General features: G+C 73.6%; 52 protein-coding genes and 2 tRNA genes (2 of these 54 running past the window's edge). 25 read left to right on the top strand and 29 right to left on the bottom strand.

What is annotated here, in order from left to right; translation table 11 throughout:
- Nucleotides 1-248, top strand: the 3' portion of a protein-coding gene (locus EMA09_RS06955; RefSeq protein WP_129839899.1) for a helix-turn-helix transcriptional regulator. The gene continues 937 nt to the left of window position 1, outside the view; the window shows 248 of its 1,185 coding nt (coding positions 938-1,185); the start codon falls outside the window, past its left edge; the stop codon is at nt 246-248.
- A 244-nt stretch (nt 249-492) separates the two neighbouring features.
- Nucleotides 493-1,245: a hypothetical protein gene (locus EMA09_RS06950; protein WP_129839897.1), complete on the top strand. Its 753-nt coding sequence runs from the start codon at nt 493-495 to the stop codon at nt 1,243-1,245.
- Nucleotides 1,246-1,511: 266 nt separating this feature from the next.
- On the opposite strand, the gene EMA09_RS06945 is transcribed toward EMA09_RS06950, so the two are convergent.
- From EMA09_RS06945 to EMA09_RS06920, 5 genes are all read right to left on the bottom strand, one after another.
- Entirely contained in the window at nt 1,512-2,138 is a 627-nt protein-coding gene (locus tag EMA09_RS06945; protein WP_129839895.1) for a DUF6000 family protein, read from the bottom strand.
- A gap of 611 nt (nt 2,139-2,749) precedes the next feature.
- The gene (locus EMA09_RS06935) at nt 2,750-3,868 is read right to left on the bottom strand and encodes a class I SAM-dependent methyltransferase (RefSeq protein WP_129839893.1); all 1,119 of its coding nucleotides are present in this window, start codon (nt 3,866-3,868) and stop codon (nt 2,750-2,752) included.
- Nucleotides 3,869-4,155: 287 nt separating this feature from the next.
- Nucleotides 4,156-5,580, bottom strand: coding sequence for an FGGY-family carbohydrate kinase (locus tag EMA09_RS06930; RefSeq protein WP_129839891.1), 1,425 nt, complete (start codon nt 5,578-5,580; stop codon nt 4,156-4,158).
- 133 nt (nt 5,581-5,713) lie between these two features.
- Nucleotides 5,714-6,934 (bottom strand): cation:proton antiporter, encoded by a 1,221-nt coding sequence (locus EMA09_RS06925; protein WP_129839889.1) that lies wholly within the window; start codon nt 6,932-6,934, stop codon nt 5,714-5,716.
- A 97-nt stretch (nt 6,935-7,031) separates the two neighbouring features.
- A complete protein-coding gene (locus EMA09_RS06920; RefSeq protein WP_129839887.1) occupies nt 7,032-7,511 on the bottom strand; it encodes a TrkA C-terminal domain-containing protein in 480 nt (159 codons plus the stop codon).
- A 322-nt stretch (nt 7,512-7,833) separates the two neighbouring features.
- On the opposite strand from EMA09_RS06920, the gene EMA09_RS06915 reads away from it, so the two are divergent.
- The 5 genes from EMA09_RS06915 (at nt 7,834) to EMA09_RS06895 (ending at nt 14,106) form a co-directional block, all read left to right on the top strand.
- On the top strand, nt 7,834-8,460 hold the full coding sequence (locus tag EMA09_RS06915) for a winged helix-turn-helix domain-containing protein (RefSeq protein ID WP_129839885.1): 627 nt from the start codon (nt 7,834-7,836) through the stop codon (nt 8,458-8,460).
- Complete coding sequence (locus EMA09_RS06910) at nt 8,460-9,734, top strand: MFS transporter (protein ID WP_129839883.1); 1,275 nt, start codon at nt 8,460-8,462, stop codon at nt 9,732-9,734. Before EMA09_RS06915 ends, EMA09_RS06910 begins: the two co-directional genes overlap by 1 nt.
- A 237-nt stretch (nt 9,735-9,971) precedes the next feature.
- The gene (locus EMA09_RS06905; RefSeq protein ID WP_129839881.1) at nt 9,972-10,892 is read left to right on the top strand and encodes an NADP-dependent oxidoreductase; all 921 of its coding nucleotides are present in this window, start codon (nt 9,972-9,974) and stop codon (nt 10,890-10,892) included.
- Between the two features lie 137 nt (nt 10,893-11,029).
- Nucleotides 11,030-12,010 (top strand): aldo/keto reductase, encoded by a 981-nt coding sequence (locus tag EMA09_RS06900; RefSeq protein ID WP_129839879.1) that lies wholly within the window; start codon nt 11,030-11,032, stop codon nt 12,008-12,010.
- Between the two features lie 128 nt (nt 12,011-12,138).
- Entirely contained in the window at nt 12,139-14,106 is a 1,968-nt protein-coding gene (locus tag EMA09_RS06895; RefSeq protein WP_129839877.1) for a phosphatase PAP2 family protein, read from the top strand.
- A gap of 96 nt (nt 14,107-14,202) precedes the next feature.
- On the opposite strand, the gene EMA09_RS06890 is transcribed toward EMA09_RS06895, so the two are convergent.
- Nucleotides 14,203-16,404, bottom strand: coding sequence for an MMPL family transporter (locus tag EMA09_RS06890; RefSeq protein ID WP_129839875.1), 2,202 nt, complete (start codon nt 16,402-16,404; stop codon nt 14,203-14,205).
- Between the two features lie 12 nt (nt 16,405-16,416).
- Nucleotides 16,417-17,049, bottom strand: coding sequence for a TetR/AcrR family transcriptional regulator (locus EMA09_RS06885; protein ID WP_129839873.1), 633 nt, complete (start codon nt 17,047-17,049; stop codon nt 16,417-16,419).
- Between the two features lie 81 nt (nt 17,050-17,130).
- On the opposite strand from EMA09_RS06885, the gene EMA09_RS06880 reads away from it, so the two are divergent.
- On the top strand, nt 17,131-17,925 hold the full coding sequence (locus EMA09_RS06880) for a DUF4097 family beta strand repeat-containing protein (RefSeq protein ID WP_129839871.1): 795 nt from the start codon (nt 17,131-17,133) through the stop codon (nt 17,923-17,925).
- A gap of 77 nt (nt 17,926-18,002) precedes the next feature.
- Here the strand turns inward: EMA09_RS06880 and EMA09_RS06875 are convergent, their stop codons facing one another.
- The 4 genes from EMA09_RS06875 to EMA09_RS06860 all read right to left on the bottom strand — a co-directional run bounded on the left by EMA09_RS06875 (nt 18,003) and on the right by EMA09_RS06860 (nt 19,042).
- Nucleotides 18,003-18,236, bottom strand: a complete 234-nt coding sequence (locus EMA09_RS06875) for a type II toxin-antitoxin system VapB family antitoxin (protein ID WP_129839869.1) — start codon at nt 18,234-18,236, stop codon at nt 18,003-18,005.
- Between the two features lie 14 nt (nt 18,237-18,250).
- Nucleotides 18,251-18,436, bottom strand: a complete 186-nt coding sequence (locus tag EMA09_RS06870) for a hypothetical protein (RefSeq protein WP_240796273.1) — start codon at nt 18,434-18,436, stop codon at nt 18,251-18,253.
- A gap of 259 nt (nt 18,437-18,695) precedes the next feature.
- Nucleotides 18,696-18,769 (bottom strand) — tRNA-Ile (locus EMA09_RS06865).
- Nucleotides 18,770-18,969: 200 nt separating this feature from the next.
- Nucleotides 18,970-19,042, bottom strand: a tRNA-Asn gene (locus EMA09_RS06860).
- A 165-nt stretch (nt 19,043-19,207) separates the two neighbouring features.
- On the opposite strand from EMA09_RS06860, the gene EMA09_RS06855 reads away from it, so the two are divergent.
- The 4 genes from EMA09_RS06855 to EMA09_RS06840 all read left to right on the top strand — a co-directional run bounded on the left by EMA09_RS06855 (nt 19,208) and on the right by EMA09_RS06840 (nt 22,451).
- Nucleotides 19,208-19,495, top strand: a complete 288-nt coding sequence (locus EMA09_RS06855) for a hypothetical protein (RefSeq protein ID WP_129839867.1) — start codon at nt 19,208-19,210, stop codon at nt 19,493-19,495.
- Nucleotides 19,496-19,652: 157 nt separating this feature from the next.
- Nucleotides 19,653-20,441 (top strand): IclR family transcriptional regulator, encoded by a 789-nt coding sequence (locus tag EMA09_RS06850; protein ID WP_129839865.1) that lies wholly within the window; start codon nt 19,653-19,655, stop codon nt 20,439-20,441.
- A 40-nt stretch (nt 20,442-20,481) separates the two neighbouring features.
- A complete protein-coding gene (locus tag EMA09_RS06845; RefSeq protein ID WP_129839863.1) occupies nt 20,482-21,324 on the top strand; it encodes an SMP-30/gluconolactonase/LRE family protein in 843 nt (280 codons plus the stop codon).
- Between the two features lie 104 nt (nt 21,325-21,428).
- Nucleotides 21,429-22,451, top strand: coding sequence for an NADP-dependent oxidoreductase (locus EMA09_RS06840; RefSeq protein WP_129839861.1), 1,023 nt, complete (start codon nt 21,429-21,431; stop codon nt 22,449-22,451).
- Between the two features lie 10 nt (nt 22,452-22,461).
- Here EMA09_RS06840 and EMA09_RS06835 read toward each other — a convergent pair whose 3' ends face one another.
- A complete protein-coding gene (locus EMA09_RS06835; RefSeq protein ID WP_129839859.1) occupies nt 22,462-23,985 on the bottom strand; it encodes a serine hydrolase domain-containing protein in 1,524 nt (507 codons plus the stop codon).
- A gap of 83 nt (nt 23,986-24,068) precedes the next feature.
- Here EMA09_RS06835 and EMA09_RS06830 point away from each other — a divergent pair, with 83 nt between their 5' ends.
- The 7 genes from EMA09_RS06830 (at nt 24,069) to EMA09_RS06800 (ending at nt 32,289) form a co-directional block, all read left to right on the top strand.
- On the top strand, nt 24,069-24,740 hold the full coding sequence (locus EMA09_RS06830; protein WP_129839857.1) for a TetR/AcrR family transcriptional regulator: 672 nt from the start codon (nt 24,069-24,071) through the stop codon (nt 24,738-24,740).
- Nucleotides 24,741-24,884: 144 nt separating this feature from the next.
- Nucleotides 24,885-26,231, top strand: a complete 1,347-nt coding sequence (locus EMA09_RS06825; protein WP_206305915.1) for an extracellular solute-binding protein — start codon at nt 24,885-24,887, stop codon at nt 26,229-26,231.
- Nucleotides 26,228-27,151, top strand: a complete 924-nt coding sequence (locus EMA09_RS06820; protein ID WP_129839855.1) for a sugar ABC transporter permease — start codon at nt 26,228-26,230, stop codon at nt 27,149-27,151. Before EMA09_RS06825 ends, EMA09_RS06820 begins: the two co-directional genes overlap by 4 nt.
- 58 nt (nt 27,152-27,209) lie before the next feature.
- Entirely contained in the window at nt 27,210-28,100 is an 891-nt protein-coding gene (locus EMA09_RS06815) for a carbohydrate ABC transporter permease (protein ID WP_129839853.1), read from the top strand.
- 120 nt (nt 28,101-28,220) lie between these two features.
- Nucleotides 28,221-29,753, top strand: coding sequence for an alpha-N-arabinofuranosidase (locus tag EMA09_RS06810; RefSeq protein WP_129839851.1), 1,533 nt, complete (start codon nt 28,221-28,223; stop codon nt 29,751-29,753).
- Nucleotides 29,754-30,004: 251 nt separating this feature from the next.
- Nucleotides 30,005-31,768 carry a PHP domain-containing protein gene (locus EMA09_RS06805; RefSeq protein ID WP_129839849.1) on the top strand — a complete coding sequence of 588 codons (1,764 nt, stop codon included), beginning with the start codon at nt 30,005-30,007 and terminating at the stop codon, nt 31,766-31,768.
- Nucleotides 31,765-32,289, top strand: a complete 525-nt coding sequence (locus EMA09_RS06800; protein ID WP_240796272.1) for a hypothetical protein — start codon at nt 31,765-31,767, stop codon at nt 32,287-32,289. Before EMA09_RS06805 ends, EMA09_RS06800 begins: the two co-directional genes overlap by 4 nt.
- A 70-nt stretch (nt 32,290-32,359) precedes the next feature.
- On the opposite strand, the gene EMA09_RS06795 is transcribed toward EMA09_RS06800, so the two are convergent.
- Nucleotides 32,360-33,310 carry a DUF5829 family protein gene (locus EMA09_RS06795; RefSeq protein WP_240796271.1) on the bottom strand — a complete coding sequence of 317 codons (951 nt, stop codon included), beginning with the start codon at nt 33,308-33,310 and terminating at the stop codon, nt 32,360-32,362.
- A 139-nt stretch (nt 33,311-33,449) separates the two neighbouring features.
- Here EMA09_RS06795 and EMA09_RS06790 point away from each other — a divergent pair, with 139 nt between their 5' ends.
- On the top strand, nt 33,450-34,088 hold the full coding sequence (locus tag EMA09_RS06790) for a LysE family translocator (RefSeq protein WP_129839847.1): 639 nt from the start codon (nt 33,450-33,452) through the stop codon (nt 34,086-34,088).
- A 16-nt stretch (nt 34,089-34,104) separates the two neighbouring features.
- Here EMA09_RS06790 and EMA09_RS06785 read toward each other — a convergent pair whose 3' ends face one another.
- The 8 genes from EMA09_RS06785 to EMA09_RS06750 all read right to left on the bottom strand — a co-directional run bounded on the left by EMA09_RS06785 (nt 34,105) and on the right by EMA09_RS06750 (nt 43,700).
- The gene (locus EMA09_RS06785; RefSeq protein WP_129839845.1) at nt 34,105-35,157 is read right to left on the bottom strand and encodes an aldose epimerase family protein; all 1,053 of its coding nucleotides are present in this window, start codon (nt 35,155-35,157) and stop codon (nt 34,105-34,107) included.
- Nucleotides 35,158-35,335: 178 nt separating this feature from the next.
- The gene (gene mmsB / locus EMA09_RS06780) at nt 35,336-36,565 is read right to left on the bottom strand and encodes a multiple monosaccharide ABC transporter permease (protein WP_240796270.1); all 1,230 of its coding nucleotides are present in this window, start codon (nt 36,563-36,565) and stop codon (nt 35,336-35,338) included.
- A gap of 1 nt (nt 36,566) precedes the next feature.
- On the bottom strand, nt 36,567-38,147 hold the full coding sequence (locus tag EMA09_RS06775; protein ID WP_129839843.1) for an ATP-binding cassette domain-containing protein: 1,581 nt from the start codon (nt 38,145-38,147) through the stop codon (nt 36,567-36,569).
- Between the two features lie 54 nt (nt 38,148-38,201).
- Nucleotides 38,202-39,320 (bottom strand): multiple monosaccharide ABC transporter substrate-binding protein, encoded by a 1,119-nt coding sequence (chvE, locus tag EMA09_RS06770; RefSeq protein WP_129839841.1) that lies wholly within the window; start codon nt 39,318-39,320, stop codon nt 38,202-38,204.
- 91 nt (nt 39,321-39,411) lie between these two features.
- The gene (locus EMA09_RS06765; RefSeq protein WP_240796269.1) at nt 39,412-40,248 is read right to left on the bottom strand and encodes a U32 family peptidase; all 837 of its coding nucleotides are present in this window, start codon (nt 40,246-40,248) and stop codon (nt 39,412-39,414) included.
- Between the two features lie 212 nt (nt 40,249-40,460).
- Nucleotides 40,461-41,489, bottom strand: a complete 1,029-nt coding sequence (locus tag EMA09_RS06760; protein ID WP_129839839.1) for an alcohol dehydrogenase catalytic domain-containing protein — start codon at nt 41,487-41,489, stop codon at nt 40,461-40,463.
- Complete coding sequence (locus EMA09_RS06755) at nt 41,486-42,661, bottom strand: mandelate racemase/muconate lactonizing enzyme family protein (protein ID WP_129839837.1); 1,176 nt, start codon at nt 42,659-42,661, stop codon at nt 41,486-41,488. Before EMA09_RS06755 ends, EMA09_RS06760 begins: the two co-directional genes overlap by 4 nt.
- Before the next feature lie 136 nt (nt 42,662-42,797).
- Nucleotides 42,798-43,700 carry a GDSL-type esterase/lipase family protein gene (locus EMA09_RS06750; RefSeq protein WP_129839835.1) on the bottom strand — a complete coding sequence of 301 codons (903 nt, stop codon included), beginning with the start codon at nt 43,698-43,700 and terminating at the stop codon, nt 42,798-42,800.
- 326 nt (nt 43,701-44,026) lie between these two features.
- Between EMA09_RS06750 and EMA09_RS06745 the strand changes: the two genes are divergently transcribed.
- Entirely contained in the window at nt 44,027-44,521 is a 495-nt protein-coding gene (locus EMA09_RS06745) for a DUF3145 domain-containing protein (RefSeq protein WP_129839833.1), read from the top strand.
- 21 nt (nt 44,522-44,542) lie between these two features.
- Nucleotides 44,543-45,460 (top strand): NAD(P)-dependent oxidoreductase, encoded by a 918-nt coding sequence (locus EMA09_RS06740; protein WP_129839831.1) that lies wholly within the window; start codon nt 44,543-44,545, stop codon nt 45,458-45,460.
- A 13-nt stretch (nt 45,461-45,473) separates the two neighbouring features.
- On the opposite strand, the gene EMA09_RS28220 is transcribed toward EMA09_RS06740, so the two are convergent.
- Together EMA09_RS28220 and EMA09_RS06735 are read right to left on the bottom strand one after the other, a co-directional pair.
- On the bottom strand, nt 45,474-45,641 hold the full coding sequence (locus EMA09_RS28220; protein ID WP_168220654.1) for a hypothetical protein: 168 nt from the start codon (nt 45,639-45,641) through the stop codon (nt 45,474-45,476).
- 13 nt (nt 45,642-45,654) lie between these two features.
- Complete coding sequence (locus EMA09_RS06735) at nt 45,655-46,866, bottom strand: MFS transporter (RefSeq protein WP_129839829.1); 1,212 nt, start codon at nt 46,864-46,866, stop codon at nt 45,655-45,657.
- 55 nt (nt 46,867-46,921) lie between these two features.
- On the opposite strand from EMA09_RS06735, the gene EMA09_RS06730 reads away from it, so the two are divergent.
- Nucleotides 46,922-47,674, top strand: a complete 753-nt coding sequence (locus tag EMA09_RS06730; RefSeq protein WP_129843878.1) for a helix-turn-helix transcriptional regulator — start codon at nt 46,922-46,924, stop codon at nt 47,672-47,674.
- Between the two features lie 40 nt (nt 47,675-47,714).
- Entirely contained in the window at nt 47,715-48,293 is a 579-nt protein-coding gene (locus EMA09_RS06725; protein ID WP_129839827.1) for a YdeI/OmpD-associated family protein, read from the top strand.
- Here EMA09_RS06725 and EMA09_RS06720 read toward each other — a convergent pair.
- Nucleotides 48,284-48,928 (bottom strand): TetR/AcrR family transcriptional regulator, encoded by a 645-nt coding sequence (locus EMA09_RS06720; protein ID WP_129839825.1) that lies wholly within the window; start codon nt 48,926-48,928, stop codon nt 48,284-48,286. The genes EMA09_RS06725 and EMA09_RS06720 overlap by 10 nt on opposite strands.
- Nucleotides 48,929-49,005: 77 nt before the next feature.
- Between EMA09_RS06720 and EMA09_RS06715 the strand changes: the two genes are divergently transcribed.
- On the top strand, nt 49,006-49,938 hold the full coding sequence (locus tag EMA09_RS06715) for a beta-ketoacyl-ACP synthase III (protein ID WP_129839823.1): 933 nt from the start codon (nt 49,006-49,008) through the stop codon (nt 49,936-49,938).
- Between the two features lie 40 nt (nt 49,939-49,978).
- Here EMA09_RS06715 and EMA09_RS06710 read toward each other — a convergent pair whose 3' ends face one another.
- The 5 genes from EMA09_RS06710 to EMA09_RS06690 all read right to left on the bottom strand — a co-directional run.
- The gene (locus EMA09_RS06710; RefSeq protein WP_129839821.1) at nt 49,979-51,370 is read right to left on the bottom strand and encodes an MFS transporter; all 1,392 of its coding nucleotides are present in this window, start codon (nt 51,368-51,370) and stop codon (nt 49,979-49,981) included.
- 94 nt (nt 51,371-51,464) lie between these two features.
- Nucleotides 51,465-52,370: an NAD(P)-dependent oxidoreductase gene (locus EMA09_RS06705; protein ID WP_129839819.1), complete on the bottom strand. Its 906-nt coding sequence runs from the start codon at nt 52,368-52,370 to the stop codon at nt 51,465-51,467.
- A gap of 68 nt (nt 52,371-52,438) precedes the next feature.
- Nucleotides 52,439-53,875, bottom strand: coding sequence for an MFS transporter (locus tag EMA09_RS06700; RefSeq protein WP_129839817.1), 1,437 nt, complete (start codon nt 53,873-53,875; stop codon nt 52,439-52,441).
- 64 nt (nt 53,876-53,939) lie between these two features.
- Nucleotides 53,940-54,950, bottom strand: coding sequence for an alcohol dehydrogenase catalytic domain-containing protein (locus tag EMA09_RS06695; protein ID WP_129839815.1), 1,011 nt, complete (start codon nt 54,948-54,950; stop codon nt 53,940-53,942).
- An 80-nt stretch (nt 54,951-55,030) separates the two neighbouring features.
- Nucleotides 55,031-55,459, bottom strand: the 3' portion of a protein-coding gene (locus EMA09_RS06690) for an aldolase (RefSeq protein WP_129839813.1). The gene runs 462 nt beyond the window's last position; the window shows 429 of its 891 coding nt (coding positions 463-891); its start codon lies off the right edge, out of view; its stop codon occupies nt 55,031-55,033.

Genomic DNA, 55,459 nt, shown 5'->3' with positions numbered 1-55,459 from the left:
GGCAGTTCACCATCCCCGACGACTGGCCGGCGTCGCGGACGGCGCACCATCACGCCGAGGTGGCCCGGGCGCAACTGTGGTGCGGACAGCTCGACGGAGCTTTCGCGTCGCTCCGCGCGGCGCGAGCCGCTGGCGCACAGCAGACGAAGTACCACCCCCTGATCCGGGAGACCTACGCCGGGCTGGCGGCGGCCCGGCGCCAGCTCCCCGAATCTTTCGGGGCTTTCGGGGCGTGGCTCGGCGTCTAGCACATCTCGCGCTGGACGACGCCCTGATTGCCAGTGACGGGCTATCAGTCATCACTGATAGTTGGAGTGTGATTACGGGCGTTGTATGTGACAGTCGCCCCTACTGTCATATGGAGCCGCCTGTGAGGACACAGCAGTCGCCCGTCCCAGCCGCGAGGCGGGACGGCATTTCCGAAACCGTTCGGCCGGAACGGCCGCCGGGCCACCCGACCCACGCCAACGCGGGCGAGGCGGGAGCGGTGTCATGACCCTGAACCCCTACTGCGGCGGTTGTGGTGCGGCTGGTCCGGCGTTGACGGTGATTTCGTTGGTGCAGGCGGAGTCGGCGGCGGGGTGGGCGCAGCATGCGTGTCGGCCTTGTTTGCTCGCCTGTCGTCTGATTCCGGTGGTGCATCATCCGGTGTCGAGTTGGGGTGAGCCGCATCAGTGGCCGGAGGAGGTGCCGGACGTTCTGGTGGAGCGGTTGGCCGATCTGGCTCCGGGTGTGGCGCTTCAGCCGGTCGTGACGCGGCTGTTCGTCGCGGTGCGTGCGAAGGCCGTGCACGGGATCACGGCGGCGGTGGACGCGTTGCGGGCTGCTGTGGATGCGGCTCCGGGGCCGTTGTGTATGTACTGCGAGACCACCACCGGGCCATTGACGACCGTGGCGGCGGGGGAGGCGACGGCCGGTCCCGGGCGCGGGTTCCAGGCGTGCCACTCGTGTCTGGTGGAGCAGCGGCTTGTTCCGTTCCTCGCGCACCCGAGCAGCAGCCGTGGTGACCTGCACTACTGGCCCGACATCGTTCCCACCGACCTCGTGAGGCGGCTCGCCGATCTGGACGAGGACCAGTTGGCCGACGTCCAGCCCGCCATGGACCGGCTGTGGCCCGCCGCCACTCTGGCCGCCGCCCGCACCACCCGGGACCTGGAACGCGACGCGGCCCGTGCTATCGCCGCCGATGCCGTGGACGTTCTGCGCACCGCCGTCCGCGACATCGTCACCGAGACCGACCGGTGACCGCAGCCTGGATCACCCTCGGCCTGGCCGGTGCAGGACTCGCCGCCTGGGCCGGGCTGTTCGTCCACATCGCCCGGACCGTCGCCCGAGCACTCGACCACGACACCACCCCCTGAACCGGCGGCGCCCCCGCGCTGGCCATGAGCCGGAGGCGCCGCCACCCACGCGTCACGAGGTGCGCGGGAGGGCGGACGGAAATCGCTGTCCCAGCCCCGGTACCCGGATGTCTCCGGGGTTCGCCCAGCGTCACCCAGCCGAGGAGGGCGTCATCGTTTCCTGCTTGCGCAGTGCCCGGCGCTCTCGTCGGCGCAGGCGCAGAGCCGACTCATGAACTCGCGGTAGGTGTCCGGGGCATCGTGGTGCGTCTTGCGGGGCGGGCCGTCGATCCACTGGTCCCACAGGCCGCCCGGGGAGACGAACGGGGCTGCTCGATCGGTACCGAGTTTGGCGTCCAGGTGCAGGAGCGCGCCGATGGCGGCCGTCTGGTCGTAGAAGAGGTCGGGGCGCCGCAGGTAGTGGTCGAGGTACGCGGCCAGCAGGTCGGCGTCGGCGGGGGTACCGAACGCAGCGAGGGCGACGCAGTACGCCTGACCCGCGTAGGGTCCGCCGCTGGCGAGGAGGAGTTCGCCGAGACGTTCACGGAACTCGGTCCTGCCGGAGACAGCGACGAGCCAGGCCGCCGTTCTGCGTTCGCGCCAACCGCCTTCGAACAGGACGGTCAACTCCCGGGCCGTGATGCCGCCGGCGGCCTCACCGACCCTCCGCAGGAACTCGACGCGCCGGTCCTCGGCCATGCCCAGGAGCCCCCCACCGAGCTTGAGATACCGCCGGTCAGGCGTGACGAAGCGGCGAACCAGCCCAAGCAACTCGGGATCCTCACGGACATCACGCACAACCGCATCCTGGCCTGGACACCCCGATTCGGCCAACGCATTGAAACCACCCCCGCTTGCGCGGGGAGCACGCCGAACGAGCCGCGGTCGACATTGAGCCGCGCGGACCACCCCCGCCTGCGCGGGGAGCACGCGACCGGCGTCGCCATCCCGGCCGAGACGAGCGGACCACCCCCGCTCGCGCGGGGAGCACTCACCGACCTTCATCGACTCGCAGTCGGCCAACGGACCACCCCCGCTCGCGCGGGGAGCACCCGCCGCCGGCCGCGCCGAGGTCGGCGATCACCGGACCACCCCCGCTCGCGCGGGGAGCACAGGACACCGTCAAGAGTTCCGACGGCAAAGCTCGGACCACCCCCGCCTGCGCGGGGAGCACGCGCGGCCAAGCAATGGTCGCCGGGGCGGCGTCGGACCACCCCCGCCTGCGCGGGGAGCACGGAACCCCACGGGAACCCTCCGGGGACCCCCCCGGACCACCCCCGCCTGCGCGGGGAGCACCCTTGGTGAGCTGGGGTGTTAGGGGGACTTTGCCGTTTCGTGATTCGGCGTCTGCTGCCGCACCCGCCCATGGTCGCAGAGGTTCCCGGCCGGTCTGGTCGGAGTTGTGGGATTCAGGGTGCCGACAGCCGCCACAGTGATGTGACTTCCGCTCCGCGTGCCGCGTGGAGGGGGTCCGTCGTATCCCGTGCGCGGCGGTGGTTCGGGTGTGTGTCCATGCGGTCCACCACGTGCAGGCCCGCCGCTGCGATCGCCTCCGTGACCTCGTCCTCCCGCCTGAGTCCCAGCCGTTCCGCCAGGTCCGACAGGATCAGCCAGCCCTCGCCGCCCGGTTCCAGGTGGGCGGCGAGGCCGGTCAGGAAGGCGCGCAGCATGCCGCTGTCCGCGTCGTACACGCCCCGTTCCAGAGCCGACGACGGACTGCCCGGCAACCACGGCGGGTTGCAGACCACCACGTCGGCACGGCCCTCCGGGTAGAGCGCCGGCCCGTCGGCCACCTGCACGCGGTTGCCCAGGCCGAGCCGCCGTACGTTGTCCCGCGCGCACGCCCGCGCCCGTGCGCTGATGTCGGTCGCCGTGACACGCCCGACGCCCCGGCGCGCCAGTACCGTCGCGAGCACACCGGTCCCCGTGCCCAGGTCGAACGCCGTACGGCGCCCCGGCAGCGGCGCCCGCGCCACCAGGTCCACGTACTCGCCCCTGACCGGCGAGAAAACCCCGTAGTGCGGATGGACGCGCGCCCCCAGCGCCGGTACCTCCACGCCCCTCACCCGCCACTGCCGCGCCCCGATGACGCCCAGGAGTTCGGTCAACGAGACCACCATCGGCCCGCGCCCCGGCCCGTACGCCTCCGCGCAGGCCGCGCGTACATCCGGCGCTCTGCGCAGATCCAGGGCGTACGCGGCGTCCAGCAGCACGACGAGCCTGCCCAGGACCCGCGCCCGCTGCCCGCGCGCCGCCCGGTGGGCGCGATACATGTCGAGGGCCGTCGCCCCCGGCCGTCGGGGCGCCGCCCTGTCGAGGCGGCGGCCCATGGCGCGCAGCAGGTGGCGCGCGTTGTGGTAATCACCCCGCCACAGCAGGGCCGTGCCCCCGGCAGCGAGGCGGTGGGCGGTGTCGGCCGGCATGCGGTCGTCCGCCACGACGACACGGGCGGGCGGCGGGGTCGCGTTCTCGGAGTGCCAGCGCGCGGAACGTGCGGTGCGGTCCTCGGTCCAGCGGATGGTGGACACGACGTACTCCTCGTGAATCTCGAACGTGCGGGGCACGAAGAGCGCTTCGACGAGGAGGTGCGGCAAACACCCGGAACCGGCCCGCGCGGCGTGGGCCGGACCGGTGGAGCGGAGGAAAGGGGAAGAGCTACCGCTCCCGCGTCGAGGCGCGGGAGGAGATGTCGCCGAGAACCATGCCGAGCGTCACGGGGTCAGCCCTTCCGAGAGGTGTCGCACGAGACTCGCACGGCACCGCCCCGGCGGGCAAACCGCCAAGTCGCCGTGTCGACACGGCGGTAGCGGCCGGCTCAGGCGCCGAACGCGCCCGGGTGCGTCTCGTCCCGCACGGCCGCGTACTGCTGCCGCACGGCCGTGCCCACGGGCAGTTCGTCCCCGGGGTCGAGCACGTCGCCAGGCGCGGACGGCCACGCCGGCGGTTCCTGCGGCGTCAGCGTCCCGTCCGCCACGCCCTGCGCCCACGCCGCCTGCCGTGCCGCGCCGATCGCGGTGTAGTCCGCCGGGTCCGGCACGATGACCTGCGCCCCGAGGATCGCCGGGGCCAGGGCCTTGACGGCCGGCAGTTCGGCGGCCGGACCCAGCAGGAACACGCGGTCGATCCGCACTCCCCGGTCACGCAGTACGCCCGCCGCGTCCGCCAGTCCGCACAGCATGCCCTCGAACGCGGCACGCGCCAGATGCTCCGGCTTCATGCTCTCCCGCCGCAGCCCGGACAGCGTGCCGGCGGTGTGCGGCAGGTCGGGGGTGCGTTCGCCGGCGAGGTAGGGGAGGAACACCAGCCCGTGCGCGCCCGGCGTCGACCGCAGCGCGAGGTCGGAGAGGGCCGCGAGGTCGATGCCGAGGAGTTCGGCCGTGCCGCGCAGGACGCGCGTCGCGTTGAGGGTGCGGACGGCCGGCAGGTGGCGGCCCGTGGCGTCGGCGAACGACGTGATGGTGCCCGTCGAGTCGGTCAGCGCCTCGTCGTGCACCGCGCACACCGACCCGGAGGCGCCGAGGGACACGACCGCGTCCCCCGGGCCGACGCCGAGGCCGAGGGCCGCCGCCATCGTCTCGCCCGTGCCGGCCGGGATGAGGAGGCCCTCGGGCGTACGGCCGGCGGCCTCCGCGTGGCCGATGACCTCGGGCAGCGTCACCGGGTGGCCGAGGGCCAGCTCGGCCAGCTCGTACCGCCACGACTCGGAGGCGGCCGACCAGTAACCGGTCGCCGAGGCGCAGCCCCGGTCCGTGGTGCGGCGCTCCGGCCGGCCCAGGAGCTGCCACACGAGCCAGTCCTGGGCCTGCAGGACGGACCGCACGCGCTTCGCGGACTCCGGCTCCTCGCGGGCGAGCCGCCGCAGCCATGTGACGGGGTGCTTGGACTGCGGGACGCAGCCGACGGCCTCCGCCCACGCGGCAGGCCCGCCCAGCGCCTCCACGAGACCGAGCGCCGCGCCGCGCGCCCGGTCCTCGCCCGCTTCCAGATCGGGGCCGACGGGCTGGCCGTCCGCGTCGAGCGGGACGACGCCGAGGGGCTGCGCGGTGACGCCGATCGCCGTGACGCCCTCCAGCATGCCGCCGTCCGCGGCCTCGCCGAGCGACAGCAGCCAGGAGCCGGGAACGCTGTCGGCGGCCGGATGCTCCGCCAGCCCCTGCCGGATCACCTGCCCCGTGTCCGTGTCGCAGACGACGATGCGGGTGTGGACGGACGAGCTGTCGAGGCCGGCGACTATTCCCATGAGGCAGATGATGCCTCATCCCCCTGGGCGATCCGGCCATACGGTCATATCAGTGATACGGCCCACTGCGCGGCGGCCGTGCACGGGCGTCCCGCACGCCCGCACCCCGCCGACCGCGCCCCGGGCGTCCGGCTCACACGCCGGACTCGGCACCCCGCGGCTCGCCGACGACCTGCGCCGCCTCCACCGGGCGGCGCGCCTCGCGCCACTCGGCGGCCTTCCGCGCCACCGGCTCCGTCCAGCGGGTCGCGAACGGGCCGACGATCACGAGGATCAGCACGTACGCGGTCGCCACCGGTGCCACACGCGGCTCCGTCGCGGACGCCAGGCCCGCTATCACGATGGAGAACTCGCCGCGCGCCACGAGCGCGCCGCCGGCCCGCCACCGCCCGCGCGTCCCGATACCGGCGCGCCGTGCCGCGTACCAGCCGGTCGCGATCTTCGTGCCCGCCGTGACGATGGCGAGCAGCAGCGCCGGGACGATGACCGGCGGGATGTCCGACGGGTTCGTCGAGAGGCCGAAGAAGACGAAGAACACGGCCGCGAACAGGTCCCGCAGCGGCATGAACAGGCGCCGCGTGGTGTGCGCGACCTCCCCGGACAGGGCGATGCCGACGAGGAACGCGCCGACCGCCGCCGACACCTGGAGGCGCTGCGCGACACCGGCGACCAGCAGCGTCAGACCGAGGACGACGAGCAGCAGCATCTCCGCGTTGTCGGAGGAGACGGCCTTGCTGATGAACCGGCCGTGCCGCAGCGCCACGAACAGCGCCACGCCGGCCGTGCCGAGCGCTATCGCGAGCGTCAGACTGCCGCTGGCCAGCCCCACGCCGGCCAGGACGGTGGACAGCACCGGCAGGTAGACGGCCATCGTCAGGTCCTCGATGACGAGGATGCCGAGGATGACGGGCGTCTCGCGGTTGCCGAGCCGCTTCATCTCGGTGAGGATCTTCGCGATCACGCCGGACGACGAGATGTACGTGACGCCGGCGAGGGCGAGCGCGCCCACCGGCCCCCAGCCGAGGAGCAGGCCCGCGACCGCGCCCGGGGTGGCGTTCAGGACGAGGTCCACGATGCCGGACGGGTACTGCGTCTTGAGGCTGTCCACCAGCTCGGTCGCGGTGTACTCGAGGCCGAGCATGAGCAGCAGGAGGATGACGCCGATCTCGGCGCCGACCTCGATGAAGTCCTCCGTCGTGGACAGGGGGACGAGCCCGCCGTGTCCGAAGGCGAGTCCTATCAGCAGATACAGCGGGATGGGGGAGAGACTGAGCCGTCCCGCCAGACGTCCGACGAGCCCGAGGCCCAGGACGACGGCTCCAAGTTCGATCAGCATGGTAGTTGTGTCGTGCACGATCACCGCACCCTTCGATAGTCGAGGTCATTGACACGGCTCCGTGCAGCGCTGACCGCCGGCGGGCCCGTCGCCGGGGCCGCCCGGTGAACGCGGGTCACGCTCCCGCGATGATGTCGGCCAGATCGTCCACACCCTCCCGGGTGCCGACGACCAGCAACATGTCACCTGCCTCCAAACGGAAGTCCGGCCCGGGGGAGGGGTGCGCGCCGGTCCTGCGCAGCACGGCAACGATCGAGACGCCCGTCCTGGTCCTGGCCTTGGTGTCCCCCATGGGACGGCCGCGGTAGGGCGAGTCGGGCTCGATCGGGATGCGTTCGGTGACCAGGTCGAGGCCCAGTTCGGCCACCGGTATCGCGGCCTCGGCGGCCTGGGGCGCCATCACGGAGGCGAGCCGCGCCGCCTCCTCGGCCTCCAGCGGGACGGTGCAGGCGCACGCGTCGGGGTCCTCGGGGTCGAAGAAGCTCAGGAAGCGCCGCCCGTCGTCATGGGCGACGACCGAGATGTGTCGCCCGTCCCGGGTGGCCACGTCGTACTGGGTGCCGACGCCCGGCAACGGGGTGCGTCGCGTCACCATATGATCTGCCTCCTCAACCGCGGTCCCCGCCACCCTAACCCGGGCCTCCGACACGGAGGTAGCTCTCCGTGTGCGGCGCGAGGGCGGCTCCCGCCGTCCGCCCCATTGTCGGGGACATGCTGTGCGCGGTGAACTCCCTCTGTTCACAGGCTTGTTGAAACGCCGCACGGGCGTTCTCTCTGGCCTTGCGCCTGCCGGGGCGATCGATGCGGGATTTTGATCACCCGGATCGGCCCCTCCAGATTTGAAGTGTACCTGACGTCCGCACGGCTCTTTTGCAAAAACTCTTTGCAAAACTCCTCTGCGGTTCTAAGGTCTTCCCATGACCGCAGACGACTCCTGGAAACCGCAGGCCGACCCCGCCACCGACGTCGTCCTCGACGCGCGCGGGCTCCGGGTCCTCGCCCACCCGCTGCGCCTCCGGCTCCTCCGGCTGCTCCGCCAGGGACCCGCCACCGCCACCGGCCTCGCCCAGCGCACCGGCCTCACCTCCGGCGCCACCAGCTACCACATGCGGCAGCTCGCCGCCGTCGGCCTCGTCGCCGAGGACACCGAACGGGGCAACGCCCGCGACCGCTGGTGGCGCGCCGTCCACCGCCGCACCCTGTTCTCCGACCTCGACCTGGCGCACAGCGAGCCCGAGGCGACCCTCGCCTACCTGCTGTCCGTCGCCGCCTCCCACGCCGAGACCGCGCGGAACACGCTCGACGCACTCGACGCCATGCCGGAGCGGTGGCAGGAGGTCACCTGGTTCAGCGACGCCACCCTGCGCCTCACACCCGAGGAGACGAAGCGGATGCTCCACGAGGTGCACGAGGTCGTCTCCCGCTACCGGAACGAGACGGCCGAGGGCGTGCCCGACGCCCCGGAGGGCGCGGGCCGCGTGTCGCTGATCATGCAGCTCCTGCCGGACCCGCGGTCCGTGCCCGAGACCGACGGCGCGCGGTGATGGCGGGCGCGCGCCCCCTGGGCGGCCTGCTCGCCGCCGTCGCCGTCTCCCAGACGGGGACCCGGCTGTCGGCGATCGCCCTGCCGTGGTTCGTGCTGGCCTCCGGCGGCGGGGCGGCCCGCACCGGACTGGTCGCCTTCTGCGAGATGACGCCGTACGTCCTGGTCAAACTGCTGTCCGGGCCGGTCGTGGACCGGGCGGGTCCCCGCGTCGTGTCGTGGACCACCGATCTCGTCAGCGCTTCCTGCGTCCTGCTTGTTCCGCTGCTGCACGGTGCCGGGGCGCTGCCGTTCTGGCTGCTGCTGGTCCTCGTCGCGTGCATCGGAGCGGCACGCGGCCCCGGCGACCTGGCGAAAGGCGTCATGGTCCCGGCGGCGGCCGACCTGTCCGGCGTTCCCCTGGAACGGGCGACGGGCCTGTCCGGTGTCGTGGAACGGCTCGCCGGCACGGTCGGCCCGGCCGCCGGCGGCGCGCTGATCGCCGTGACCGGCGCCATGGCCGGCCTCGTGGCGAACGCGGTGTGCTTCGCGCTCGGCTCCCTCCTCATCGCCGCCGCCCTGCCGCGCGGCCTGGGCGGCAGGGCGGCGGGCGCGGCGCCGCGGGCGCCGGACCCGGCGGAGCGCGGGTCCGGGTACCGGCGGCGCTTCGCGGAAGGGCTGGCGTTCCTGCGCGGGGAGCCGATGCTCCTCGGCCTCGTCCTCCTCGTCGGCTTCACGAACTTCCTCGACGCCGCGTACAGCGCGGTCCTGCTGCCGGTATGGGCGCAGGAATCGGGGCACGGGACGCCCGCGATCGGCCTGCTCGCGGGCACCTTCGGGGGCGCGGCAGTGTGCGGAAGCCTGGTGGCCGCCACGTACGCGCACCGGCTGCGGCGGCGGCCGGTGTTCTTCCTGAGCTTCCTGATCGGCGGGGCGCCCAGGTTCCTGGCGCTGGCCTTCTCGGCCGACGGCACCGTGCCGCTGTGGGCGGTCGTACCCGTCTTCGCGGTCGGCGGTTTCGGCTCCGGCTTCCTCAACCCGATCATCGGCGCCATGTCGTTCGAGCGCATACCCCGGGACATGCTGGGCCGGGTACAGGCCATCGGCGCGTCGGTGGCGTTCGCCGGCATACCGCTCGGCGGCCTGATGGCCGGCGCCCTGGTGGGCACGGTCGGCATCGTCCCGGTGATCGTGGCGGCAGCCGTCCTCTACTTCACGGCGACGACAGCACCGGCACTGCTACCGGCCTGGCGCTCCATGGAACGCACACCCCAGCCACTGCCGACCCCCGCCTGACGCGACCCCCGCACCGGACAACGACGAGTCGGAAGACCACCCCCGCTGAGCTGCGGTTTCACCAGTTGTTGGCGGCCGCCGTCCAGCCGCACCCGGGCATCGTCGCGGAGCTTCGGTGGTTGTGCTGGCCGCAGGCCGTCCCGAGTGGTCGGTGGTGCCGGTGTGCTCCATAGTGGTGTCACGCGAACGGTGCAGCACCGGTCATCCACGGACGAACGGCGCGGAGGGAGAACCGGCATGTCGCGTGCGGTGAGATTCGGCGAGTACGGCGGCGTTGACGTCCTGCACGTCGACGACGTCGAGCGGCCCGAGCCCGGCCCCGGGCAGGTCCTCGTGCAGGTCAGGGCCGCCGGCATCAACCCCGGCGAGGCCGGTATCCGTGAGGGCCGCCTCCACTCGCTGTGGCCCGCGACGTTCCCCTCCGGCCAGGGCAGCGACCTCGCCGGCGTCGTCACCGACCGGGCTCCGGACGTCGCGGACTACGGCCCCGGCGACGAGGTGATCGGCTTCACCGACGACCGCGCCAGCCAGGCCGAGTACGTCGCCGTCGACGCGCGCAACCTCACCGCCCGCCCGGCCGGCGTGCCGTGGGAGGTGGCCGGGGCGCTGTTCGTCGCCGGCACGACCGCCTACGCGTGCGTCCGGGCCGTGAAGGTGACGCGCGGTGACCTCGTGGTCGTCGCCGGAGCCGCCGGCGGCGTCGGTACGCTCGCCGCCCAGCTCGCCCGCAACGCCGGCGCCACCGTCGTCGGCCTCGCCGGTCCCGCCCACCACGACTGGCTGGGCGAGCACGGCATCGTGCCCGTCGTCCACGGCGAGGGCGTCGCCGACCGGCTCCTCGCGACCGCCGGCCGCGCCCCCGACGCGTTCATCGACACCCACGGCGGCGGCTACGTCCGGCTCGCCATCGAACTCGGCGTCCGCGCGGACCGGATCAACACCACCATCGACTTCGAGGACGCCCGCCGCTACGGCACGTCGGCCGAGGGCAGCAGCGCGGCCGCCGATGCCCGGGTCCTCGCCGAACTGGCGGCGCAGCTCGACACCGGCGACCTCGACCTGCCGATCGCCCGCGCCTACCCGCTGGAGGAGGTCCGCGACGCCTACCGCGACCTGGCGGGCGGCCACACCCTCGGCAAGATCGTCCTGATCCCCTGATCCCCTGATCCCCTGATCCCGGCGTCCCGTGCCAGGCGGCGCCCGGTGCGACGTCGCCCCCCGCCGCGGCCCGCTCGGGCGCTCCGGGCAGACTCGCCCCGTACGGCACCACACGCACCACCCCAGGGGAGCAACCGATGGAGTACACACGGCTGGGCGGCTCGGGTCTCACGGTCTCGCGGATCGTGCTGGGCTGCATGAGCTTCGGCGACCCGGAACGCGGCCCCCACGCGTGGTCGCTCGGCATCGACGACGCCCGCCCCCTCGTCCGGGCCGCGATCGAGGCGGGCATCACCACCTTCGACACCGCGAACTCCTACTCCCTCGGCGACAGCGAGGTCATCACCGGCCGGCTGATCGGCGAGTTCGCGCGCCGCGACGACGTGGTCATCGCGACCAAGGTCTACGGCCGCATGGGCGACGGGCCGAAGGACAGCGGCCTGTCGCGCGCCGCGATCCTCACCCAGGCCGACGCCAGCCTGCGCCGCCTCGGCACCGACTACATCGACCTCTACCAGATCCACCGCTGGGACCCGGCCGTCCCGATCGAGGAGACGATGGAGGCGCTGAACGACCTGGTGCGCGCCGGGAAGGTCCGCTACATCGGGGCCTCGTCCATGTGGACGTGGCAGTTCGCGAAGGCCCAGCACGCCGCCGACCTGCACGGCTGGACCCGCTTCGTCTCCATGCAGGACCAGTACAGCCTGATCATGCGCGAGGAGGAGCGCGAGATGCTGCCGTACTGCGCCGACCAGGGCGTCGGCGTCCTGCCGTGGAGCCCCCTCGCGCGCGGCCGGCTCGCCCGCCCCGCCGGCGACACGTCGACGCACCGCAGCGGGACCGACCACTTCGGGCAGCAGCTCTACCGGCAGCAGGAGGAGTCCGACCGCCGCGTCATCGAGGAGGTCGGCGCCATCGCGGCCGAACGCGGCGTGACGCGCGCGCAGGTCGCCCTCGCCTGGGTGCTGCACCAGCACCCGGTCACCGCCCCGATCGTCGGCGTCACGAAGCGGACGCACCTCGACGACGCGGTCGCGTCCGTCGGCCTCGACCTGTCCGCCGAAGAGCTGGAACGGCTCGCCGCGCCCTACGTTCCGCGCCTGCCCGAAGGCTTCTGAGCGCCCCGGCGTGCGCGCCCCGCCGTGCGCCCCGTGCACTGGGCCCCGGTACATTCTCCGGAGGGCGGCCGTTCACCTCGCCGACGCGCGACAGAGGCCGGAACTTCGGACAGGCACGGGGCGTACGGGTGGTGGAGACGGCGGACAGCGTCCGGGACGAGCACGCGCCCCGCACACGGCGGACGCACCCCGCCGTCCTCGGCGCCCTGTGGCTCACCGCCGCCGTCCTCGCCGCCCACCGGCTCGCCGACGTACTGCGGCTGCCCTCCGGCACCCGCCTCGACGGCGTCCCGGCCTGGTTCCACGACACGTCGAGCCCTCTGTACGGCGACGGTGACGGCGGTGCCGGCTTCCTGGGCACGCCGTTCGCCGCGCTCGTGCTGAAACCGTTCGCCAGGGCCGCCGAAGACAGTCCTTCCCTATGGGCGTGCGGCATGCTCGCCCTCGCGGCGGCCCTGGCGTACGTGGCCGTACGTGCCGCCCCCGCCGTTCACCGGCCTTGGGCGCTGCCTGCTGCGTTCGCCCTGCTGACCCTCGCGATCCCGGTACGCGAAACCCTCACCGTCGCACACCTCGGGCTGCTCCCCGTCCTGCTCGCCCTGGCGGGCTGGCTGCTGTCCGCGCGCCACCCGGCGGGCGCCATCCCGCTGGGCCTGGCCGCCGCGTTCAGCCCCCCACTGATCCTCTTCGCCCCGCTCCTGCTGCTGACGGGTCGCCGCCCCGCCGCCGCGTGGGCCGCCGGCACGGCCGCCCTCGCCACGGCCCTCACCTGGGCTGCGGAACCCGACGCGTCCTCCACCTACTGGCTTCACCACACGGCCGGCACGGGCCTGACCCCCGCACCCGACGCCGTGACCAACCAGTCCCTCCACGGCGCCCTGCTGCGCCTCGGCCTCAACGGCCCGGGGGAGGCCGTCCTGTTCACGGCGCTGGCCGTCGCCGTCTGCGTCCTCGCACTGCGGCGCGCCACCCGCTACGCCCTCGACGGCCAGCCGCTCCTGGCCGCCGGCATCACCGGCTGCGCTGTACTGGCCGCCACCCCGGTCGCTCCCCAGCACGCGCAGATCTGGCTGCTCCTCACGCTGGCCGGACGCGTGGGGCGGCGCACGGGGGACCGTCCGGTGTGGCCCGTCGTCTGCGTCTTCGCGCTGACCCTCCACGGTGACGCGCTCGTCCCCAAGCTCGACTCCCTGGCCGTCGTCGGTGAGAACGTCCCGCTGCTGTGCGCCGTCCTGGCCGCCTGCGCCGTACGCTTTCTCACCCGCTACTCCGGCCTCTGGTCCCGCCCGGCCTCCGGAGGGCTCACCTCCCGGCCCAACCTCTTCCTGGAACTCGTCCTCATCCGCGTCGGCTACTGGGCGTACTCCTGGGTCCGCTCCTACGCGCGCGGCGACCGCGACACCGCCGAGGCGCACGGCCACCAGATCCTCGACATCGAACGCTTCCTGCACATCGACATCGAGCACGGCCTCAACCACGCCGTGGCCGACACCCCGTGGCTGTCGGCCGCCATGGACTTCGCCTACGCGTCATTCCACTTCGCGGTGCCGCTGACCATCCTCGGCTGGCTCCTCGTACGGCACCCCGGCACGTACCGCGCCGCGCGGCGCGCGCTCGGCTTCGTCACGCTGTTCGGCCTCGTGGGGTTCTGGCTCTACCCGCTCGCCCCGCCGCGCCTCATGCCGGGCCTCGGCTACATCGACACGGCGAACGGCCCGCAGGACCTCAACGACCCGCGCTACGGCGCCCTCACCGGCATCACGAACCCGTACGCCGCCATGCCGTCCCTGCACATCGGCTGGTCACTGTGGTGCGCCCTCATCCTGTGGCGCGCGGCGCCCTACCGCTGGCTGCGGATCGCGGGATTCGCGTACCCGGTGACGACGGCCTTCGTGATCATGGGCACGGGGAACCACTACCTGCTGGACGCGGTGGGCGGAGTGGCCGTCGTCCTGCTGGGCTTCCTGACATCGACCACGATCGGCCGCGCCATCGCCGCACACGAGAAGGCCGACACACTGCGCCGCCAGCACACCCCGGCTCCCACCCCACCCCCCACCCACACACCGACCCCGGAACCAACCCAACACGCCTGACCCACAGGGCCGCATTCGCTCGGACCGGTCCAGCCTGGGCGATGCGAATGACCCACGCGCCCCCGGGTGGGGCGCGTGGGTGGGGTGGAGTGCCGGTCAGCCGGGGGTGCTGGTGGTGACCAATGTGCCCTCGTGTTCGCTGTGTACCTCGGTGGGGCGCAGGTTGGCTCCCTCGATGTCCAGGTCGGGGAGTACGCGGTCGAGGGCGCGCGGCAGCCACCAGGCGCCCCGACCCGTGAGTGCCAGGACGGCCGGCACCAGTGTCATCCGCACCAGGAAGGCGTCCGCGAGGATGCCGGCGGCGAGGCCGAGCGCGATGGGTTTGATGCTGACGTCCTCCACGGTCACGAAGCCGGCGAAGACGGAGAACATGATCAGCGCCGCCGCCGTGACGACCCGCGCGCCGTGCCCGGTCCCGTCGATCACCGCCTCGCGCGGCCGGCCGGTGCGTGTGTACTCCTCCCTGATGCGGGACACGAGGAAGACCTCGTAGTCCATGGCCAGCCCGAACAGCACGCCGACCAGCACGATCGGGGTGAAGCTGAACACCGGGCCGCTCGTCGGCACCCCGAGCAGGTCGGCCAGCCACCCCCACTGGAAGACGGCGACCACCGTGCCGAGCGCCGCGCCCATGGACAGCAGGAACCCGACGGTCGCCTTGACCGGTACCACGACCGAGCGGAACACGAGGAGCAGCAGGACCAGCGCGAGGCCGAGCACGACCGCGGCGAACGGCAGCAGCGAGTCGCCGAGCCGGTCGGACAGGTCGATGGCGGCGGCCGTCGAGCCGGTGACGAGGACCTGCGCGTCGGCCTCGGCGGCGAGCGCGGGCGTGACGGAGCGGATGTCGCGGACGAGCTGCTGGGTGCTCTCGTCGCGCGGACCGTCCTCGGGCACGACGGTGATGACGGCGGTCCGGCCGTCCGTGGCGGGCTCGGGGTCGCCCACGGCCAGGATGCCCGGCTGGTCGAGCCCGGCCGCCACCTGTTCGGCCGCCGTCACGGGGTCGTCGCCGGCCTCGGTGCGGACGAGCACCAGCAGGCGGCCGTTGTTGCCAGGCCCGAAGGCGTCGGATATGAGGTCGTACGCCTTGCGCTGGGTGGTGTCGGGGGCGGCGGTGCCGTTGTCCGGCATGCCGAGTTCGAGCCGCAGCGCCGGGATCGCGACCACGAGCAGCCCCAGGGTGACGGCGAGTGTGGTGATCAGCGGCCGCCGGGTGACGAGGGCGGCCCAGCGCCGGCCGGCGGTGTCGGCGCCGGGCGCGGCGGTGCGTGCGGCACGGGAGCCCGGCTTCGGCCGCAGCCGGTCCCCGGCGAGCCCGAGGAGGGCCGGGAGCAGGGTGATGGCCACTGCCACGGCCAGCAGTACCGTCCAGGCGGCGGCGAGTCCCATCACGGTCAGGAAGGGGATGCCGACGACCGAAAGGCCGGCCAGCGCGATGATGACGGTGAGCCCGGCGAAGACGACGGCGCCCCCGGCGGTGGCGGTGGCACGGGCGGCCGACTCCTCGGCGGGCATGCCGGCGGCGAGTTGGGCGCGGTGCCGGGACAGGATCAGCAGGGCGTAGTCGATGCCGACGGCGAGGCCGATCATCAGGGCGAGGCTCGGCGCGGTGGAGGAGACGGCCGTCACGTTCGACGCGAGCAGCAGCCCCAGCAGGCCGATGACGAGACCGGCCAGCGCGGTGAGCAGCGGCAGGCCGGCCGCCAGGATCGAGCCGAACGTCGTGAGCAGCACGATGATGGCGACGCCGAGGCCGATCACCTCGCCGATGCCTGCCGATACTCCCGCGGTGCTGTAGACGCTGCCGCCCACCTCGGCGCGGAGTCCGGCGCTCTCCCGTGCCCGTTCGGCGATGTCCTCCAGGGCGGTGACGCTGGAGTCGGCGAGGTCGTCGCGCTTGATCGGGTAGAGCACCGGGGCGAGCGCCGTGCGTTCGTCGGCCGAGATGTTGCCCGCCTCGAAGGGGTCGACGGCCCTCTCCACCTGCGGTGCGGCGCCCGCCTCCCGCACCGCCTGTTCGATCGCGTCGCGGTAGGGCGGGTCGGTGACCGTGGCGCCCTCGGGGGCGACGAAGACGAGCTGCGCGGTGACGCCGGTGGCGGACGGCATGGCGCGTTCCAGGAGGTCGATGCCGTCCTGCGACTCGGTGCCGGGGAGGGTGGCCTCGCTGTCGAGCCGGGTGCCGATGACGGCGAACCCGCCGCCGACCAGGGCGGCCAGTAGCACCCAGCAGGTGATGAAGCGCCACCGTCGTCGGAAGGCCGTGCGGCCGAGGGCGTGGAGAAGGACGGACACGGGGGCTCGCTCTCAGTCGCTGGGGGTGGGGCCGAGCAGGAGGCGGATGGCGGTGGCCAGTGCCTGTTGCACCTGCTCGGGGCCGACGGACTCGGGGTCGACGAGGTGGTCGTTCGAGAGGCCGTTGGACAGGCAGTGCAGGATCAGCGCGGCGACTTCGGGATCGACCGCCGGTCGGGCGCCCGTGCGCTCCGCGACCTCGGCGACGGACCTGGCGGCCGCCGCGCGCTGCTCGCGCCGGAGTGCGGCGAGGACGGACCTGATCCGTTCGTCACGGGCCGCCTGGGCCGCGAACTCCAGGCCCAACTGGCCGCGCGCGCTCTCGTCCACGATGCGCCGCGCGACCAGGCGGGCGGCCTCGTCGGCGGCCGACGACGGATCGTCGGCCCCGGCCGTCCCTGAGCGTACGGCGGACAGCTCGTCCTCGGAGCCGGCGCCGAGGACGGCGCCGAAGAGTTCCTGCTTGCTGCCGAAGTTCGAGTAGACGGCGCCCTTGGTGAAGCCGGCGGCGCGCGCGATGTCCTCAAGACGGCTGTCGGCGTAGCCCCGTGCCTCGAAGACGCGGGAGGCGGCGGCGATCAGCCGGCGCCGCACCTCGTCGCGCGGTGTGCGAGGGACGGGATCTCGCAGTTCGTCATCGACCATGTCGCCAACGTAGCATACTCTCGGTACTGAATACTTCAGGTATTGAAATTCGTGTCACGCGCCCCTCGGAGGCATCCGCCCATGGCCCTGTTCACCCGGCCCGTCCGTCCCCTCGCCCTCGTGGTGACCGTCGCGGGCGGCCTGCTGCTCACCGCCCTCATCGCCTACGGGGCGCTGGCCGCCGTCACCGGCACCGGCGGATCCGCCGGTGCCGGCGATCCGGAGCGGCGCGGCTTCGGGGCGGTCGACGGGCGCCTCACCGTCGCCGTCGGCACGGGCGACGTCGAACTGCGCGCCGACGACGTCGCCGAGGTGGAGGTCACCCGCCGCTTCACCGGCCGTTCGCTGCTCGGCGACCGGCCCGAGGCGCGCTGGGACCGCGCGGGCGACACCCTCACCCTGGCCGACGAGTGCGGCCTGATCGGCTGGTGCGACATCAGCTACGAGATACGCGTCCCCCGGGGTGCGGCCGTCACCGTGGCCGGCGGCAGCGGCGCCGTCACCGCCGCCGGATTCGGCGCCGGCCTGGAGATCGCCACCGACAACGGCGCGGTGACCGTGACGGACAGCGCAGGGCCGCTGTCCGTGGAAACCGAGAACGGGCCCGTGCGCGGCACCGGGATCACCGCGGGGGAGGTCGGGGTCGGCACGGAGAACGGTGCGGTCGACCTGGCGTTCACCGCCGTCCCCGACACCGTGACGGCCGACACGGAGAACGGCGCGGTGGCCCTCGAACTCCCCGACACCGCTTACCGTCTGACCACCGCGACCGAGAGCGGCTCCGTGGACACGAGCGTGACGGAGGCCGCCGACAGCCCCCACACCGTGGACATCAGGACGGAGAACGGCACCATCACCGTCCACCCCACCGACTGACCGGACTCCGGACGTGGAACACGCTCGCTGCCTGCCCCGAAGGCGCAGACCGCGAGCGTGTTCCGATGAGGTGCGAATCAGCCGAGGGCGTTCCGCCGGGCGTCTCTGGCCGTCGCATGCGCGGCGGCCGCGGCTTCGAACTCGCCGCGCTCGCCCCGTGCGGCCAGCCTCCCAGCGGCCGCAAGGCGCTTGGCGCGCGCCGCGTACTCCCGCAGAGCCCCGTTGACCGCCTCCGACTTCGTCGAGGCACCCATGAACCGCATCGCCTCGGCCAGCAGGTCGTCATCAAGATCGATCCATGTCACGGACATACCGGCCCCTCTCCTCACCACACCGACCCGCGCAGCACGGGCCGTCCCCTCCGCGACTCGGTGAGGGGGTGGACGCGGGAGGCCAGGACGAGTGCCTGTGCCCCCTTCTGGATCCGATCCTTCTCCGCGTCGGTGAAGGAGAACTCCTCGGCCAGATCGTCCCACGAGACGGCCTGCGGGTCCTTGACGTGGTCAGTCATCGCGCTCTGCGCTCTCCGCTGATTCGCTTGAGATGTCCGGCGTACGCCTGCTCCGCCTGAGGCGCCGCGGGGCGAAGTGCTTCGCCGCGCGGACCGAGGCCGTGGCGGTGCGCGACCGCCGGCGGAGGACGCCGCGTGGATCATGATCGTGCAGTGTTCGGGCCAGCAGCGGGCCGGCGAGTGGGCTGTGCGGGCACTGGCCACGCTCCGTGCGCCCGCGCCTCCGGCTGAGGAGCAGGTCAGGACGGGGGACGGAAGGTGGGGCGGGTGGGACTCGAACCCACGGCCGACGGATTATGAGTCCGCTGCTCTAACCGGCTGAGCTACCGCCCCGGGACGGCGCGCCGCGTACATCTGTACGCGCCGTCTGCCGCAGCATAGCCGCTCATACGATCTCCCGCCCGGGCCGGGTGGACCGTACGCAGGGTGGGACTGCGGACACGGGGAGATCGGTTCCCGAAGTTCGCGGAGAGATGCACGAAAACGAAAGAAGGGTCCCGGACGGGACCCTTCGGTGTACTGCTCGGAGTGTGCTCCCCCGACTGGACTCGAACCAGTAACCTGCCGGTTAACAGCCGGCTGCTCTGCCAATTGAGCTACAGGGGACTGCGCCGCTCAGGTCCGTCGCCCCGGTCGTCCGGGGCGGCCCTCGCTGCGCCGCTTACATTAGCGCATGTGCCGGGGTGCTTCGAAATCGGTATCCGGGACATCCGGTTGCCGGGGGCGTGGCGAGCCACCGGAAGAACGGACCGAGTGAGAGGGGAAGCATCCATGCGCAAGCTGACATTCATCGCCGGAGCGGCCGTCGGGTACGTGCTGGGCGCGCGCGCCGGGCGTGAGCGGTACGAGCAGCTCCGCGCCGCCGGGCAGCGCGTCGCGCGGAACCCGGCGCTGCGCGGTGGTGTGGACAGTGCCGCGAGGACCGGGCGGCAGGCGGCGGCGCGGGCCGCCGGCGTGGTCGCGGACCGGGCGGGAGGGCGGCTGCCCGCGCCCGTCGCGGGCCGGTTGCGCGCGGTGAGCCGCCGTGCCTCGGGGCCGCAGGGCGACACCTGGAGCTGATGGGCGTCCGGCCCCGCGCCGTGCTTCGGCGGCGGGGCCGCCCGTCCCCTCCATTACACCCCCACCACCAGGGTGATTAGCGTATGTTCGGGATACCGGCGTACGGTCGGCATCCCGAACGGCCGCACGGGCGGGCCGACGGGTGGGGAGGACGGTCATGGGGCGGCACGTACCGGCGGTGAGCCGGGCACTCGACATTCTGGAGCTGTTCCTCGACGGCGACGGCGACGGCACCGCGTCCGCGCCCGAGATCACCCGCAGGCTCGGACTCCCGCGCACCACCGTCCACGAGCTGGTCACCACGCTGGCCGCACGCTCCTACCTCGTGCCCGTCCCCGGGCAGCCGGGACGCTACCGGCTCGGCGTCCGCACCTACCAGCTCGGCAGCCGGTACGCCGAACAGCTCGATCTCGCCGCCGAGGGCCAGCAGGTGGCGCGCGAGGTCGCCGAGACCTGCGGCGAGACCGTCCACGTGGCGGTCCTCGAGGACACCGACGTCATCTACATCGCGAAGGTCGACAGCACCCACGCCGTCCGGATGGTCTCGGCGACCGGCCGCCGGCTCCCGGCCCACTGCACGGCCGTCGGCAAGATGCTGCTCGCCTCCCTGCCGCCCGACGAGCTGGCCGCCCGGCTCCCCGCGGCCGGCCCGCTGCCCGCCATGACGCCCAACTCCCTCACCTCGGTCGAGGAGCTGCGCGCCGTCCTGGACCGGGTGCGCGAGCACGGCACGGCCTCCGAGCAGCGGGAATCCAACCCGGACGTGAGCTGCGTCGCCGCGCCCGTACGGGACCGCGCCGGGCGTGTCGTCGCGGCGCTCAGCATCTCCGTGCCCACGATCCGGTGGAGTGCCGAGCGGCAGGAGGAACTGTCCGGGCTCGCCGTGGCGGGCGCGGACCGGCTGTCGGAACGGCTGGGTCACCACCGGCCGGGGCGCACGGACTGAGGCCCCGGCGGCACCGGACGCACAGAGAGGGACACCAACGATGGAGATCGCGGTAGCGGCGCGCGCCGAACTGGGTGAGGGGCCGACGTGGGACCCGGTCGCCGGACGGCTGATCTGGGTGGACATCCTGTCCTCGCGGGTGCACCTGTTCGACCCGGCGACCGGGCGGCAGGAGGTGCGGGAGACGGACCAGCACGTCGGGGCCGCGAAACCGCGCGCCGGCGGCGGCCTGGTCGTCAACCTCCGTGACGGCGTGGGCCTGTACGACGCGGCGGGCGCGTTCTCCTGGCTGCTGCACGACCCGGTGGAAGGCCGCCGGGGCAACGACGCGGCGGTCGCCCCCGACGGCGCGCTGTGGGCCGGCAGCATGGCGTACGACGAACGGCCCGGCGGCGGCACCCTCGTGCGCGTCGCGCCGGACGGCACCGCCCGCACCGTGCTGCCCGACGCCACGGTCAGCAACGGCACCGGCTGGAGCCCGGACGGCTCGCTCATGTACTACATCGACACCCCCACGCGGCGCATCGACGTGTTCACCGTCACGGACGACGGCGGCGTGCGCGACCGGCGCACCCTCGTCGACGTGTCGGACGCCGCCGGATCGCCGGACGGCCTGACCGTGGACGCCGACGGGTGCGTGTGGGTGGCGTTCTGGGACGGCGGAGCGGTCCGCCGCTTCACCCCGGCCGGCGTGCTGGACCGTACGGTCGACGTGCCCGCGTCGCGGCCCACGGCCTGCGCGTTCGGCGGTCCCGGGCTCACGGACCTGTACGTCACGACCGCGCGGACCGGCCTCGCGCCGGACGCCGAGCCGGCCGCGGGCTCGGTGCTCGTACTGCCGGGCGCGGGGCAGGGGCTGCCGCAGCCGGCGTTCGCGGGCTGAGCCGCCGCCGGGCGGCGCGTGCCCCGATTCGGTACTGTCCGTCCTGTTGGCGCGGTTCAGGCCGCCGCGCCGTCCGCAGTCCGCCGCCCGTCCGGGAGGTCCCGATGTCAGCGAGTCCGTCCCCGCCCACCGCCGGCCGTGCCTGGCACCTCGTCTCCCGGCCGCACGGCTGGCCCGCGGCGGAGGACTTCGACCTCCGCCCCGTCCCGGTGGACCGCCCGGGACCCGGCGAGATCCTCGTCCGCAACCTGTTCCTGTCCGTCGATCCCGCCATGCGCGGCCGCATGAACGACGTGAAGTCGTACGCGCCGCCCTACCGCGTCGGTGAGCCGATGACCGGCGGCGCCGTCGGCGAGGTCGTCGTCTCCGAGGACCCGTCGTTCGCGCCGGGCGACCACGTCGTCCACCAGCTCGGCTGGCGCGAATGGGCGACGCTGCCGGCCCGCCAGGCGCTGCCCGTGCCGGCGGGCAAGGCGCCGCTGTCCGCGTACCTCGGCGTCCTCGGCATGACCGGCCTGACGGCCTACGCGGGCCTGCTTGAGGTCGGCGGACTGCGCGAGGGCGACCGGGTGTTCGTGTCCGGCGCGGCGGGCGCGGTCGGCAGCCAGGTCGGGCAGATCGCCCGGCTGAGGGGCGCGGCGCTGGTCGTGGGCAGCGCGGGGTCGGCCGAGAAGGTCCGGCTGCTGCGCGAGGAGTACGGGTTTGACGCGGCGTTCAACTACAAGGACGGGCCGGTCGCCGAGCAACTGGCGGAGGCGGCCCCCGACGGCATCGACCTGTACTTCGACAACGTCGGGGCCGACCACCTGGAGGCCGCCATCGGCGCGCTGACGGTCCACGGGCGGGCCGTCATCTGCGGCATGATCGCGCAGTACAACGCGACCGAGCCGCCCGCCGCGCCCCGCAACCTGGCGCAGATCGTGGCGAAGCGGCTGCGGGTCGAGGGCATGCTCGTGATGGACCACCAGAACCTGCGGCCCCGCTTCATCGAGGAGGTCGCCGGCTGGCTGGCGTCCGGCGCGCTGGCCTATCGGGAGACCCGGCGCGAGGGCATCGGCAACGCGCTGGACGCGTTCCTCGGCATGCTGCGCGGCGAGAACATCGGGAAGATGGTCGTCGCGCTGTAGGGGCGGCCCGTCACGCGGCCGTGCCGCCGGTCCGCCCGCGTGCGGCGCGGATCGCGAGGGCGAGACGGAGGGTGGCGGTGACCGCGCCGGCGACCGCGGCGGTCCAGAGCGCGATGTGGAGGTCCGGCACCCAGATCCGCAGGAAGCCGAGACGGTCCGTGGCGGCCAGGACGGCGAGGGCGGCGCAGGGCAGTGCGCCCAGGAGTCCCCAGGAGGCGGTCACGACGGCGCGGCGGCCGGGTCCGGTGGGCCGGGCCGGGCGGCGCAGGAGGACGAGTGAGCGTCCGGCCGCCAGTGTCAGCGCGAGCGCGAGGCCGGTGACGCCCCACACCGACGCGTGGTGGAGGAGTGCCGAGGGGGCGTCGGCCGGAGCGTCGCCGCCCGCGACGATGCGCGCCGCGCCGAACGCGACGGCCATCATCGCGTCGTTCTCCAGGAAGCCGTACAGGTTCTGCTCCAGGACCAGGGCGAGGTCCCGCTCCGGCAGGAGGAACAGCGCGGCCGAGTAGCCGGGGGTCACGCCCGCGTGCCAGACGGCGCCGTCGAGCGGGGCGTCCAGGCCGCCGACCTGCCAGCCGAGGCCGTAGCCGGTGCCCGCCCCGCCGGGGCGGAGGGTGGCCTCCTCGCGCATCAGGCGGACGGCGCCGGAGGAGAGGACGCCGTCGGTCGCGCGGAGCTGGAAGGAGGCGAACGCGGCCAGGTCGTCCAGTCCGCCGCCGGTGTAGCCGTAGCCCGCGCCGTGGTCGTCCACTCCGTCGGCGACGGCGGAGTGGACGCCCCACAGCAGTTGGTGCCCCGGGGGCAGGCCGCGGTCGCGGGCCGACGCCCGGTCGGCGAAGGCGCCGTCCATGCCGGCGGGGGAGAAGACCGCCTCCCGCAGCAGGTCCGCGAGGGGCTGCCCGGTGACGGCCTCGGCGACGGCGGTCAGCACGACGTAGTTGGCGCTGGAGTAGGCGTGGACGGTGCCGGGCGGGCCGAGCGGGTCGATGCCGTCCAGGGCGCCGACGCGGTCGGCGGCGGCGGGGCAGTCGGTCCGGAAGCAGTCCGTGACCAGGGGGATGGCGGACTCGGGGATTCCGGAGGTGTGGCCGAGCAGGTGGCGCACCGTCACCTTCCCGGCGTGTTCCGGGCCGCCGAACCGGAAGCCGGGCAGGTGCTCGGTGACCGGCTCGTCCAGCGCCAGCCGCCCGTCCTCGACCAGCGTCAGCACGGCGGTCGCGGTGATCGGCTTGCTCACCGATCCCCACAGGAAGGGCGTCGATGCGGTGACGGGCCGGCCGTCGCCGTCGGATCCCAGGACCCGCCGGTGGATCGGCCCGTCGGGGCCGACCACGGCGTAGGCGAGGCCGGGGGTGTCCGTGGCCGCCATCCGGTCGCGGACGTACGTGTCGAGGGTTTCCCAGCCGGCGGTGTCGGCGGGGCGCGCGGGTGCGGCGGTGGCCGTGGCGGACGGGAGCAGGCAGAGCAGCGCGGCGGCCGTGCACGCGGCGATGTTCCGCAGGCGTGACGGGCGTATGGGCGGGCGGGAAGGCATGGCGCGGTGACCTCTCGGGAGCGTGGCGAGCAGCAATAACCGTATGGCCGTATGGTTTTACCGTACGGTGATACGGTTATCAAGTGCCGAGAGTCGCCGACCACGAGGAGCGCCGCCGCCAGATCGCCCGTGCCGTACGGGATCTGATCGCCGGTCAGGGGCTCGACGCCGTCACGGTCGCCCGTACGGCCGCGGCGGCCGGCGTGTCCGTCGGGCTGGTCCAGCACTACTTCCGCAGCAAGGACGAGATGCTGCTGCACGCGTTCCACGAGATCAGCGCGCGTATCAGGGGACGCGTCGAGGAGCGGATCACCGCAGGCGTCGAACACCGGAGCCCCATCTCCCGCGTGCTGGCCGGCGCCATGGCCGAGTACCTTCCGCTGGACGACGAGCGCCGCACCGAGTTCCGTGTCACGCGGGCCTTCGCCGGCCGCGCACTCGACGCCCCCGCGCTGGCCGAAGTCGACGCCGAGGCGGGGCGGCGGCTGCGGGCGGACATCGCCCGCGCCGTCCACAACGGCAAGGAGTGCGGCGAGGTCGCCGAAGACCTCGACCCATGGCCCGTCGCCGTCCGGCTCGCCGCCGTGACGGAGGGGCTCGCGGCGCAGCTCCACCGGGATCCCGGTGGGGTGGACGGTGTCCCGGTGGACGAGCTGGCCGCGGCCGTCATCGGCGCCGAGCTCGGCACCGTGTTCACCGGCCGGTGCCGCCAGTACGCGAAGGCCGGGAAGCGGCGGGACGCGGACGGGCGCTGAGTCCGGCCCCCGGTCCGCCCCGGCCGGATTTTTCCGTCGCTGCACGCCCATTGACGGTGGCCTGCGTCACACCTACGGTCTCGTTCGTACATCCGATCCCTGTTCGAGATTCCGGACGGCCGAGCGTACGAGAACGGGTGGCGCATGTCTTTTTCCTCCCTGCCCCCTCCCGGCCCCAGCAGGCGGCGCGTGCTGGGCTCGCTGGCCGGTCTCGGCGGCCTGGGCGCCCTCGCCGCCGCCGGCTGCGCGGCACCGACCGGTACCGCCGCCGGCCGGACGCGGCTGCGGTACTGGCACCTCTTCGGCGGCGGCGACGGCGTCAACATGGCGGCGATGCTCGACGCGTTCCAGGCGGGCCACACCGGGTACGACCTCCAGCGCGCCTCCCTCGCCTGGGGCGCCCCGTACTACACGAAGCTCGCCATGGCGGGCGCCGGCGGCCGGGCGCCCGAGGTCGCGGCCATGCACCTGGCCCGCGTCCCCGGCTTCGCCCCCGGCCGGCTCCTCGACCCGTTCGACCTGGACCTGCTCGCGGAACACGGCGTGACCGAGGCCGACTTCCCCGCCGACATGTGGCGGCGCGGCACTTTCGGCGGCGAGCAGTACGCCGTACCGCTCGACACCCACCCCGTCGTCACCTACTACCAGACCGACATCTGCCGCGAGGCCGGGCTGCTCGACGACGACGGCCGGCTGAAGGAGATCAGGGGCACCGACGCCTTCCTTGCCGCCCTGCGCGCGGCGGGCGAGGTCACCGGCGGTCCGGGACTCGTCATCGAGACCCTCGGCCCCGACACCATCGGCCCCTGGCGGATCTTCTCCACCTTCTACGCCCAGACCGGCGGCGCGCTGCTCAGCGAGGACGGCACGGAGTCGGCGCTCGACGACGCGAAGGCCCTGCGGGCGATGGAGCTGATGCGCACCCTCACCGAGGAGGGCCTCGCCCACGAACGCGTCGACTACAACGGCTCGGTCGGCATCTTCGCCGCCGGCGAGACCGCCTTCTTCCTGAACGGCGACTGGGAGGTCTCCACCTTCACCAATGGCGGCCTGCCGTTCTCCATGGCCACCGTCCCCACCGTCTTCGACCGGCCCGCGGCGCAGGCCGACTGCCACTGCTTCGTCCTGCCGCACCAGGACGACCGGGGCGGCGCGGGGAACGAGGCGGCCCACGCGTTCGTCGCCTGGATGCTGAAGAACTCCGTGAGCTGGGCGGAGGGCGGCCACATACCGGCGTACCTGCCGACCCTGGACGAGCCGGCGTACCTCGACCTGCGGCCCCAGTCCGAGTACCGCGAGGCCATCGACACCGTCGCCCTGGACGCGCCCGCCTGGTTCGCCGGCTCCGCGTCCGCCCTGTGGATCGAACTGGGCGCCGTCCTCTCCGGCGTCCTCACCGGCTCCCGCACCCCCGAGGGCGCCCTGGACGAGATGAAGGACCGCCTGCGCGACCTCCTCGACACGCCGAACCCCTTCGGGGAGACCGTATGACCGCCACCACGCCCCCTCCCGCGCCCGCCCGGACGATACGGCGGCACTGGACCGAGCACGGCCTCGTGTTCACCCTGCCGTTCCTCGTCCTGTACGCCCTCTTCCTCGTGTGGCCGCTGCTGCTCGGCGTCCGCATGAGCCTCAGCAACGAGGACGTGGCGGGCACCCGCTCCGAGTTCATCGGACTCGACAACTACGCTGAGGCCCTGACCGACCCCGACGTGTGGTCCTCCCTGTGGAACACAGTCTGGTTCACGGCGCTGTCCACCGTGCCGCTGGTCGTCATGGGCCTCGTCCTCGCGCTCCTCGCGCACCACCTGCGGTTCGTGGACTGGCTGTGGCGGATGAGCTGGTTCGCGCCGTTCCTGCTGCCGTCCGGCGTCGTGTGCCTGCTGTGGCTGTGGGTCATCTACCCCTCCGACTTCGGCTTCGCCGACCAGCTCCTCGCCCGGTTCGGCCTGCACCCGGGCATCGGCTGGCTCACCGACACGCGGTACGCCATGCTGTCCATCGTCCTCACCACGGTGTGGTGGACGGTCGGCTTCAACTTCCTGCTCTACCTGGCCGCGCTCCAGGCCATCCCACAGCACCTGTACGAGGCGGCGTCGCTCGACGGCGCCGGTGCCTGGCACCGGCTGCGCCACATCACGCTCCCCATGCTGCGCCGCACCACGGGCGTCGTCGTGGTGCTGCAGCTCCTGGCGTCGCTCAAGATCTTCGACCAGGTGTACATCCTCACCGGCGGCGGCCCGGACGAGTCCACGAGACCGATCCTCCAGTACGTCTACCAGGCCGGGTTCACGAGCTACCGCATCGGCTACGCGTCGGCGGTCTCGTACATCTTCTTCGCCCTGATCGTCGTCGTGTCCCTGGTCCAGCTGCGGTTCAGCCGCCGCGCACGCGAGGAGAACGGCGCATGACAGCGACCGGGCGACAGCGCACCGGCGGGCACCGCAGCGACCGAGGAGGCACCGCCTCATGAGCACCCTCACCACCGCAGGCACCGCGGCCCCCGCGCGCGACGACGGCGCCGGCGGGCGCCGCCCCCGCTGGACCAGGGGGCGTGTGGCGCTCCTCGTGTGCGCCGCGCTGCTGGCCGTCCTGTGGCTGCTGCCGCTGGCCTGGGCGGTCGCCACATCGCTCAAGCCGGACGACGAGACGACCGACACCGGGCTGCACTGGATCGGTTCGCGCATCACCTTCGACGCCTACCGCCAGGTGTGGGAGTCGGGGGACCTGCCGCGCTGGCTGTTCAACACGGCGTACATCGCGTCGATGACGACGGTCCTGACGGTGCTGTGCACGGCGATGGCGGCGTACGGCTTCACACGCTGCGCGTTCCGGGGCCGCAAGGTCCTGTACGGGCTGGTGCTGGCCGGGATCATGGTGCCGCCGCAGGTGCTGATCGCGCCCCTCTTCGCGGAGATGGTGGCGCTCGACCTGGTCGACACGTACTGGGGCGTGATCCTGCCGCAGGTGGCCACGCCCGCGATGGTGTTCATCCTCGTGAAGTTCTTCGACGGCGTGCCGCGCGAACTGGAGGAGGCGGCGTACGTGGACGGCGCCGGCCGGTGGCGCGTGTTCTGGCGGATCGTCATGCCGCTGTCCCGGCCGGTGCTCGCGGCGGTGGCGATCTTCACGTTCATCCAGACGTGGAACAACTTCCTGTGGCCGTTCCTCGTCACCACCGACCCGAACGGGATGACGCTGCCGGTCGGGCTGGTCAACGTGCAGTCCTCGTACGGCGTGCGGTACGCGCAGGTCATGGCGTCGGTCGTGATCGGCGGGCTGCCGCTGCTGGTCGTGTTCGCGTTCTTCCAGCGGCAGATCGTGCGCGGTGTCGCCCACACGGGCATGGCGGGTCAGTGACCGGCGGCCGGGAACCATCCGTTGACGGCGGTTCGTTACCGACCTAAGTTCTGTTCGATACCGCGATCGGTGTTCGACCTGTCGAACCACCGGGCGCCCGCACGAGCACCTGGGACCCGCATGACCCACGCACCGCACACCGCCCGATTCACCCTCGACCCCGCCTTCACCGTCTCGCCCGTCGACCCGCGCATCTTCGGCTCGTTCGTCGAGCACCTGGGGCGCTGCGTGTACACCGGCGTCCACGAGCCGGGCCACCCCACGGCCGACGAGGCCGGCCTGCGCACCGACGTGCTCGACCTGGTGCGCGAGCTGGGCGTCACCGTCGTCCGCTACCCCGGCGGCAACTTCGTGTCCGGCTACAAGTGGGAGGACGGCGTCGGGCCGGCCGAGGAACGGCCGCGCCGCCTCGACCTGGCCTGGCGTTCCACCGAGACCAACCGGTTCGGCCTCGGCGAGTTCATGGACTTCGTGCGCAAGGCGGGCGCCGAGCCCATGATGGCGATCAACCTCGGCACGCGCGGTGTCGCCGAGGCGATCGAGCTCCAGGAGTACGCCAACCACCCCGGCGGCACCGAGCTGTCCGACCGCCGCGCCGCCCACGGCGACGCCGAGCCGTACGGCATCCGCCTGTGGTGCCTGGGCAACGAGATGGACGGCCCCTGGCAGACGGGCCACAAGACCGCCGACGAGTACGGCAGGATCGCCGCCGAGACGGCGCGGGCGATGCGGCAGATCGACCCCGGTGTCGAACTGGTCGTCTGCGGCAGCTCGTCGCAGGCCATGGAGACGTTCGCCGCGTGGGAGGCGACCGTCCTCGGGCACTCCTACGACCTCGTGGACCACATCTCGCTGCACGCCTACTACCAGGAGCAGGACGGCGACCGCGACTCGTTCCTCGCCTCGGCGGTGGACACCGAGTCGTTCATCGAGAACGTCGTCGCCACCTGCGACCACATCGGCGCCCGCCTGAAGTCCGACAAGCGGATCAACCTCTCGTTCGACGAGTGGAACGTCTGGTACCAGGACGGCGCGATCCCGTCCCTCTCCGGCGAGGGGCGCGGCGAGGACTGGGCGGAGGCCCCCCGCCTGCTGGAGGACAACTACAGCGTCACCGACGCCGTCGTCGTCGGCTCGCTCCTGATCGCGCTGCTGCGGCACGCCGACCGCGTGAAGGTCGCCTGCCAGGCCCAGTTGGTGAACGTCATCGCGCCCATCGCGACCGAGCCGGGCGGCAGGGCGTGGCGGCAGACGATCTTCCACCCGTTCGCGCAGACGTCGCGCCACGGCCGGGGCACCGTCCTCGACGTGCGCGTCGACAGCCCCCGGCACACCACGCGCAGGTTCGGCGAGGTGGACCTGCTGCACGCCACCGCCGTCCGGGACGAGGCCACCGGCGCCGTCACCGTGTTCGCGGTCAACCGCAGCCAGGACGAGGCCCTGCCGCTGGAGATCGCGCTGCGCGGCCTCGGGCTCGGCGAGGTCGTCGAGCACAGCGTGCTGGCCGACGCCGACCCAGACGCGCGCAACACCGCGGCGGAGCCCGACCGCGTCGTCCCGCGCCAGGTGACCGGCACGGTCCTCGGCGACGGCGGGGAGACCCTGAAGGCCACCCTCGAACCCCTCTCCTGGAACGTCATACGCCTCGCCTGACCGCCGTGCCGCGGTGTGTCACCGGCGCCCCCGCGGGCGGTCGGTGACACACCGCGGCGTGCGCGCGTCAGGTCGTCCCCGGGCCCGCAGTGGCCGGTGGACCCCGCGCAGCGATCAGTTCCGGCCACCGGCGACGGCATCCGGTCAGGCAATGGGATGTTCCGCGTCCCTCGGCGCACACCCGGAGTTCACATGGGGCGCCCAGAGTGCCTGCGGCAGAGATACAGGCATCCACGACCTGGGAGCGCGCCATGGGGCACGGACACCACCATCACCACGGCCACAGTCACGGTCACAGTCACGGTCACGACCATGACCACGAGCACGGCCACACGCACGGCCACGGCGAGGACGCCGGTCCGCTGCCCGCCGCGTTCGACACGGCGGTCCCGGACAGCGAGCTGACCCCCGACCAGCTCTCCCGCCGCTCCATGCTGCGCCGCGCGGGCCTGCTCGGCGCGGGCGTCGCCGGGGCGAGCGTCCTCGTGGGCACGGGATCGGCGGCCGCCGCCCAGCGCGGCGGCAACGGCAACGGCAACGGCCGGAGCAACGGGAACGGCAGCAACCGTCTCCTCTGGCTCGCCGGCGACCACCACATCCACACCCAGTACAGCCCCGACGGCCAGTACCGCGTCGTCGACCAGGTCGGCAACGCCGCCCGCTTCGGCCTCGACTGGATGGTCATCACCGACCACGGCAGCGTCACCCACTCCCGCATCGGCGTCGAGCGCGTCAACCCCGACATCAAGCGCGCCCGCGAGCAGTACGAGGACACCCTCGTCTTCCAGGGCCTGGAGTGGAACATCCCGGCCGCCGAGCACGGCACCGTCTTCGTCCACCCCGGCGACAACGAGGTGTCCGTCCTCAAGCAGTTCGAGACGGACTACGACGGCAGCGTCAAGAACGCCACCGGCAGCACCTCGGCCAACGAGGCCCTCGCCATCTCCGGGCTCGACTTCCTCGCCGAGCAGGTCCAGCGCCGCAAGGTCAAGGACGCCCTGATGCTCGCCAACCACCCCTCCCGCAAGGGCGTGGACTCCCCGCACGAGATCCGCGGCTGGCGCGACGCCCAGCCCGACATCGCGGTCGGCTTCGAGGGCGCCCCCGGCCACCAGGCCGGCGGCATCCCCGCCCCGCACGGCCCCGGCGAGGCCCGCGGCTCCTACGGCGGCAGCCCGGGCGCCGACTCCTTCGCCGGCTACCCCGCCGAGAGCTACCGCACCTGGGGCGGCTTCGACTGGATGACCGCCACCGTCGGCGGCCTGTGGGACAGCCTGCTGTCCGAGGGCAAGCCCTGGTGGATCACCGCCAACTCCGACTCCCACGTCGTCTACGCCGACACCTCCACCCGCCCCGACGGCTCCGACTACGACGAGAACGGGCAGCACGGCGACCCCGTCTACCGCGGCAGCGGCCTGAACCTCACCGCCAGCGACTTCTGGCCCGGCCAGTACAGCCGCACCCACGTCGGCGCGTACGGCTTCTCGTACGCGGCCGTCATGCAGGGCATCCGCGAGGGCCGCGTCTGGGTCGACCACGGCGGCCTGATCTCCGGTCTCAAGGCCGAGCTGCGCGGCGGCAACAAGTCCGCCACCCTCGGCGGCACCCTGAACGTCCGCCGCGGCACCCAGGTCGAGCTGCGCATCGAGATCGCCCTCGCCGGCGGCCCGAACGCCGCGCTCTTCGTCCCCGAGCTGGCCCGCGTGGACGTGATCCGCGGCCTCGTCACGGGCCGCCCGAGCGACCTCGACACGTTCCGGGCGCCCGACACGAAGGTCGTGAAGTCCTTCGACGTGGACGAGACGGAGGGCACCGTCACCTTCACCTACCGGCTCGGCCGCGTCGAGCGCGCCGGGTACGTCCGCCTGCGCGGCACCGACGGGAACCGCTCGCAGACCGGCCTGTACGGCGCCTCCGTCGACCCGGCGGGCCCGGCCCTCGACGTCCTCGGCGACGCGGACCCGTGGCTGGACCTGTGGTTCTACTCCAACCCGATCTGGGTGCTCCCCGAGTGACCGCCATCGGCCTCATCGGGGGCATCACCACGCTCCAGCGGGCCGACCACCTGCTGCGCCGGCTGGCGGACCGGCTCCCGCTGCCGGCCGGCGCGTACGCCACCACGCACGTCGTGCGCGATCCGGACCCCGGCGTCGCCCTGGCCCTGGTGTGCCCGGGACCCGTCCCGGGGCCGCTGGCCGGGGCGGCGGCCGAGGAGGGGCTGCGGGTGGTCACCGAGGCACCGTGGCTCACCGCCGCGGAGCGCCGCACGGCGGGCCGCGCGGTGGTCTTCCCCGGCTGGGACGGCCTCACCGGCAGCCTCACCCTGGCCGAGCTGTACGACCGCACCGCCGTCGCGCGGACCGACGTCCTGGGCGGCGGCGTCCCCGACGCGTCGGCCGTCCTGGAGACCCGGGACCACGTCAGGCCGCAGTGGGACGCCGGGGACCTGCTGCTGCGCCTGGCGCCGTCACGCGGCGGCCGGTTCGTACCGTTCGAGATCCCCGACCCGCACCCCTGCTGCGGCGGCCGGCACTGACACGGCGCACGCCCCGGCCGGAGACTTCCGGCCGGGGCGTGCGCGCGGGTGCGACGCGGGGGTCAGACGGTCACCGGTGGCCTTCGAAGGTCCACACGGCGCTGGCACCGGGGCCGATCGACAGGGTCGAGTCGCCGATCTGCTCCTCGGTCATGTAGCGCTGGTACTCGTTGAGCGACAGCTCGATCGACCGCAGGCCGACGTCCTCCAGCGCGACCGGGTCGAGCCGTATCTCGGTGAGACCGTCGTTCACGACGACGCTGCCGTTGCTCAGGGTCTCGACGTCGAAGCCGCCGGCCTCCAGGAGCGGGACGGTGTTGTCGAGGTCGCGCTCGGGGACCGCGATGCGGATCGCCGTGACGTCCTTCATCAGGTGGTCCTGGTACGTGTCGGGCAGGTACCGGGCACGGCTGGTGTCACCCGGGTAGCTCGCGGGACCGGTGTTGCTGCGCGGGTCGGCGAAGTACTCCGGCTGGTACTCCATCGCCCAGGGGTCGAACGCGTCGTACAGCACGCCCGTGGTGCGGATCGTGTCGAACCACGGCACGCGGACGCCGTCACCGAAGTCGCGGGTCTGCAGGTACTCGGCGGGCTCGGTGATGCCGAGGTCCGCGAGGTTCTCGGTCACCGTCGCCAGGCCGCCGGCGGTCTCGGTGGACAGGGCGAGGCCGGAGGCGCCGTACAGGGCGTCGTCACCGGGCAGGTCGCCCTCGCCGAAGAACTCGAGGTACGTCTCGCTGCCGTACAGATAGCGGCCGGTCCAGGTCAGGTCGCCCGCGACCGTCTCACGTACCTCGAAGGAGGCGAAGTCCCGCAGGAACTCCGAGTTCTCGATGGCGTCGGCCGTCTCCCGGCTGACCACCGCGTAGGCGTGGTTGTAGTGGAGCAGCTGCTCCTCGGCCGCCTGCCGGCTGTCGTCGGCCTGCGCCGCGCCCGTCCCGACCCCGACCGCCCCGGTCAACGCGGCGGCAAGTGTCAATCCCAGTCCGGCGGTTGCACGCATCATCCTGCTGATCTGCATGGCTGAGATGCTAGGGGGACGGCGGCCGGGGGAGAACGTTGCGCGTGTTACCAAAAAGAGGCAACGGGAAGCACCGCTTCCGGTGTTTCGGACGGCCGGCGGTCGTACCCGGGCGGCCGGGCGGGTAGCGTGCCGCCGTATGGGAACGGGTAGCGCTCTGTGGTCCTTCGTGCTCGTCGTCGGGCTGCTCACCGTCACCCCCGGTATCGACACCGCGCTCATCCTCCGCACCGCCGCCCTCGGTCACCGCCGGCGTGCCTGGGGCGTGGTCCTCGGGATCCAGGCCGGGACCCTGCTGTGGGGAACCCTCACCTCGCTCGGGCTGACGGCCCTGCTGACCGCCTCCCGGATGGCGTACGAGCTGCTGCGCTGGGCCGGCGTCGCCTACCTCCTGTGGCTCGGTGGACGGATGGTGTGGGAGACGCTGCGCCGCCGGGACGGCCGGCCCGGGGAGACGCGGGACGGCCGTCCCGCCCGCGACGGCCTGTTCGCCGGATGGCGGCAGGGGCTGGTCACGAACCTCCTCAACCCGAAGGTCGGCGTCTTCTACGTCGCCGTCCTGCCGCAGTTCGTCCCGGCCGGCGCCCCGCACTTCGCCACGGGGGTCCTGCTCGCCGGCGTGCACGTCCTGCTGGGGCTCGTCTGGTCGACCGCGCTGATCGGCCTGGCACGGACGCTGCGGGACCGGCTGCGGCGGCCCGCCGCCCGGCGTGTGCTGGATCGCGTCACCGGCACGGTCATCGTCGGCCTCGGCCTGCGCCTCGCCACGTCCGACTGACGCGCCCGGACGGGCCTCAGCGCACGGCGAACGCGTAGACCGTGCTGGACCGGTACGTCTCGCCCGGGCGCAGCACGGTGCTGGGGAACGACGGCCGGTTCGGGGAGTCCGGGCAGTGCTGGGTCTCCAGGCACAGCGCGTCCGTCTGCCGGTACGCGCGGCCCGAGCCGCCGGTGAGCGTGCCGTCGAGGAAGTTGCCGCTGTAGAGCTGGAGCGCGGGCTCGGTCGTCGCGACGGTCATGAGCCGGCCCGAGCCCGGGTCGTACAGTGTCGCGGCGTGCTCCGGCTCCTCGGTGACGCCCTTGTCGAGCAGCATGTTGTGGTCGTAGCCCTGGGCGCGCAGGAGCTGCGGGTGGCCGTCGCGCAGGTCGCGGCCGACGGGCTTGGCGCGGCGGAAGTCGAACGGCGTCCCGGCCACCGGGGCGATCTCGCCGGTCGGGATCAGGTGCTCGTCCACCGGTGTGTAGTGGGCGGCGGCGAGTCCGAGCCGGTGGTCGCCGACGCCGCCGCTGCCCTCGCCGGCCAGGTTGAAGTAGATGTGGCTCGTGAGGTTGACCACGGTGGGGGCGTCGGTGACGGCCCGGTAGTCGATGCGGAGGCTCCCGTCCTCGCCGAGCGTGTAGTCCACCTCGACGTCCAGCCGCCCGGGGTAGCCCTGGTCGCCGTGCGGGCTGGTGAGGGCGAGGGTGAGGCCGTGGCCGCCGTTCGGGCGCACGTCCCAGACGCGTTTGTCGAAGCCGTCCTCGCCGCCGTGGAGGCTGTTGGGGCCGTCGTTGACCGGCAGGTGGTACGTCGTGCCGTCGAGCGTGAAGCGGCCTTCGGCGATGCGGTTGCCGTAGCGGCCGATGAGCGCGCCGAAGTACGGCGAGGCGGTGGTGTAGGACACCAGGTCGGGGAAGCCGAGCGAGAGGTTGGCCACGTGCCCCGTGCGGTCGGGGCGCTCCAGGGTCTGCACGATGCCGCCGTAGTCGAGCACCCGCAGGAGGGTGCCGCCGCGCTCCAGCGTCCAGCGGTGCACGTCGGTGCCGTCGGCCAGCCGGCCGAAGACTTCGCGTCGGGTCGTGGACATGGGGCGCTGCTCCTTCGGGGACGGTTGACGGGTCGGCGGACCGGCGGGGAGCGGCGGTCCGGGGGAGTGGGGGCACGGGGCACCGGCGCGGGGAACGTGGCGTCACGCCCGGTACTCCGACCGTAGCGCCCCCCGTTCCCCGCCCCGGAACCGGCCCCTGCGCCGGGCCGCCCGGCCGTCACCGCACGGCGGACCTGCGCTTGTTCCACACGTCGAACGCGACCGCGAGCAGCAGCACCAGGCCCTTGATGACCTGCTGCCAGTCCTCGCCGATGGTGAGGAGCTGCATGCCGTTGTCGAGGACGCCGAGGACCAGGCCGCCGATGACGGCGCCGAGGACCGTGCCGACGCCGCCGCTCATCGACGCGCCGCCGATGAACGCCGCCGCGATGGCCTCCAGCTCGAACAGGTTGCCCGCGCCGGTGGTGGCGGTGCCGGTGCGGGCCGTGAAGACGCAGCCGGCCAGCGCCGCGAGGACGCCCATCGTCACGAACACGGTCATCGTGACGCGGCGGTCGCGCACGCCGGAGAGCTGGGCCGCGGCCCGGTTCCCGCCCAGGGCGTAGACGTGCCGGCCGATCACCGAGTCCCGCATGACCCAGCTCAGCAGCACCAGCAGCCCGCCGAGGATCAGCAGGACGACGGGCGCGCCGCGGTAGCTCGCCAGGGTCATCGTGAACGCCATGACGGCCGCCACGATGGCGGCGCATTTCAGCCAGAACAGCGGCGTGGCCGGAACGTCCAGGTCGTACGCGCGCTGCTGCTTCCTGCGGCGCCACTCCTGCGCCACGACCGCCGCGCAGACGGCCACCCCGAGGAGGACGGTGAGGTTGTGGTAGTTGGTGTCCGGTCCCGCCTCGGGGAGGAATCCCTGGTTGATGTCCTGGAAGCCCTGCGGCAGCCCGGACCAGGTGCGGCCCTCCAGCAGGATGCGGGTCGCGCCCCGGAACAGCAGCATTCCGGCCAGGGTGACGATGAACGACGGCAGGCCCACGTACGCGATCCAGAAGCCCTGCCACGCGCCGATCGCCGCGCCGGTGAGAAGGGCGGCGACGAGCGCGAGCTGCCACGGCATGCCGTGCTCCAGGATCAGGACGGCCGCCACCGCCCCGCTGAAGCCGGCCACGGACCCCACGGACAGGTCGATGTGCCCGTTGATGATGACGATCATCATCCCGATCGCGAGGATCAGGATGTAGCCGTTCTGGTTGATGAGGTTGCTGACGTTGCGGGGCAGGAGGATGTCGCCGCCCGTCCAGATCTGGAACACGATCAGCAAGGCCGCGAGCGCGATGAGCATGCCCCACTGGCGCATGTTCGCGCGCAGGGCGCCGAGCGCCTGGGCGGCGGGGCCGCCCCGTGCCGCGCCCTCCCGGTTCCGGCCGGGGCCGGTGGTGGTGCCCGTCATGTCACGCCTCCCTCTCCCCGGCGCCCCCGCCGGTGCTCGTCATCAGGCGCATCAGGGACTCCTGGCCGGCCTCCGCGCGGTCCAGGACGCCGGTGAGGCGGCCGCCGGCCAGGACGGCGATCCGGTCGCACAGGCCGAGGAGTTCGGCCAGCTCGGAGGAGATCACGACGACCGCCCTGCCCTCGGCGGCGAGCCGTCCGATGACCGTGTAGATCTCCGACCTGGCGCCCACGTCGATGCCGCGCGTCGGCTCGTCGAGGATCAGCACGTCCGGCTCGGTGTGGATCCAGCCGGACAGCACGACCTTCTGCTGGTTGCCGCCCGAGAGCCGGCCGACCGGCTCGAAGACGCTGGGCGTCCTGATCCGCATCGTGTCGCGGAACCGCTCCGCGAGCCGCGTCTCGGCGTGCTGGTCCACCAGGCCGCGCCGCGTGATGCGGGCGAGACCGGCCAGCGAGATGTTGCGGCCCACCGTGTCGGCCAGGTTCAGGCCGAACGTCTTGCGGTCCTCGGTGACGTACGCGAGCCCGTGCCCGATCGCCTCGGGAACGGTCCTGGTGGACACCTCGCGCCCGTGCAGCGCGACCGTGCCCCGCTCGTACCGGCCGAAGGAGCGCCCGAACAGGCTCATCGCCAGCTCCGTCCGCCCCGCGCCCATGAGCCCGGCCAGGCCGAGGATCTCGCCGTACCGCACGTCGAACGACACCGAGTCCACGACCCGCCGCCGCTCGTCCAGCGGGTGGCGGACCGTCCAGTCCCGCACCCGCAGCGCGACCTGCCCGGCCCGCTCGCCCGTGTAGGGGACGCGCTCGGGGTAGTACCGGTCGAGTTCGCGGCCCACCATGTCGCGGATGATCCGGTCCTCGGTCAGCACGGCCGGGGCGCCGGGGGAGGGCCGCACGGGGAGTGTCCCCGTGCTGCGGCCGTCGCGCAGCACCGTCACCGAGTCGGCGACGCTCAGCACCTCGCCCAGCTTGTGGCTGATGAGGACGCACGCGATGCCCTGGTCGCGCAGCTCCCGGACGAGGCCGAGGAGCTTCGCGCTGTCCTCGTCGTTGAGCGCCGCCGTCGGCTCGTCGAGGATCAGCAGCCTGACGCGCTTGGCCAGGGCCTTCGCGATCTCCACGAGCTGCTGGCGGCCCACGCCGAGCCCCGCGACCCGGGTCGCCGGGCGTTCCGCGAGGCCGACGCGCCGCATCAGTCGTTCCGTCTCGCGGAGGGTCTCGGACCAGCGGATGATCCCGGCGCGGCCGGCCCGTTCGTTGCCGAGGAACACGTTCTCGGCGATCGAGAGCTGGGGGACGAGGGCCAGCTCCTGGTGGATGATGACGATGCCGCGCCGCTCGCTCGCGCGGATGTCGCGGAACGCGCACGGCTCGCCGTCGAGGAGGATCTCCCCCTCGTAACTGCCGTGCGGGTGCACGCCGCTGAGGATCTTCATCAGGGTGGACTTGCCGGCGCCGTTCTCCCCGCAGACCGCGTGGATCTCGCCGTGCCGCACCGTCATGCTCACCCCGTCCAGGGCGCGCACCCCGGGAAACGTCTTGGTGATGCCGCGCATCTCCAGCACATGCCGCTCCATCGCGGGCTCCTCTCCGTAGGAAAAGGCGGCTGTCCGATGGGGAACGCGGCGGTGTCAGTCGAGGCCGAGGTCCGCCTCGGTGTAGTAGCCGTCCTCGATGACGAGCTGCCAGTTGTCCGCGTCGATGCTGACGGGTTCGAGGAGGTAGGCGGGGACGACCTTGTTGCCGTTGTCGTACGTCTCCGTGTCGTTGGCCTCGCACTCCTCGCCGCTGAGCAGCGCGTCGCCCATCGCGACGGCCCGGCGGGCGAGTTCGCGGGTGTCCTTGTAGACGGTCTGGGTCTGCTCGCCCGCGATAATGGACTGGAGGGACGCCACCTCCGCGTCCTGCCCGGTGATGACGGGCAGCGGCTGGTCGGCGGTCCCGTAGCCGACCGCCTCGACGGCTGCGAGGACGCCCAGGGAGATGCCGTCGTAGGGGGAGAGGATGGCGTCGAGGCGCTCGGTGCGGTAGTCCGCGGTGAGGATGTCGTCCATGCGGTCCTGCGCCTCTGCGCCGCTCCACCGCTCGGTGGTGAGCTGGTTCAGCTCGGTCTGCCCGGACCGCACGACGAGCTGCCCGCTGTCCAGGTAGGGCTCGAGGACGCTCATCGCGCCGTTGAAGAAGTAGCGGGTGTTGTTGTCGTCCGACGAGCCGGCGAACAGCTCGATGCTGAACGGCCCCTCGTCGCCGCCCTCGGTCAGCCCGAGCGCGTCCACGATGTACTGGCCCTGGAGGCGGCCGACCTTCTCGTTGTCGAACGTGGCGTAGCAGTCCACGTGGTCGGAGTTCAGCAGGAGCCGGTCGTAGCTGACGACGGGGATGCCGGCGTCGGCCGCCTGCTGGAGGACGTTGCCGAGGGACGCCCCGTTGATCGCGGCGATCACCAGGAGGTCCACACCCTGGCCGATCATGTTCTCGATCTGACTGATCTGGGTCTCGATCTGGTCCTCGCCGTACTGGAGGTCGGTGTCGTACCCGGCCTCCTCGAACTGGGCGACCATGTTCTCGCCATCGGCGATCCAGCGTTCGGAGGAGCGGGTCGGCATCGCGATGCCGACGGTCCCGCCCTCCTCGCCGGCTTCTCTGCGGTCCTCGGAACCGCCCTCGCTGTCCTGGCCGCAGGCGGCGAGGACGAGGGCGAGGGCGGCTGCGAGCGAGGCGGCGCGCGCTGCGGAGCGGACACGGGGCATGCGGACCACGTCCTTCGGTCGGTGGGTCGTGCCGGTGCGTTCCTCTTTCCGTGCGGTGCGGTCGCGCTGTTCCTCGGCGGTGCGGGGGGTGTCAGGCCGTGCGGTCGGCCTCGGGGACGGGGAAGCGGGTCAGCGGCCGGGGGAGGCGTGAGCCGGGCTCGGCCATGCCGGTGTCGGCGCCCAGCCGGGCCAGCAGGTCGAGGGCCAGCCGGCCGCGCCGCACCCGCTCCCTGGCGGTGGCGAGCGTGACGTCCCGCAGGTGCCCGCCGTACGGGTAGATGCCGGGCGCCTTGCTGAGGCCGAACTTGAGGTAGATCGGGCCACCCCTGCGGATCAGCTCGGCGATGTCGTACATCCGGACGTAGCCGCCGAGGTCGTCGGGCGCCTCCAGGTAGAAGTCGAGCGGCACGCCCGTGACCCGGCGTATCTCCGTGAGGTGTTCGAGCGTCAGGTCCGACGGGACGTTCACCGAGTCGGCGCCGAGCCGCTCGTGGACCGCGACGGCCGCCGGGTTCACGGGGCCGATCAGCGCGGACACCTTGAACGTCGTGTCCGCGGGCAGCGTGCCGTCCGCGCGCAGCCGGTGCAGCAGCCACAGCACGCCCTCGTCGGCGACCAGCAGGCAGCGCACCCCGAGCGCGGTCGCGCGCAGCGCGTCCTCCACGCAGCCGGCCACCGCGCTCTGGCCGCGCGCCCGCAGCCCCGCGCCGCCGGAGAGGGTGCGGGTCGAGCCGCCGATGTCCCAGGTGCCGCGCGGCCCGGTGAACAGGCACAGCTCGACGCCGGCGGCCTCGCACGCGGCCACCATCTCGGTGATCTCGGCGTCGGTCAGCATCCACACGCCGCTGCCCTGGCTGATGCGGTGCACGGGCACGTCGAGCCGCGCGGCCTCCTCCAGCACGGTGTGCACGGCCTCGGGGCCTTCCACGGACGGTATCTCGGTGCGCCACAGCCCTCCGTCGGGGAAGGAGTGCGGCGTCGCGTCGGCTGCGGCCGGCGCCGCGGCGGCGTAGCCGAGCGGCGCGAGGGCGGCCTCGCCGGGCCTGCGGGGGTGGGTGCGGCGGGTTCGGACACGATGCTCCCAGGGGGATCGGGGCGGTACGGGGTCGGGCGTGGGGGCGGGGTGTGCGGGGACGGGGGTCAGGGCCGCAGGAGAACCTTGCCCACCTCCGGGTCGCCGCTACCGACGAGGTCGATGGCCTCGGCGAAGGAGGGCAGGGGCAGTTGGTGGGTGACGAGGGGAGCGGGCCGCAGCAGCCCGAGGGCGAACGCGCGGGTGGCGTACGCCCAGGCCGCCGGTGTGGCGCCGAAGACGCTGGCGACGGTGAGCTGACTGACGGACAGGTGCACCGGGTCGATGCCGAGCGCGCCCGGCTCCGGCATGCCGGTGAGGACGACCCGGCCGCCGCGCCGCGCCAGGAGGCACGCGTCCCGCGCGGTGCCGCGCGCACCGGCCGTCTCCACGACGAGGTCGTAACCGCCGTGCAGCTCCGCCGCGGCGGCGGGCTCAGCCGTGCGGTCGGCGCCGAAGGACGCGGCCTGCTCCAGCGGGCGGGGGCGCGGGTCGACGGCCAGCAGCTCGGCCGGTGTCGAGGCGGCGAGGAGCTGGACGGCGAGCAGCCCGAGCGTCCCCGCGCCGACGACGGCCACCCGCTCGCCGGGCCTGGGGGCGGCGCGCAGGACGGCCGCCGCGACGACGGCGGCCGGCTCCAGCAGGGCCGCCGCGGTCAGGTCGGCGTCGTCGGGCAGCAGGTGCAGGAGGCGCGCGGGCAGCACGAGGTGGTCGGCGAACGCGCCGGGGCGCGTGAAGCCGGTCTCCTCGTAGCCGGCGGTGCACAGGCTCGTCTCGCCGGAGCGGCAGCGCTCGCACGTGCCGCAGGCGCGGAAGCCCTCGCCGACCGTGCGGCGGCCGATGAGCGCGGGGTCCACGCCGGAACCGACCGCCTCGACCGTTCCCGACCACTCGTGACCGGGAACGACCGGGTAGCGGACGTACCCTTCCGCGCGGGTGCCGTCCCTGACCTCCCGGTCGCTGGCGCAGATCCCGGCCGCGTGCACGGCGATCCGCACCTCGCCGGGCCCCGGCTCGGGACGGTCCACCGTCACGAGGCGCAGCGCGCCCGGCCGTTCGGCGAGGACGGCGCGCGAGAGGGACGCCCGGCCCGTCACCGGCGGTCCCGGCCCTTGCCGCCGTCGCGCTTGTGCCAGTCCTCGGCCCACAGGTCGAACCGCGCCTGCTGCTGCGGGAACTCGGCCGCTGCGTCCGTGTCGAGCTCGACCCCGAGGCCCGGCGCCTCGGACAGCTCGAAGTAGCCGTCGACGACCTCGGGCGCGCCCTTCACGACCTTCTTGATCTCCGCGTCGGCGAAGTCGTTGAAGTGCTCCAGGATCTTGAAGTTGGGGGTGCAGCCGGCGAGCTGGAGGTTCGCCGCCGTCAGCACGGAACCGCCGACGTTGTGCGGTGCGATCAGGACGTAGTGCGTCTCCGCCGTCGCGGCCAGCTTGCGCATCTCGCCGATGCCGCCGATGTGGCCGAGGTCGGGCTGGATGATGTCGACGGCCTGCGACTCGAACAGCTCGCGGAACTCGATGCGGTCGTGGATGCGCTCACCGGTCGCGACCGGCATCGACACCTTCTCGGCGACCTTGGCCAGCGCCTTCAGGTTCTCCGGCGGCACCGGCTCCTCCAGCCACGCCGGGGCGTACGGCTCCATCTCCCGCGCGAGCCGGACCGCCGTCGCCGGGCTGAAGCGGCCGTGCATCTCCAGCAGCAGTTCCGTCTCGGGGCCGATCGCGTCGCGCACCGCCTCGACCAGGGCGACGGACGTGCGGGTCTCGGCGTGGTCGAGCTCGAAGCTGCCGGTGCCGAACGGGTCGAACTTGAGGGCGCGGTAGCCGCGTTCCACGACCTTGCGGGCGGCGGCGTGGAAGGCGTCGGGGGTGCGTTCGCCGGTGTACCAGCCGTTGGCGTACGCCTTGACGCGGTGGCCGGGCGGGTTGGCCCGCCCGCCGAGGAGCTGCCACACCGGGACGCCGAGCGCCTTGCCCTTGATGTCCCAGCACGCCTGCTCGACGCACGCGATGCCGGACATGACGATCTCGCCGGCCCGCCCGTAGTCGCCGTACTTCATGCGGCGCACCAGGTCCTCGATCGCGAACGGGTCGGAGCCGGCGACATGGTTGGCCTCGGCCTCGCGCAGGTAGCCGATGAGCGCGTCCGTGTGACCCAGCATCCGGGTCTCGCCCACGCCCGTCAGTCCCTCGTCCGTATGGACCTGGACGTAGGTGAGGTTCCGCCACGGCGTTCCGACGACGTGCGTGCTGAGCCCGGTGATGCGCACGGCAAGCCAACCCTTCGAGCTGTTCGATATTTCGTTCAGTGTTCGAAATGCTGGCGTGAACGTTAGAAGGGCGGGCATACCCTGTCAATGTCTGTACCGAAGTTGACCGAAACGGCCCCCGGAGGGAGCGCCGCCGTCAGCCGGCGGTGATCTGTTCGTAGGCCAGGGCCGCCAGTTCGGCCTGGCCGGTGCGGCTCGGGTGGAACCAGTCCCACTCGCTCAGGTGGTCCGGCGTGAACGCGAAGCCGAAGACGGCGCCCCCGTCGTACCGGCACAGGTCGTCGGCCGAGCAGACGTCCTCGATGACCGCGTTGTACTCCTCCACGCGCTCCCGCACGGCCGCCCGCCGCTCGGTCGCCGCCGCGTCGTCCGTGCCCGCGCCGCCGAGCATGGACGGGCAGATGTCGGCCAGCCGCCACACGGCGCGCGCGACCGTGGAGTCCGTGCCCTCCGTGTAGAGGCGCAGCAGGTCCGGGACGCTCGACATGTACACCTGGGTGCGGGGCGACGCCTCCCGGACGATGTCCATCGTCTCCTCCAGCGCCGCGCGGAAGTCCGCGGGCTCCGTCATGCCGTCCAGGCCGTCGGCGCACGCGTCGTTCGCGCCGATCAGGACGGTGACCAGCTCCGGGTCGTGCGCCATGGCGGCGCTCGCCTGCGCGGGGAGGTCGGCGACGGTCGCCCCGGTCTCGGCGAGGTTCCACGTGTGGTCGGCGACCGCCTGCTCGTCGCCGCCGAGGAGTTGCAGGGCGACGCTCGACACGCTCGCGTCCGTGCCGGTGGCCCAGGACGCCTCCGGGCAGTCGCTCAGGACGGAGCAGGCGTCGAACGCCCGGGTGATCGAGTCGCCGATGGCCGCGACCGAGTCGGGATCGGTGTCCCAGGCCGGGGCCTGCCGCGCCGCCCGGTCCGGCGGGGCGGACTCCGCCCCGCCGCCCCCGCCGCCGCCGTCCGTACCGCCGCACGACGCCAGGGCGAGCACGGCGGCCACGACGGCGACGGCCTGCGGCGGGGCGGACGGGCGGCGGCGGGAGCGCATGCGATACCTCGGACGGGGTGGCGGCTCGGACGGGGATGGCTCGGACGGAGGAGGGAACCGGCGAACCGGTGACGGCGGAACGGCGGACGGGTCGCCGGACGGTAGCTTGGGACCTGGCGGTGAACGGTGCGCGGCGTGTGTCGGTGACCAGCGTAGAAGATGACTCGACGTCACGAGCTGTCCACTTCGTCAGGGTTCGTTAGGATTCGGCCGGAAAAAGTAGCGATGATGTGTGCCCTTCGTGTGTGGTCTCCGTCTCCCGGCGCGGCACGTCCGCGCCGCGGCGGTGGCCGCACGGCGGCGCGGCCAGGCGAGTGGAGGTCCCGGTGACGACACGTGGCGTTCTGTTTGTGCACTCCGCCCCCCGCGCGCTGTGTCCGCACATCGAGTGGGCCGTCGCCGGCGTCCTCGGCACCCGCGTGAGCCTCGACTGGACGAAACAGCCCGCGTCCCCCGGCACCTGGCGCGCCGAACTGTCCTGGCAGGGCGAGAGTGCCATCGCCTCCAACCTCGCCTCCGCGCTGCGCGGCTGGCACCTGCTGCGGTTCGAGGTCACCGCCGAGCCGTGCGCCACGGCCGAGGGCGCCCGCTACTGCTGCACGCCCGACCTCGGCATCTACCACGCCGTCACCGGCATCCACGGCGACATCATGATCCCCGAGGACCGGCTGCGGGCCGCGGCCGTGCGCGCGGCCCGGGGCGAGAGCGACCTCCAGGCCGAGGTGGCGCACCTGCTCGGCAAGCCGTGGGACGACGAACTGGAACCGTTCCGGCACGCCGGCGAGGGCGCGCCGGTCCGCTGGCTGCACCAGGTGGTCTGACGGCGGGCCTACCGTGCTGTCATGACCGAGCAGCCGCCCGCCTCCCCGCCGGGGGACCCCGCCGTCCGTGTCGCCGTCGCCGTTCTCGGCACCGGCATCATGGGCGCCGCGATGGCCCGCAGCCTCTGCCGCGCCGGCCACGACGTGCGCGTCTGGAACCGCACCCGCGCCAGGGCCGAGCCGCTCGCCGGGGCGGGCGCCCGTGTCGCGGACGATCCGGCCGACGCCGTCGCCGGCGCCGACGTCGTCCTGACCGTCCTGTACGACGGCGCGGCCACGCTCGACGCGATGCGGGCCGCCGCCGGCGGGCTCGCGGCGGGCACCGTGTGGATGCAGTCCACGACGGCGGGTCCCGAAGCCCTGGAACCGCTCGCCGCGTTCGCCCGGGAGCACGGCCTCGTGTTCGCGGACGTGCCGGTGCTCGGGACGCGGCAGCCCGCCGAGGACGGCACCCTCGTGGCGCTGGCCGCCGCGCCGCACGAAGCGCGGGACCGCCTCGCGCCCGTGCTGGACGCGGTGAGCGCCAGGACCGTGTGGGCGGGCGAACGGCCAGGGGACGCGTCCCGCCTGAAACTCGTCTGCAACAGCTGGGTGTTCGCCCTCACGCACGGCGCCGCCGAGGCCGTGTCCCTGGCCGAGGGCCTCGGCGTGGACCCGCGGCTGTTCCTCGACGCGGTCGGGGGCGGGCCGCTGGACGTGCCGTACCTGCGGGTCAAGTCGGCCGCGATGCTGTCGGGGGACCTGAGCCCCAGCTTCCGGGTGGAGACGGCGGTGAAGGACAGCCGGCTGATCGCGGAGGCCGCCCGCGCTGCCGGCCTGCGGCTCGACCTCGCCGAGGCGGGCACCGCGCGCTTCACCCGCGCCGCGTCCGCCGGGCACGGCGGCGAGGACATCGCGGCGTCCTACCACGCCAGTTTCAGCACGCCGCCCGACGCGTAGGGCCCGTCCCGCGTCAGCCGCGCGCGGTGCCGGGGACGAGGGCCGCGATCCCGCCGCCGTGCAGGATCACCGTCGTCCCGCAGGCGCACCGGCAGTAGTCCGTGCCGCCGTCCGACGTCGCGTGGTGGGACAGCAGGTGCCACGTCGGTTCGCGCAGGGCGGCGCGGCAGCCCCAGGGCACCAGGGGGCAGCAGTCAGTCGCGCACGGGCGAGGCGGTGGGGCGGTGGGCATCCTGGTCGTCCTCCGGGGGGCGCGCCGTCGTGAGGTGTCCTGGCGGGGCCGGTTCGCGCAGGGTGCGGAACAGCAGCCAGCTCAGGACCGGCATGAGGACGAGCGGGGTCAGCGCCGTCCGCAGCGACGTGGCGTCCGCGAGGCCGCCGACCAGCGGGCCCGCCAGGCCCCCGATGCTCACGGTCAGCCCGAGCGTGACGCCGGACGCCGTGCCGACGCGGGACGGCAGGTAGTCCTGCCCGAGGGTGACCTGGAGCGAGAACGGGACGTACAGGCCTGCGGAGGCCAGCGCCACGAACAGGTAGAGCACCGGCCCCGGCACGAGGAGGAGCCCGGCGACGGCGGCCACGGACGCGAGGTAGGCCCAGCGGCAGACCGCCACCCGGTTCCAGCGGCCGGCCAGGGAGCCGCCCAGCAGGGAGCCGGCCGCGCCGCCGAGGTAGAGGACGACGAGCGCCGCCGTGCCGGCCGCGGTGCCGCCGCCCACGCGTTCCTGGGCGTAGAGGGCGATGAACGTGCCGAGTCCCGTGTAGACGATCGAGCGGCAGACCACGGCGAGCGACAGGCGGAGGAACGCGGGCCGGTCGTCGTCGGCGGCGGTGACCGGCGCGGCGGCCCGCGCGCCGTCCCGTCCGAGCGACCGCAGCACCGGCACGCCGAGGGCGGCGCCGGCGAGGGCGGGCAGCGCGAGCAGCGGGGTGAGGGCCAGCCCGCCGGTGGCGACGACGGCGGCGACCAGGAGCGGTGCGAGGGCGAAGCCGATGGTGCCGCCGAGGGAGAACCGGCTCATGCCGGTGTGCCCGGGGCCGGCGGCGAGCCGCGCGACGCGGGCGGACTCCGGGTGGTAGGCGGCGACCCCGAGGCCCGAGAGGGCCACGCACGCGAGCGTCACGGCGTAGGAGTCGTGGACGCCGCACAGGGCGATGCCGGCCCCGGCGACGAGCGTGCTCACGGGCAGCAGCCAGGGCATCGCCCGGCGGTCGGTCAGCAGCCCGAACAGCGGCTGCACCAGTGACGAGAGCAGCGACGCGGCGAGGACGACGCCCGACACGGCGGCGTAGCCGTAGCCGCGTTCGTCGGCGAGGAAGGGGACGAGGGACGCCACCGCGCCCTGGTAGACGTCGACGCAGGCGTGTCCCAGGGACAGCAGCAGGATGGGTCGGTTTCTCGGCACGGTCCCCATGCTCGGCGGCCCACCCCCTGACGTACTTCCGATAATCTGCCGGATGATGACCGGAATCCGCCACGAGCCGCTCGCGCCCACCCGGACCCAGCGCCTGCCGCACGGCGCCGAGATCGGCACCCACGTCCACGACGAGCACCAGATCATCTACGCGGGCCGGGGCGTGCTGACGGTGACGACCGGCTCGGGGAGCTGGGTGGCCCCCTCCACCCGCGCGCTGTGGGTGCCGGCCGGCACCCCGCACTCCCACCAGGCCCACGGCGACCTGACCCTCCACCTCGTGGGCCTGCCGCCCGAGGACAACCCGCTCGGCCTCGGCGCACCGGCGGTGCTGGCCGTCCAGCCACTCCTGCGCGAGCTGATCCTCGCCCACACGCACACGCCCTACGACGGCAGCCCCGAACGCGCGCGGCTGCGCGCCGTCCTGCTCGACCGGCTCCGGACCGCACCCCTCTCGGCCCTGCACCTGCCCGCCCCCACGACCCCGCACATACGCGCCGTCTGCGCGCTGCTGCGCGCCGATCCGGCGGACAACCGCACGCTCGCCGTGCTCGGCAGGGAGGTCGGCGCGAGCGCCCGCACCCTCTCCCGGCTCTTCAGGGCCGACCTCGGGATGACGTTCCCGCAATGGCGCACCCAGCTCCGGCTGCACCACGCCCTCGTGCTGCTGGCCGAGGGACTGCCGGTGACGGCCGTCGCGCACCGGTGCGGCTGGTCGTCCGCCAGCGCGTTCATCGACGTCTTCCGCCGCGCGTTCGGCCACACGCCCGGCACGCACCGCGACCCGGCACCCCGCTGACCCTGTACGGCGGCGGCACGCGTGTGGTCGACTGGCGGGCATGCCCGATGACCTTCCGACACTCTCGTTCGACACCGCCGCGGACTTCGAGACGTGGCTCGCGGAACACCACGCGTCCTCGCCCGGGATCTGGCTGAAGCTGCGCAAGAAGACGCCGGGCGGCGCGGCGGGGTTCGACTACGCCCAGGCCCTCGACGTCGCCCTGTGCCACGGCTGGATCGACGGCCGGAAGGCGGCGTACGACGACCGGCACTGGCTCCAGCGGTTCACCCCGCGCCGCCCGGACAGCGCCTGGTCCAAGGTCAACCGGACGAAGGCCGAGGCGCTGATCGCCGACGGCCGCATGCGCCCGGCCGGGGCCGCCGAGATCGAGCGGGCCAGGGCGGACGGCCGCTGGGCCGCGGCGTACGACGGGATGGCCGGCTCGACGGTGCCGGACGACCTGGCCGCCGCGCTCGCGGCCAACCCGGCCGCCGCGGAGTTCTTCGCGAAGCTCGACGGCCGCAACCGCTACTCCGTCCTGTACCGCGTGCAGACGGCGAAGAAGGCGGAGACCAGGCAGCGGCGCATCGAGCAGTACGTGGCGATGCTCGCCGAGGGGCGGAGCATTCACCCCTGAGCCGGCGCGGCGCCGGCCAGGGGCGTGCCGGCGGGGGCGAAGCCGAGGAGCCGGTCGGTCGCGCGGTGGGCGCGGGCCGCGGCGGCGCGGTCGCCGTTCAACTGGATCGTGTGGTTCAGACTCATCATCACCCCGTACAGCTCGAAGACGAGCTGCGCCGGGTCGGTGCCGGCCGGCAGGTCGCCGGCGTGGACGGCACGGCGGATCTCCGCCGTCAGCCGCAGCGCCCACACGTGGAACTGCCGCTTGATCAGCGCGTGCACCGGCCCGGTGCGCCCGTCGTACTCGAACGTCACGCTGACGAACAGGCAGCCGCCGGGGAACACGTCCCGCTCCAGGTAGGAGATCCACGCCGCGCACACCGCGCGCAGCCGCGGCAGGCCCGGCGCCGCGGCCACGGCCGGGCGCCACACCTCGCGGTCGAACACCTCCGCCGCCCGCCGCATCGCGGCGACCTGCAGCGCCTCCTTCGTGCCGAAGTGCCCGAGCACACCGGACTTGCTCATGCCGAGATCGGTGGCCAGCCGGCCGATGGTGAGACCTTCCAGGCCCTCCAGGGACGCGAGGTCGACGCTGCGCTCGATGATCCGGTCACGGGTGCGGTTGGCCTCGGCGGCCGAGTGGCGCGGACTCATGCCGCTCATGATACGGACGACTGCCCACGGAGCGGAACGGTATGGCGTCCGACCGTTCGGTCGCTATATTGGCCCGCATGACGCGCATCATCGCCATGGGCCACTACCAGCCCGAGCACGTCCTGACCAACGACGACCTCGCCGGCATGGTCGAGACCAACGACGCCTGGATCCGCCAGCGCACGGGCATCGCCACCCGCCGCATAGCCCGCGAGGAGACGGTCACGGACCTCGCGGCCGAGGCCGCGGGCAAGGCCCTGGCCGCCTCCGGGCTCGACCCGGCCGACATCGGGCAGGTGACCGTCGCCACCTGCAGCGCCATGGAACGGGTGCCGTCCATCGCCGCCCAGGTCGCCGGCCGCCTCGGCATCCCGTCCGCCGTCTGCTTCGACCTCAACAACGGCTGCGCCGGCTTCACGACCGCGCTCGCCACCGTCGACCACTCCGTGCGCGCCGGGGCCGCCCGCAACGCCCTGGTCATCGGCGCCGAGAAGATGTCGGACGTCGTGGACTGGACCGACCGCTCCACCTGCATCCTGCTCGGCGACGGCGCGGGCGCCGCCGTCGTCGGCCCCGGCGACGAGGACGGCATCGGGCCGGTCGTCTGGGGCTCCGACCCCACGCGCGGCGACACCGTCCTGCTGAACGACGACTGGCACCCCACGTTCTCGCAGCAGGGCCAGGCCGTCTTCCGCTGGGCCACCACCGCGCTCGCCCCGCTGGCCCGCGAGGCGTGCGAACGGGCGGGCGTCGCGGTCGCCGACCTGGAGGGGATCGTCACCCACCAGGCGAACCTGCGCATCGTCGAATCCCTCGTCCGCCGGCTCGACGCGCCGCGGGCCGTCGTCGCGACGGACGTCGTGGACTCCGGCAACACCTCGGCCGCATCCGTGCCGCTGGCCCTGGCCAAGCTGGTGGAGCGGCGCGAGATCCGCTCCGGCGCGCCCGTGCTGCTGTTCGCGTTCGGCGGCGGCCTGTCCTGGGCCGGCCAGGTCGTGCGCTGCCCCTAGGGGCCGCCCGGCGGGTCTTGGCGCGGCCACCGCCCGCCGCTCAGCCCCGCGCGGCCGGACCGGTGGCCGTCGGCGTGCCCGGGCCGCGCACCGCGTCCCGGCCGCCGGGGACGGCCGGGACGCCGGGGACCGCCGCCGGGTGCCGGATGAGCCGCACGCACACCCACGACAGCACGGCGATCCCCGCCATGAAGCCCGCCACCAGCCACGGGCGGCCGCCGCCCAGCGTCAGCAGCGACCCGGCGATCAGCGGCGTCAGGCCGCCCAGGATCGCCGAGACCTGGTACGCCACCGACAGGCCCGTGTACCGCACACCGGTGCCGAACATCCGCGTGAACAGCGTCGGCTGCACCGCGAACATGACGGTCGGCCCCAGGTTGTAGCCGAGGATCAGGGCCAGGCAGATCACCAGCGTGTTCCGCGTGTCGAGCAGCAGGAAGAAGGGGAACGCGAACACGGCGGCGAACGCGGCCCCCCACAGGTACAGGCGCCGCTGCCCCAGCCGGTCCGACAGCCGGCCCGCCAGGGGACAGACCAGCAGGCCGACGGCCGACGCCACGAGCATGCCGTTCAGGGGCACCGCGTCGTCGAGGGCGAGCTGCGTCCCCACGTACGAGACGGCGAACGCGTTGACCACATTGGACGACACCGTCTCGGCGAGCCGGGCGCCGAGGGCGAGCAGCAGATTCCGGCGGTGCGACGACAGCAGCTCGGCCAGCGGCGGCCGCGCCGCCGTCGCCGCCGGGGCGGTGGCCCGCTCCCGCCGGAAGTCCCCCGACTCCTCGGTCCGCAGCCGCACGAACATGCCGACGCCCAGCATCAGCGCGCTGACCAGGAACGGGACGCGCCACCCCCAGGCCGTGAACTGCTCGTCGTCCAGGAGCCACCGGCACAGGCTGAACACGCCCGTCCCCAGCATGATCCCGGCGGACGCCGCCGTCTGCGGCAGGCTCCCGAAGAACCCGCGGCGCGCCGCAGGGGCGCTCTCGATCGTCAGCAGCGCCGCGCCGCCGTACTCGCCGCCGAGCCCGAAGCCCTGCACGAGGCGCAGCAGCGTCAGCAGGACCGGCGCCCACACGCCCGCCTGCCCGTACGTCGGCAGCAGCCCGATGAGGAACGTGGCGCCGCCGACCATCACCAGGGTCCACACCAGGGCCGCCTTGCGGCCGCGGCGGTCCCCGAGGTGCCCGAAGACGATGCCGCCGAGCGGCCGGGCGAAGAACCCGACGCTGAACGTCGCGAACGACGCGATGGTGCCGACGGCCGGGTCGGCGCCGGGGAAGAACAGGTCACCGAACACCAGCGCGGACGCCGTCCCGTAGATGAAGAAGTCGTACCACTCCAGCAGCGCCCCGGCGAAACTGCCGAGGACGACCGTCCGCATCCCGCCGCCGTGCGCGCGGTCCGGGCGGGCGCCGTTGCCTCGACCCATGGAGTACCCCTCGTCCGTGAGGTTGTGCGGTGTCGCGAAGGAGGAAGGCGCGGGGGCGGTGCCGTCACAACCGCCGCCCCCGCGCGCCCGGGTGTCAGTCCGCGACGGGGCCGCGCGCGGTGCGGCGCGGGTCGCAGACCTCGACGACGGCGGCGGCGTCCTGCCGGCCGTGCCCGGCGGCGCTCGCCGCCACCAGCGAGGACAGGCCGGCGGCGGCGACCGGCGTCGGCACCGACCAGCGGGCGGCGGCCTCGACCGCGAGCCGCACATCCTTGGCGGCCAGGTCCACGGAGAACCGGGACGCCAGGTCGTCCGCCATGATCCAGGGCAGGCGGGTCTCGCTCTGGAACGACCCGGCGCCCGTCTCCCGCAGCGCGGCGGCGAACGCGTCCGGCGCGATGCCGGCGCGGCGCGCCAGCACGTACCCCTCGGCGAGGACGGCGAGGTTGGTCATGCCGATGAGGTTCGAGACCAGCTTGAAGGTGGTCGCGCCCTCGACGCCGCCCAGGTCGTGCGTGCTGGAGGCGAGCCGCTCGAGCAGCGGGCGCACCCGCTCCACGGCCGCCGCGTCACCGCCGACGAAGGCCGGGACGTCGCCCTGCTCCGCGTGCGCGGGGGTGCGGCCGAGGGTGCAGGCGACGAACGCCGCGCCGTGGGCGGTCACGCGGTCCGCGATGGCGCGCGAGGTGACCGGGTCGATCGTGGACAGGTCGACGGCCACGGCGCCGGCGGCGAGGTGCGGCAGGTTCTCGTCCCAGAAGCCGGACACCAGCTCGGGCGTCGGCAGGGACGTGAAGACGACGTCCGCGCCCCGTACGGCGTCCGCCGCATCGCCCGCGGCCTCGGCGCCCGCGGCGACGCAGGCCGCCACGGCCGCTTCCGACAGGTCGAAGACACGGACCCGGAAGCCGCCGGACGCGAGACGGCGGCAGACCGCGCCGCCCATGGCGCCCGCGCCGACGAAGCCGACGACCGGACCGTCTTGAGAGGACTGGGACATGGGAGTACTCCTGGGGGCAGAGGTGGGTAAAGGGTAAAAGGGTTCGCTCGCGCGACGAAACGGGCGGGTCATGCCCTGCCGGCGGACACCACCGTGATGCGCTTCAGGACCTCGGCGTCCTCGTCGTCGACCGGCTTGCCGATCGGCTCCCAGCGGATGAGGAGGCAGGTCAGCAGCCCGAGTGCCGGGACGATCGAGAGCCAGAAGAACGCGTCCGTGCCCAGGTTGTCCCACAGCATCGGCCACAGGACCAGGCCGGCGATCGAGCCCGTCCGCATGATCGCGCGGGCGAAGCCGACACCGGCGGGCCGGATGCTCGGCGGGTAGGACAGCGTGGCGATCGTCATGCCGAGGCCGCCGGGGCCCGCCGCGTGCCCGAAGATGATCAGGCCGAGCAGGAGCAGCGCCAGCCACGGGGCGTTCGAGCCGAGGCCGCCCAGGGCCAGCAGGCAGACGGCGACGACGGCGAAACCGGCCATCGACAGGGTCCGCGCGCCGCGGCGCTGCACCCACAGGGAGCCGAGCAGGCCGCCGGTGATGCCGAACGCCGCGTTGACCAGCGCCGAGCCGCCGAGGCTCCCGCTGAGCCCGCCGGACAGGACGCCGCCGAGCGTGACCGGCAGGTAGATGCCGACCGCGTTGTACTGCCACGCCTGCATCGTCGCGACGACACAGCCGAGGATGGTGCGGCGCCGGTACGCCGGGCCGAACATGACGCGGTACGCGCCGCGCACCTTCGGGCTCTCCGAGCCGGGCGCCGAGCCCACCGCGTCGTCCGCGACGACGGCCGACACGCCGTACCGCTCCCGCAGGATGCGCACGGTCTCGTCCCACCGCTGCCGCCGGGCGGCCCACAGCGCGGACTCGCCGATGAACACGTACCGCAGCACCATCACCAGCAGGGACAGGGCGGCGCCGACGAGGATGCCGTACCGCCACAGGTCGGACTCGACGGAGGTGGCCTGGTGCAGCGGCAGCAGGACGAGGTAGACGACGGTGGTGGAGATGTACCAGCCCATCTGCCACAGGTTCACCGAGCGTCCCGACGACGAGCTCTTCGAGCCCGACAGCTCCACCACCGCCGAGGTGGCGAGCGGGAAGTCGATGCCGAGGCCGACGCCCATCACGACGCGGCAGGCGAGGACGAACCAGATGTTCGGCGCGAACGCCACGGCCGCCGCCGCGATCGCGCACAGGCCCATGCCCAGCAGGAACGAGCGGCGCTGCCCGAGCCGCTCGATGAGGGGCCTGGCCAGCAGCCCGCCGGCGAGGGCGGCGACGAGCACGGTGGCGTTGACGGCCGCGGCGGCGCCCGAGCTGATGCCGTACTCGTCGGCGATGTAGGAGTTCCCGAAGCCGATCATCGCGGCCTGGTAGGCGTCGATCAGGACTCCGCCGAGCGCGATGAGCGCGATGCCGGCGCCGCCGCGGCGGGCGGGGTGGGTGTTGACGAGGTCGACGACGTCCTGCGGGCGGCGGATGACCGCCGGTATAGAGCTGCTCATGTGCGTTCCACGGTGCGTGCGGGCGGGGGGTGGGACGTGCGGTGTCCTGCGTGGCGGCGGGCGGTCAGTCCGCGAGCCGCAGCAGGACCTTGATCGAGTCCGGCTCGGCGGCCCGCCGGTAGGCGGCGGGGGCGTCCGGCAGGGCGTACGTGTCGGTGATGAGGCCGGTCGTGTCGAACCGTCCGCCGGCCAGCCAGCCGATCGCGGTGTCGAAGTCGCCGGGGACGTACATCCCCGAGCCCAGCAGGTCGCGCTCGAAGCGCTGCATCGACGGCAGCGGGATCTCGCGCGGCCCGTCGGGGACACCCATCACGACGACGGGGCCGCCCGGCAGGACGCGGGTGGTCGCCTCCCGGAGCGTCACCGGCGCCGCGACGACGTCGATGACACCGGTGAACGACGCGCCCTCGGGCAGCTCGCCCGGCGCCACGGCCGCGTCCGCGCCGAACCGCAGCGCGAGCGCGCGCTTCGCCGGATCCGGCTCCTGCACGGTCAGCCGCCCGACGCCGCTGACGCGCAGCGCCTGGACGATCGTGAGGCCGATGGTCCCCGCGCCGATCACGAGCAGGTCCTCGCGGTCCGCCGGGTCGGGGATACGGCTCAGGCAGTGCACCGCGCAGGCGACCGGCTCGGCGAACGCCAGCTCGTCCAGGGGCAGGGACGCCGGCGCGACATGGACGTTCGCGGCGGGCACGACGTGCGTGGTGCGGCCGAAACCGGGCGCGCGGAAGCCCGCGACCTGCGGCGGTTCGCACAGGTTCGGCCGACCCGCGCGGCAGGCGCGGCACGTGCCGCAGGCCATGATCGGGTCGATGACGGCGCGGTCGCCGACGGCCACGCCCGTGACGTCGGGCGCGGTCCCGGTGACGACCGCCGACAGCTCGTGACCCGGCACGAGCGGCGGCTTGGCGAACGGGTGCCCGCCGTGCAGCACGTGCAGGTCGCTGCCGCAGATGCCGAGGTACTGGGGGGCGATCCGGACCTGGCCCGGGCCGAGCGGCGCGTCCGGCTCGTCGGCGGTCTCGGTCGCGACCTCGCCGGGGGCGGTGAAGACGATGCGGGAAACGGTGGTCATGGTGCGCGTCTCTCCGGGTGAGGGGGGTGGATGGCCGGGGCCGGGACGGGTCGGGGCGTCCCGGCCCCGGACGCTGCGGGTCAGCGGGCGGCGACCGCCTCGTCGACGATCTCGCCCAGCCGGCGCAGGCGCGGCACGGACACGTCACGCAGCACGGTCTCCGTGTCGCGGGCGCCGATGACGGACTGCCACACGGCGCGCCCGGCCAGGAAGCCGGAGGCGCCGGCGCGGCAGGCGACGCGGACCGCGTTGCCGAACCGGTCGGCGTGCACACCGGAGGAAAGGATCACCCACGGCATGACGACGGCGTCGTCGATGGCGCGGCAGGCGGACAGCAGGGTGGCGTCGTCGGCGTCGCCGCCGTACGGCATCTCGCCCTTGTACAGGTCCGCGCCGCTGTCGCCCAGTTCCTTCGCGGCCGCCACGATCGCGGCCTCGCGGTCGAAGGCCCAGCCGCGCCGGGGCGGGCGCACCACGGGCTCGATGATGCTGACGAGGCCGGCCGCGCG

Source organism: Streptomyces sp. RFCAC02 (assembly GCF_004193175.1).
Classification (GTDB): domain Bacteria; phylum Actinomycetota; class Actinomycetes; order Streptomycetales; family Streptomycetaceae; genus Streptomyces.
Note: the sequence above shows the minus strand (reverse complement) of the source record. Positions and strands in the feature narration are given on the sequence as shown.

Excerpts from the sequence above, each read along its gene's own strand:
- EMA09_RS06845 (WP_129839863.1), top strand. The coding sequence starts at position 20,482 with ATGGAGATCGCGGTAGCGGCGCGCGCCGAACTGGGTGAGGGGCCGACG.
- EMA09_RS06695 (WP_129839815.1), bottom strand. The coding sequence starts at position 54,950 with ATGACCACCGTTTCCCGCATCGTCTTCACCGCCCCCGGCGAGGTCGCG.
- EMA09_RS06810 (WP_129839851.1), top strand. The coding sequence starts at position 28,221 with ATGACCCACGCACCGCACACCGCCCGATTCACCCTCGACCCCGCCTTC.
- EMA09_RS06920 (WP_129839887.1), bottom strand. The coding sequence starts at position 7,511 with ATGGTGACGCGACGCACCCCGTTGCCGGGCGTCGGCACCCAGTACGAC.
- EMA09_RS06795 (WP_240796271.1), bottom strand. The coding sequence starts at position 33,310 with ATGCAGATCAGCAGGATGATGCGTGCAACCGCCGGACTGGGATTGACA.
- EMA09_RS06870 (WP_240796273.1), bottom strand. The coding sequence starts at position 18,436 with ATGACTGACCACGTCAAGGACCCGCAGGCCGTCTCGTGGGACGATCTG.
- EMA09_RS06840 (WP_129839861.1), top strand. The coding sequence starts at position 21,429 with ATGTCAGCGAGTCCGTCCCCGCCCACCGCCGGCCGTGCCTGGCACCTC.
- EMA09_RS06775 (WP_129839843.1), bottom strand. The coding sequence starts at position 38,147 with ATGGAGCGGCATGTGCTGGAGATGCGCGGCATCACCAAGACGTTTCCC.
- EMA09_RS06900 (WP_129839879.1), top strand. The coding sequence starts at position 11,030 with ATGGAGTACACACGGCTGGGCGGCTCGGGTCTCACGGTCTCGCGGATC.
- EMA09_RS06790 (WP_129839847.1), top strand. The coding sequence starts at position 33,450 with ATGGGAACGGGTAGCGCTCTGTGGTCCTTCGTGCTCGTCGTCGGGCTG.
- EMA09_RS06915 (WP_129839885.1), top strand. The coding sequence starts at position 7,834 with ATGACCGCAGACGACTCCTGGAAACCGCAGGCCGACCCCGCCACCGAC.
- EMA09_RS06715 (WP_129839823.1), top strand. The coding sequence starts at position 49,006 with ATGACGCGCATCATCGCCATGGGCCACTACCAGCCCGAGCACGTCCTG.
- EMA09_RS06720 (WP_129839825.1), bottom strand. The coding sequence starts at position 48,928 with ATGAGTCCGCGCCACTCGGCCGCCGAGGCCAACCGCACCCGTGACCGG.
- EMA09_RS06855 (WP_129839867.1), top strand. The coding sequence starts at position 19,208 with ATGCGCAAGCTGACATTCATCGCCGGAGCGGCCGTCGGGTACGTGCTG.
- EMA09_RS06875 (WP_129839869.1), bottom strand. The coding sequence starts at position 18,236 with ATGTCCGTGACATGGATCGATCTTGATGACGACCTGCTGGCCGAGGCG.
- EMA09_RS06905 (WP_129839881.1), top strand. The coding sequence starts at position 9,972 with ATGTCGCGTGCGGTGAGATTCGGCGAGTACGGCGGCGTTGACGTCCTG.
- EMA09_RS06700 (WP_129839817.1), bottom strand. The coding sequence starts at position 53,875 with ATGAGCAGCTCTATACCGGCGGTCATCCGCCGCCCGCAGGACGTCGTC.
- EMA09_RS06850 (WP_129839865.1), top strand. The coding sequence starts at position 19,653 with ATGGGGCGGCACGTACCGGCGGTGAGCCGGGCACTCGACATTCTGGAG.
- EMA09_RS06815 (WP_129839853.1), top strand. The coding sequence starts at position 27,210 with ATGAGCACCCTCACCACCGCAGGCACCGCGGCCCCCGCGCGCGACGAC.
- mmsB (WP_240796270.1), bottom strand. The coding sequence starts at position 36,565 with ATGACGGGCACCACCACCGGCCCCGGCCGGAACCGGGAGGGCGCGGCA.
- chvE (WP_129839841.1), bottom strand. The coding sequence starts at position 39,320 with ATGCCCCGTGTCCGCTCCGCAGCGCGCGCCGCCTCGCTCGCAGCCGCC.
- EMA09_RS06725 (WP_129839827.1), top strand. The coding sequence starts at position 47,715 with ATGCCCGATGACCTTCCGACACTCTCGTTCGACACCGCCGCGGACTTC.
- EMA09_RS06910 (WP_129839883.1), top strand. The coding sequence starts at position 8,460 with ATGGCGGGCGCGCGCCCCCTGGGCGGCCTGCTCGCCGCCGTCGCCGTC.
- EMA09_RS06835 (WP_129839859.1), bottom strand. The coding sequence starts at position 23,985 with ATGCCTTCCCGCCCGCCCATACGCCCGTCACGCCTGCGGAACATCGCC.
- EMA09_RS06750 (WP_129839835.1), bottom strand. The coding sequence starts at position 43,700 with ATGCGCTCCCGCCGCCGCCCGTCCGCCCCGCCGCAGGCCGTCGCCGTC.
- EMA09_RS06950 (WP_129839897.1), top strand. The coding sequence starts at position 493 with ATGACCCTGAACCCCTACTGCGGCGGTTGTGGTGCGGCTGGTCCGGCG.
- EMA09_RS06730 (WP_129843878.1), top strand. The coding sequence starts at position 46,922 with ATGACCGGAATCCGCCACGAGCCGCTCGCGCCCACCCGGACCCAGCGC.
- EMA09_RS06825 (WP_206305915.1), top strand. The coding sequence starts at position 24,885 with ATGTCTTTTTCCTCCCTGCCCCCTCCCGGCCCCAGCAGGCGGCGCGTG.
- EMA09_RS06930 (WP_129839891.1), bottom strand. The coding sequence starts at position 5,580 with ATGGGAATAGTCGCCGGCCTCGACAGCTCGTCCGTCCACACCCGCATC.
- EMA09_RS06805 (WP_129839849.1), top strand. The coding sequence starts at position 30,005 with ATGGGGCACGGACACCACCATCACCACGGCCACAGTCACGGTCACAGT.
- EMA09_RS06880 (WP_129839871.1), top strand. The coding sequence starts at position 17,131 with ATGGCCCTGTTCACCCGGCCCGTCCGTCCCCTCGCCCTCGTGGTGACC.
- EMA09_RS06740 (WP_129839831.1), top strand. The coding sequence starts at position 44,543 with ATGACCGAGCAGCCGCCCGCCTCCCCGCCGGGGGACCCCGCCGTCCGT.
- EMA09_RS06710 (WP_129839821.1), bottom strand. The coding sequence starts at position 51,370 with ATGGGTCGAGGCAACGGCGCCCGCCCGGACCGCGCGCACGGCGGCGGG.
- EMA09_RS06705 (WP_129839819.1), bottom strand. The coding sequence starts at position 52,370 with ATGTCCCAGTCCTCTCAAGACGGTCCGGTCGTCGGCTTCGTCGGCGCG.
- EMA09_RS06820 (WP_129839855.1), top strand. The coding sequence starts at position 26,228 with ATGACCGCCACCACGCCCCCTCCCGCGCCCGCCCGGACGATACGGCGG.
- EMA09_RS06885 (WP_129839873.1), bottom strand. The coding sequence starts at position 17,049 with ATGGTCGATGACGAACTGCGAGATCCCGTCCCTCGCACACCGCGCGAC.
- EMA09_RS06785 (WP_129839845.1), bottom strand. The coding sequence starts at position 35,157 with ATGTCCACGACCCGACGCGAAGTCTTCGGCCGGCTGGCCGACGGCACC.